Here is a 57,117-nt window from a genome sequence, read left to right as displayed (position 1 = left end):
GGCTCCAACAGCCACGCCCTGGCCGTGGTCAACGCCACCACCGGCGCGGTCACCAAGACCTACACCAACATCCCGTCGAACTCGGTCGTCAAGGACATCTCCACCGACGACACCGGCTTCTACACGGGCCACGAGGGCTCCGGCGGCGGCGTCTTCGACGGCCGCATCGGCCTGCGCCTGAGCGACTTCACCGAGAAGTGGCGCGACCGCTGCCTCGGCGCCACCCAGTTCGTCCTGCCGTACCAGGGAGTGCTCTACAGCTCCTCGCACGCGCACGACTGCTCCACCGAGCTGGAGTTCCCCGACGGCAAGCGGAACTTCCTGCTGGCCCAGCCGACCAACCACGACGGCGCCGCCCCCGCGCCCGTGGACGGATTCGTGCGCGGCCCCGGCAAGCTCGGCTGGCACCCCACCGCCAACGACGGCCTCGGCGAGGGCATCGGCCCGCGCGTCATGGCCGTGGCCGACAAGAACGACGTCAAGTACCTGTGGGTCGGCGGTGAGTTCACCCTCATCAACGGCAAGGCGCAGCAGGGCCTGACCCGCTTCGCCTCCACCGGCGACATCGGCGCCCCGACCACCCCGGTGGCCAGCGCCGCGAGCGTCAAGCCCGGCGAGGCCCAGGTCCGCTGGCGCACCAGCTACGACGCGGACGACAGCAAGCTGACGTACCGCATCTACCGCAACGGTTCGGCCACCCCGGCCGCGACGGTCACCGCCAGCTCGCTGGAGTGGGAGCGTCCGCAGGCCTCCTGGAACGACACCACGGTCAAGGCCGGCCAGACGTACACCTACCGCGTGACCGCGACCGACGACGCGGGCAACACCAGCGCCCTGTCGGCCGTCTCCTCGGTGACGATCCCGACCACGGTCCAGACGTACCCGAACCAGGTCCGCCAGGACGGCGCCAACCTGTACTGGCGCTACGACGACTCCGTCAGCCCGTACGTGGCCGACTCCTCCAACGGTGGCAACACCAGCGGTGTCCAGTTCAACGCCCCGGCCCTGCGCCAGACGCCCGGCGCGGTCTCCGGCGCCAGCACGGCGATGGGCTTCAACGGGACCAGCCAGCTCGTGCACGGCGACCGCCGTCAGTCGGTCGGCAACACGTTCACCGTCGAGACCTGGTTCAAGACGAACACCACGCGCGGCGGCAAGCTGATCGGCTTCGGCAACAACACCACGCGCAGCAGCGGCTCGAACGACCGGCACATCTACATGACCAACACCGGTCGCCTGGTCTTCGGCGTCTACAACGGCTCGGCCCGGACCGTCTCCACGGGTCTGTTCGAGACGTACAACGACAACAAGTGGCACCACGTGGTCGGCACCCAGGGCCCCGGCGGCATCACGCTGTACGTCGACGGCCAGAACAAGGGCTCGCTGAACGCCACCAGCAACAGCACCTACGCGGGCTACTGGCACGCCGGCGGTGACAACCTCTCCGGTTGGCCGACCCGCCCGACGAGCAACTTCTTCGCCGGTCAGCTCGACGAGACCGCCGTCTACCCGACGGCGCTCACCCAGGCCCAGGTCAAGAACCACTTCGACCTGGCCAAGGCGCCCACCGACTCGGTCTCCGCGGTCAAGGCGACCGAGGACACCTACATCAACCAGGGTGCCCCGAGCACGGCCTACGGCACGTCCACCTCGCTCGCGGTGCGCGGCACCTCGGCGTACGAGACGTACCTGCGCTTCAACCTGCCGGCCGCCCCGGCCGGCCAGGTCCTGAAGTCCGCCTCGCTGCAGATCAAGACCTCCACGCAGGCGGGCGCCGGCACCGCCGACACCGTCTCCGTGGTCCCGGTCACCGGCACCTGGAGCGGCGCGGGCACCACCTTCAACACCAAGCCCACCCTCGGCACCACCCCGCTCGGCACCATCGCGGGCGTGCCGGACGGCTCGGCGGTCCACAGCGTCGAGCTGGACACCGCCGCGGTCTCCGCGGTGCTGGGCGGCAGCTACAGCCTGGGCCTGACGAGCACGGGTACCGACCCGCTGTGGATCTGGTCCGCGGAGTCCACGGCGGCGGAGGGCACTCCGCAGCTGGTCCTGACCTTCGGCGCGAAGTAGCGATCACCCAGGCAACCGCCTGACGGCGTGCGGGGCCCGGCTCTACGTGGCCGGGCCCCGCTCGCCTGTCCCACCCCTGTAAGTAGTACGGGAGCCATCCGATGTACCGACGCTCCGCGGCGGCCGCTGTCCTGCTGACCGCCGCCCTGACCCTGACCGCTTGCAGTTCCGGCGGTGACGACTCCGAGGCGAAGGTGAAGCCCCCGGCCTCGTCGGCGGCCCCCGATCCCGCGGACACCCCGGCCACGGCGGAGCCCGCGGCCGACGCGAAGCCGACGGGCCCGGTCCTGCCCGACACGAAGCTCAAGCCCAAGACGGGCAGCTTCACGGAGCAGGAGAAGAAGTACCTGAGCGGGCGGGTCCCGGAGAAGATGGATCCGGCGGCCGTCCTGCAGACCGGCCAGGAGGCCTGTCAGCGGGTGGCGCGCACCGCGAAGCACGACAAGGACGCGGCGACCGGGGCCGTCATCACCGGGGAGATCCCCGGTGCCAAGGACGCGATCACCTACCTGTGCCCGGACCAGAAGCCGATCCTCGCCGCGGCGGAGAAGGGCTTCGCCGAAGGCCCGAAGCAGTCTCCCGCGGCGGGCGGCTACCGGGCGCTGACCCAGGCCACGAACTGCACCTGGGAGGCCAAGGGCAAGGACGGCTCCGTCCTCGCCTCGGGCCCCGAGGCCCCGCTCAAGGCGGGCGACAAGATCACGGCGACGATCCCGGCGGGCACGGCGGAGTTCAACTCCTCGGGCTGCTACGCCTGGATCCCCGCGTAACCGCGGCACGCCACCGGCGTACGACGACGCCCCCGAGGACCGGACTCCCGGCCCCCGGGGGCGTTTTCGTGCGCCCGACCCGGGTATCCGCGCGGTCACAGCCACGACGGCGGAAGGCGGACTCATGGGCATCGGTGGATGCATCGGTTTGATCGTGGTGGGCGCCATCCTCACCTTCGCCAGCGACTGGGAGATGGAGAGCGTCAACCTCGACCTGGTCGGCCTGATCATGATGGCGGTGGGCGGGATCGGCCTCGCCGTGTACACCAGCATCTACAAGCGGCGCCGGGCCGCGGGCGCGATACCGGTGGTGGAGGAGCGCCGCCGGGACGTCATCTGACGCCGCGGCGGGGCCTCACCCGCGCAGCGCGCCCTCGTACACCGGGAGCAGGGTGTCCAGGACCGCTTCCATGGAGAAGGAGTCCGCGGCCAGCTTGCGGGCCGACAGCGAGGCTTCGCGGTTGGCCGCCGGGTCCAGCAGGGCCAGGACGGCCGCGGCGACGCCCGCCGGACCCGGCTCCACCGCGTGCCCCGCTCCGGCCCGCGCGACGTCGCGGGCCAGGCCGTTGGAGTGCGTGACCACCGAGGGAACGCCCACCGAGAGCGCCTCCAGCACCGACATCGGGAACGGCTCGTCCACCGAGGGCAGGACGTACACGTGTGCCCGGCGCAGCTCCGTCAGGACCTCCGCGCCGGACAGCGCCCCCGGGACGGTGAACCGGTCCGTCAGGCCCAGCGCACCGATCCGGGCGCGTACGGCCCCCAGCTCGCCCTCGTCCGGACCGGCGACCACGAAGTGCGCGTCCGGATGCACGGCCAGCACCGCCGGGGCCGCGTCCACGAAGTCCACCGGCCGCTTGCGGGCCTGCAGGCGCGCCGAGTAGAGGATCCGCGGCGGGCCGGTCAGCGGCGGCCGCTCCTCCTGCGCCGGGGTCCCGTTGACCAGGCGGACCGCCTTCGGCAGCGGTGCGCCCACCACCGCGTCCAGGCCCTCCCGCTCGTGCGGGGTCAGGTACAGCAGCGCGTCCGCGCCGCGCAGCAGCCGGCGTACCGCCACCGCGTCCAGCACCTTGGCCAGCAGCTTCTCGCTGGGGTCCACCATGCCGTGGGTCTGCAGCACCAGCGGCTTGCCCGCGCGCAGCGCCGCCAGGGCCACCGGCAGGGTCACCAGGTCCCGGGCCAGGTGGACGTGGACGAGGTCGGCGTCGCGCACCAGCCGGCCGGCCGACGCCAGCAGCGCCGGCGAGGTCATCCCGCTGAAACCGAGGGGGAGCAGGCGGCGGGCCGGGAACAGCTTCGCCGGGACGCCCTCCACGGAGGTGGGCCACGCGTCGAAGCCCTCGCCCAGGGCGAGCAGCCGCGCCTCGTGGCCCCGGGCGCGCAGCCCCTTCGCCAGGTTCAGCGCGACCCGCACCGGCCCGCCGAAGGCGTGCGAGGGGGAGTGCAGGGTGACGGCGTGCAGCACGCGCATCGGGGTGCTCACTTGGGCTCCTCCACCGGGCGGCGCTGCCCGTCCTGGGTCTGCAGGGTCAGCTCCGGCAGGTCCTTGTGCACGACCGAGCCCGCGCCGGCGACCGCGCAGCGGCCCACCGTGACGCCGGCCAGCACGGTCGCCCGTACGGCCACCCAGGCGCCGTCCTCGACGGTGATGGGCGCGTTGCGGTAGCGGAAGTCGGCGGCCCGGTGGTCGTGCGAGCCGGTGCACAGCATGGCCTCCTGCGAGAGGCACACGTGCGAACCGATCGTCAGCGGCTCCAGGTTCAGCAGCCAGGCGCCCTCACCGATCCAGGTGTGGTCCCCGACGGTGAGCTTCCACGGCCACAGCACGCGCACCCGGTGGCGTATCAGCACGCCTTCGCCGATCTTCGCGCCGAAGGCCCGCAGCAGCGCCACCCGCAGCCGCGCCGGACAGAACCAGCTCATGAACAGCGTGTTCATCACGGCGAACCAGAGCGCCTGCGTCAGCAGCCCGCGGCCCTTGTCGTATCCGGCCAGCGTGAAGGCAGGAAGATCACGCAACAGAAGCCCCCATCGTGCTCTCGGCCGCCGCCTCCCCGGGCGTGGCCCGCTCAGACTAGACTGCGCGCGGACCAGGGACATCGGGTGGGGGCGGCAGTGACGACGGACATACGCAAGCCCCCCGCGGCGCCCGCGAAGCAGCCCGTCCCGTCCCCCTTCGAGGACGAGAGCCTGTGGGGCCGGGACACCCTCCCGCGGACCCTGCTCTCGCGCGCGCTGTCCGTACCGCTCGCGCTCGGATTCACCGTCTTCCTGCCGCTGTTCGTCGCCGTCCAGGACGGCGCGGGCGCCCGTGACGCGGCCTTCTGGCTCCAGCTCCTGCTCACCATGTACGCGGGCGCCAGGCTCTCCGCGATGGTGCTCACCAGCCGCCGCAAGCTGCTCCAGGGCTCCTTCTGGCTCTTCGTCTACATGGCCATGGGCGTGGCCCCGCTCGCGCAGGCCGTCCTCGGCCAGGTCCCGACGCCGGTGGTCGGCCCGCGCTCCGACCTGACCGTCGCCATCGGGCTCGTCCTGCTCGGCTGCACGGCCTTCGACGTCGGCGTGCTGCTGGCCCGTCACCGGCCGGCCGGGCGCGCGGGCGGCTCCCAGAAGGAGTCCAAGCCCGTCATGGCGCACCGGCGCCGGCTCCAGCTGCTCACGGCCCTGTCCTTCCTGTGCAGCGCCGCCTTCATCATGAAGCTGGGCGGCCCGGCCGTCTTCTTCTCCAGCCGCCAGGAGATCATCGCGGGCATCGAGGAGGCGGGCGTCTCCAACGGCGACGGCCAGGCCGGGCAGGCACTGCTGCGCGGCTTCGGCACCGTACCGGCCCTGCTCGCGCTGCTCCTCTACACGCGCTGGCTGATCACCTCGAAGTTCGCCCGCCGCAAGGTGTCGATCATCGTCACGTGGGCGGCGCTCGCCGGCCTCAACCTGATCGTCAACAACCCGATCTCCAACCCGCGGTACTGGTTCCTGACGGTCATGTTCGCGCTGCTCTTCACCGTCTTCCCGGTGAGCGCGGCGATGTACCGCGTGGCACTGTCGATGGCGGTGGTCGTCGCACTCCTGATCTTCCCCTTCGCCGACCGCTTCCGGTACGACGAGAAGAACTACCGTCCGGTCGAGACCACGTCCTTCCTGGAGCCGATGGCGCTCAAGGACTACGACCAGATCGGCATGTTCGCGAACACCATCACCTTCTCGGAGTCGGGCCCCGGGCACTTCTACGGACGCCAGCTGGCCGGGTCGATCTTCTTCGCGGTGCCCCGCGCGGTCTGGGAGGGCAAGCCGCGGGACACCGGCGTGATGGTCGGCCAGTGGATGGGCACGGTCAACACCAACCTCTCCTCCCCGATCTGGGCGGAGCTGTGGCTCGACTTCGGTCCGCTGGGCATGGGCGCGGGGTTGCTGGGCATGGGGTACGCCTCCGCCCGTGTCGACCGCCGCTACGCGAAACGGGCCACGCGGCGGTCGCCGCCGGGCAGCCTGATCTCGGTGGTCGTCCCGCTGGTCGCGGGCTACTCCTTCATCCTGCTGCGCGGCCCCCTGCTCCAGGCGTCGGGGCGGGTGGCGATCGCCGCCCTCTGCCTCGCGCTGGTCGCCACGCACCGCACGGACAAGTCCACCACCCTGCGCTGAGCGCCCCGCCGCCACCGGGACTCCGCCCGGCCCGCGTTCTGTCCGCGCCCGGCCGCGGCACCGCTGCTGGGGCGCTGCCCCGGACCCGCGCCTCAAACGCCGGCAGGGCTGGATGCGGCCGGCGCCGGCAATTACAGCCCCGCCGGCGTTTGAGGCGCGGGTCCGGGCAGAGCCCGGGAAACGGCGGGCAGCGGGTCAGGCGGCGGGGGCCGGCTCGGGTTCGCGGTCCTGCGCAGCAGGGACTCGCAGCCGGGCCACGCGAAGCCACGCGGCCGCGGCCTTGAGTGCGGAGCCGGCCGCCAGGCCCACCGCGGCGCCCGCCACACCCCCCACCGCGTACCCGCCGAGCAGCAGCCCCACGGACAGCACCGAGAAGACCACCTGCAAGGACAGCGTCGCCTTCGGCGCCAGCACCCGCAGGGTCAGCAGCGCACAGGTGCCGAGCCCCATCACCGCGTACTGCGCCCCCGTCGCCGGCAGCAGCGCGGCCGTCGCCGCCCAGGTGTCGCCGAGCAGCTGACGGCCCGCCCGCTCGGGCAGCGCGTACAGCACGGCCCCCCAGCCCGCGCCGAGCGCGGCCAGCACCAGTCCCAGCAGCGCGGTCGCCCGCACGGTGGCCCGCTTGCCGCCGAGCCGCCCGAGGACCGGCGGCCCGAAGGAGTTCGCGGAGTTGAACAACACGTTCAGCGGCCCGAAGAGGGTGGTCGCACCCCGCAGCGCGCCGACGGCCAGCGGGGTCGCGAAGACGCCGAGGCCCAGTACGGCGAGCTGGCTGGAGCCGTTGCCCACCGCGAACTCGACCACGAACCGCTGCCCGAGGTGACCCCGCCGCAGGTACGGCCGCAGGTCCGCCCGGGCCCCGCGCACGTACGGGCGCAGCAGCCACAGCCCCAGCCCCAGCGCGGGCACCGCGGACAGGCCCCACACCAGCACCAGCCGCCCGGCCGAAGCCCCTTCGGGCTGCACGGCCAGCGCCGCGACCACGCACACCAGCCGCAGCGCGTCCGCGGCCAGCGCCCGCTCGGGGGCGCGCAGCGCGGAGAAGCAGTAGCGCAGCCCGTCCTGGAGGAGCACCAACGGCAGGACCAGGCCCAGCGCGAGGAAGGCCCGCCCGGGCGTCGCGGGGAGCACGAGGCCCACCACCACGAGCAGCGCTCCGACCGCGGCCGACGCGGCCCCGGTGAAGCCGGCGGCGGACCGGCACGTCGCGCCGAGCCCTTCGCCCTTCTCCAGGACGAGGCTCTGGCCGACGTAGGCCATGTTCAGTCCGAGGAGCACGCTGAAGGTCACGTACACCATCGAGAAGTCGGCGAACCCGGCTGCCGAGGACAGCCGGGCGGCCAGCACCAGCACCAGGATGTTCGTGGCGCTGGAGGCGGCCTGGTCCAGGACCGACGCGACGGCGGCGAGGCCGCGTCGGGTCATCTGCGGCCCATGCGCACGGTGCGCAGCGCGACGGTGTCGGTGCCGTCACCGGGGATGTGCTGCTCGGGCTCGGCCACCTCGTACGGGATCGGCTGCGGCGGCTTCGGCCCGCCCGCCGGGGAGCCGGCGGCAGGGGCGGGAGCGGGGGTCTTGTCCTTGCCGCGGCCGCGCTTCTCGCCGGGCAGCGGGGCGTGCAGCACCGCGCCGAGCACCGTGCCGCCGGCGCCGCTGATCAGCTCGCGGATCCGGATCAGGTCGGTGCGGTGGACGCCGCGCGGGTTGCAGACGACCAGGACGCCGTCGACGCGGTCGACGAGGGCGAGGGCGTCGGCGTACGAGAGCACGGGCGGCGCGAGCACGACGACGGTCGCGTTGGGGGAGTCGGCCTCGGAGATCAGCTGGGTGGCGCGGGGCGAGGTCAGCGCGCGGGGCACGTTGCGCGCCCGCTCGCCGGGGATCAGGTCGAAGGAGCCGGACTCGCCGGCGTCCACGACGAGCTGGCGCCCGTCGGGCCACTCGGAGTCGGAGTGCCGTCCGCCGCCCTTCTGGCCGCCCGGGGTCTGGCTCCACCGGGGCCGGCCGCCGGCGTCCGTCGGCAACTGGCTGGCCAGTACGGGGGTGCGCAGGTCGGCCTCGATGAGCAGCACGTCCTTGCCGGTCTCCGCGAAGGAGGCGGCGAGGTTCACGGCCACCGCGGCGGCGGTCTCGCTGCTGCCGCGCGGGGCGACGACGAGCAGCCGGCGCCGGTCGGCGAAGCGGGAGTCGTAGGCGAGCCGGAAGGCCACCGAGCGGTACTCCTCGGCGAGGCGGGGATCGGCCTCGCCGGCGGCGAGCAGCGGTCCGCCGCCCGTCCGGTCCCGGGGCAGGTAGCCGAGCACGGGCGCGCGCAGGGCCCGTGCCACGTCGCCCTCGGAGCGCGGCGCCGGGTCGAAGACGAGCCGGACCCAGGCGGCGAGCAGGCCGAGGGCGAGGCCCACGGCGGCGCCGAGCGCGAGGGACATCAGGATGCCGGGACCGTCGGCTCCGGGGGGCGCGGTCGCGGCGCTGGTGACCCGGCCCGGGGTCATGTCGAGGGCTTCGAGCTTGGTGATCTTGGTGTTGTAGCCGCCGACCTCGCTCTGCAGGTCGGTCTTGGAGGAGCTGGCCGCGTCGCGCCCGGCGCCGGCGGGCATCCGGGCGATCTCCTTGGAGAGCTCGTCGAGCTGCTTGGCGATCGGGTCGCGCTGCTCCTTGTAGCCCTTGACCATCTTGTCGCGGGTGGCGTCGAGGGACTCCTGCCGCTTGAGCAGGTACGCCTCGGTCATCGCGTTGGCGCGCTTGGCGGCCTCCTTGGGGGAGGACGCCGTGTACGTGAAGCGCAGCACCATGGTCTGCGGCGGGTTGGTGACCTGCAGACCGCTGCGCAGGGCGGCGAAGCCGGACGCGGACACGCCGAGCTTCTTCGCCGCCTCGTTGGCTATGGAGGAGCTGAGCGCGACCTGGCGCTCGGAGCCGATGTTGATCGCCTTGTCGGGGGCGAGGCTCGGGTTGAACGGGTCGTCGGTGGGCGCGCGCAGCACGACGTCGGCGGTCGCGACGTAGGTGTCGGCGGTGGAGATGCCGAGGTAGACGCCGCCCAGCAGACCGATGCCGATGCCCGCGCCGATGAGCCTGCGGTAGCGCAGGAGCTGCCGGAACTGGTCTCTGAGGAGATCCGGTTCGTCGTCGGCCGGTGCCGCTGCAGGGCGGTTCGTCTCGATCACGGCCGGGGTCCCCCAAGTGCTTCGTCTATCAGTGCGTCGATGCGGGCCAGGCCCGCTTCACGGCTCAGATGGGCCGCCACGTGGCGGGGTCCGGCCGCTCCCAGTGCGTCCGCGCCTTCGGGGTCCTCGGCCAGGGCCCGTACGGCCTTCAGCAGGGCCTCGGGGTCCTCCGGCGGTACGAGCACCCCTGCGCCCGAGCGTTCCACCTCCTGGGCGGTGCCGCCCTCCGCCGCCACGGAGGCGACGACGGGGCGGCCGGTCTGGAAGTAGGAGGTGAGTTTCGACGGCACGCTCATGTCCAGCACGGCAGCGTGCTGCGTGACCGCGAGTACGTCCGCCGCGGCGAGGATATCCGGGAACTCGCCGTCCGCGGCAGGGGGGATGATGTCCAGATTCGGTACATCGGCCGACAGATCGGCGAGCGCGGACCGCTGACTCCCGTCGCCCATCAGGACGAAGCGGACATTCGGATCCAGCCGGGCGGCGCCCACGAGGACTTCCAGTCCTTGCTTGAGGCCCATGTTCCCGGAGTGCAGGACGACGGTCTCGCCGGGGCCCCAGCCGAGGTGGCGGCGGGTCTCGCCGCGCGGCTTGGTGGGCACCGCCACGTGCGACCAGTTGGGGACGAGGCGGATCCGGCCCGGGTCCACGCCCATGCCGACGACCCGGTCCACGAAGGTCTCGTGGATGACGCCGACGAGGGTGGCGCGCTTGAGGGCGTACGCCTCGGCGCGGCCGGCGATCGCGGCGGCCTTGTCCCCGCCGCTGATCCCGCTCTGCGCGGCGGCGGCGCCCATCAGGTCCTGGACGACGGGGATGTACGGGACCTTCCAGCGCGCCGCGAGCCGGGCGGCGAGCACTCCGCCGGCCAGGCTGGGCATCTGGGCGAGCACCGCGTCCGGCTTGGGCATCCGGGGCGGGGCCACGGCGCCGTGCAGCAGAATCGATCCTTCAAAAAGAGCCCGCTTCACGGCGGTCTGACGCGGCGGCACGGTGTGCGCACGCCGGTGCACGGTGACCCCCGCGCGCTGTTCCGTGCGCTGGAGCGCCCCCTTGTACTCCGGCTCGACGGACCACGCCGGGTAGTGCGGCATGCCCGCCAGCACGTGGGTCTCGTGGCCGAGATCCGCCCAGTGCTCCGCGATCTGGGTGGCATACGGGCCGATCCCCGCGTGCTCCGGAGCGTAATTGGTGGAAACCAGCAGCATGCGCCGCTGACCGGATCTGGACACCGAGCGTCCCCTCTTCCCCTGGATGATGCGCACGTCACCCTATTCGTTCACCCGCGTGCTGCGGAACGTGCACGCTATTGTCTGCTAATCAGCTGCACCGGGGGGTGCGGCCGCTGGGGATAACAGATGACGGAGCACGACATGTCCGACTTTGGCGCGCAAGAGCGTAGACCGTACCGAGTCGGCTACGCGCCGGGTGCCTACGATCTGTTCCACATCGGACATCTGAACATCCTTCGGCACGCCCGGAGCCAGTGCGACTACCTCGTCGCCGGAGTGGTCTCCGACGAGATGGCCGAACTCGCCAAGGGACGCCGCCCGATGATCCCGCTCGTCGAGCGGCTGGAGATCGTCCGCAGCGTGAAGTACGTGGACGCCGCCTTCGTGGAGACCGTCCCGGACAAGGTGGAGACCTGGAAGCAGGTCCGCTTCGACGTCATCTTCAAGGGCGACGACTGGCGCGGCACGCCCAAGGGCGACCGGTTGGAGAAGGACTTCGCCGCCCACGGCGTCGACGTCGTCTACTTCCCCTACACCGTGCACACCTCCAGCACCCAGCTGCGCCGGGCGCTGGACGCGCTCGCGGAACCCCTCACCCTCCCCGGTCAGGTCACCGGGGAACGGCGCTGAGCTCCCGGAACCACTTCGCGAGGAACGCCAGCAGGAACAGCCCTGCGACCACGCCCAGCCCGGCGTACGCCCAGGCGAACACCCTCCCGCCGCCGAGCAGCAGGAACACCACGCAGAACACCCCGTAGTCCACGGGCAGCAGGGCCACCGCGCGCAGGGTCGACGGGGTGGCGGCGGGGCTGCCCGGGGCCGGCTTCGGCTTGAGCTTCTCCGTCAGCAGCCCGCCGAAGAAGGTGACGACCGCGGCGAACTGGAAACCGAGCGGCACCAGCAGCCAGCCGTCGGCCGTCGTCCCGTACTCCTCGGGGAACCGGTAGAAGGCGATCAGCACGCACGAGTGCAGCGCCGTGAGCTTGGCCGCGTCCACGACGTGGTCCAGCCACTCGCCGGCCGCGCTGCCGCCGCCGCGCAGCCGGGCCAGCTGCCCGTCCGCGGAGTCGAAGGCGAAGCCGACGGCGAGCGCCGCCCACACCGCGATCCCCAGCCCCCACGAGGGCGCGCACAGGGCGACCGCGGCCACGGCGGCGAAGCTGAAGGCGGCGCTGACCAGCGTCACCTGGTTCGGGGTGAGCCCGAGCGCGTACGAACCGGCGGCCAGGTACCGCCCGGCGGGCCGGTTGACGAACCGCGAATACAGCGACACCCCCTTCGCCGACTTCTGCGCCCCGCGCAGTTCCTGCAGCGCGGTGTTGACTCTGCCCATGCAGGGACCCCCTCAGAACGATGTCGAACACATCATCGCAGGGCGAACAGGAGAGTCGTTCCGGATGTCCGCGTACGTCCGGAGGCGGCGGCGCGCGGGGCCGCGGGCCGCCGCTCCTCACATGGACGGCCCCCGCGCCGGGGACCCGCAGACCCGCAGCAGCAGGACCGAGCGGGCCGGGACCGTCAGGGTCTCCCCGCCGCGGTGCCGGGTGCGGGGCGCGTCGGACTGGTTCTCCAGGGAGGTGTCCAGGACCAGCTCGTACGCCTGCGCCCACGGCGCCCCCGGCAGGACCCAGGCCAGCGGCCGGTCCCCGGTGTGCAGCAGCGCGAGGAAGCTGTCGTCCGTCACCTGCCGGCCCCGCTCGTCACGGCCCGGGATGTCCCGCCCCGACAGGTACATCCCCAGCGCGGCGGCCGGCGCGTACCAGTCCCGCTCCGTCATCTCCGCGCCCGCCGGCGTGAACCAGGCCAGGTCCCGCAGCCCGTCCGCCCCCTGCGGCCGCCCCGAGAAGAACGCCCGCCGTCGCAGCACCGGATGGGCCTGCCGCAGCGAGATCAGCCGCTCCGTCAGCGCGAACAGCTCCCGCCACGCCGGGTCCTCCAGCAACGACCAGTCCACCCACCCCGTCTCGTTGTCCTGGCAGTAGGCGTTGTTGTTGCCGGCCTGCGTGCGCCCGAACTCGTCGCCCGCCACCAGCATCGGCACCCCCGTCGACAGCAGCAGGGTGGTCAGCAGGTTGCGCAGCTGGCGGCGGCGCAGCACGCCGACCCGGGCGTCGTCGCTCTCGCCCTCCGCCCCGCAGTTCCACGAGCGGTTGTCGTTGGTCCCGTCCCGGTTCGCCTCCCCGTTGCCCTCGTTGTGCTTGCGCTCGTAGGACACGAGGTCGCGCAGGGTGAAACCGTCGTGCGCGGTCACGAAGTTCACCGAGGCGTACGGGCGCCGCCCGCCCCAGGCGTAGAGGTCGCTCGACCCCGAGAGCCGGTACCCGAGGTCCCGTACGTCGGGCAGCGCGCCCCGCCAGAAGTCCCGTACGGCATCCCGGTAGCGGTCGTTCCACTCCGTCCACAGCGGGGGGAACGCGCCCACCTGGTAGCCGCCCGAACCCACGTCCCACGGCTCGGCGATGAGCTTCACCCGCCGCAGCACCGGATCCTGGGCGATCACCGCCAGGAACGGGGACAGCATGTCCACGTCGTGCATCGAACGGGCCAGCGCCGCCGCCAGGTCGAAGCGGAAGCCGTCCACCCCCATCTCCGTGACCCAGTAGCGCAGCGAGTCCGTGATGAGGCGCAGCACGTGCGGGCGCCCCGCGTGCAGGGTGTTCCCGCAGCCCGTGTAGTCGGCGTAGCGGCGCTGGTCGGACTGGAGCCGGTAGTAGCCGCGGTTGTCGATCCCGCGCAGTGACAGGGTCGGACCCAGCTCGCCCGCCTCCGCCGTGTGGTTGTAGACCACGTCGAGGATCACCTCGATCCCGGCCGCGTGCAGGGCCCGCACCATCCGCTTGAACTCGCCGACCTGCTGGCCCGTCGTCCCGCTCGACGAGTACCCCGCGTGCGGGGCGAAGTAGCCGATCGAGTTGTAGCCCCAGTAGTTGCGCAGCCCCCGGCGCAGCAGGTGGTCCTCGTGCGCGAACTGGTGCACCGGCAGCAGCTCGACCGCCGTGACGCCCAGCTTCGTCAGGTGCTCGACCGCCGCCGGATGGGCGAGCCCCGCGTACGTGCCGCGCAGCTCCTCGGGGACACCCGGATGGCGCATCGTGAAGCCGCGCACGTGCAGCTCGTAGATCACCGAGTCGGCCCACGGGGTCTTCGGCCGGACGTCGTCCGACCAGTCGTCGTCATCGTGGACGACCACGCCCTTCGGGACGAACGGCGCCGAGTCCCGGTCGTCGCGCACGGTGTCCGCGATGTACTGCTGCGGCCAGTCGCGGACGTGCCCGTACACCTCCGGCGGCAGGGTGAAGTCTCCGTCGACGGCCCGTGCGTACGGGTCCAGGAGCAGCTTCGCCGGATTGAACCGGGCGCCCGTCCAGGGGTCCCAGCGCCCGTGCACCCGGAACCCGTACCGCTGACCGGGGCGCACGCCCGGCACGAAACCGTGCCAGATCTCGTGCGTGAGCTCGGTGAGCGAGCAGCGGGTCTCGCCGCCCTCGGCGTCGAACAGGCACAGCTCCACCGCCTCCGCGCCCTGCGCCCACAGGGCGAAGTTGGTGCCCGCGGTCCCGTCCGGTCCGTGGTGGAACCGGGCCCCCAGGGGATGCGAGGACCCCGGCCACACCGGCGGTCCCGGGCGCGTGTTGACGCGTAACACCTGCCCCTTGACCTGGCCGTTCGGCTGTCCGGCCGGATGGCCGTTCGGCCGGCCGTTCGGATGGGCGCCCGGTTGGCCGCCCGGATGTCCGTCGACCCGCGGTGCGGGCGCGGTCTGGCCGCCCCGCACCGCTTCGACGGCGTTGCCGACGGCTTCCACCGCCTCTTGCTCGGCTGCGCTCGACACTGCCCGCCTCCACGGCTCCTGGGTACCTGCGGGGGTGGGGGAGTGCGGCCCCGGCGTCCCGGCCTGGGCCCGCCCCCGTCTGGTCCTTCACACTGTTCTGCCCGGACTGTTCCGCCCGGAACGTGGCGCGCGCTCACGTTTCCCCCGGAGGGGCCCGCTCGTTGGAGGGATCGTGACACTTCTGACGAGGCGGGCAGGGGCGGGCTTGGCCGCCGTGGCGGCATGGGCGGGCCTGTTGGGCGGGCTGGCCGGATGCACCAAGGACGGCAAATCGCCGGTCGAGATCCAGCTGCCCGGCAAACCCCGCTCGCCGGACGAGGCCATCCGCATCACCCCCGACGACAACGCCAAGGGGGTCCCGGCCGACGCGCGGCTGGTGGTCACCGTGCCCGAGGGCCGGCTTGAGCGGGTCGTCGTCACCAAGGTGGAGGACGCGCAGCAGGAGGAGGTCCCCGGCGCCATCGCCGACGACGGGCTCAGCTGGAGCCCCGACCTGGAATCCGGCCGGCTCGCACTCGCGGCCAAGTACACCGTGGACGCCGTCGCCCTCGACGGGCACAACCGCCGCCAGGCCCGGCACACCACCTTCACCACCTACGTTCCCGAGGAGCGGTTCATCGGCTACTTCAAGCCCGAGAACCGCTCCACCGTCGGCGTCGGCATGATCGTCTCCTTCAAGTTCAACCGCTCGATCGAACGTCGCGCGGAAGTGGAGCGGGCCATCACCGTCACCTCCGACCCGGCCGTGCAGGTCGTCGGCCACTGGTTCGGCAGGGACCGGCTCGACTTCCGGCCCAAGGAGTACTGGAAGGCCGGCACCAAGGTCACCGTGAAGATGGACCTGCGCGACGTCGAGGGCGCGGCCGGCTCGTACGGCATCCAGTCCAAGACCGTCACCTTCACCGTCGGGCGCTCGCAGATCTCCCGGGTGGACGCGGCCGCGCACACCATGGAGGTCCGCCGGGACGGGGAGCTGCTGTCGACCGTGCCGATCAGCGCCGGGGCGCCCAAGACCACCACGTACAACGGGAAGATGGTGGTGATGGAGCTCTTCGACGTCACCCGCATGAACGGCCAGACCGTCGGCTTCGGAGGCGAGTACGACATCCCCGACGTCCCGCACGCCATGCGGCTCACCGCCTCGGGGACCTTCCTGCACGGGAACTACTGGTCCAGCCCCGACACCTTCGGCACCACCAACGTGAGCCACGGCTGCGTGGGCCTGCGCGACGACAAGGGCGGCGGCTCCGACACCCCGGCCGGCTGGTTCTTCGACCGGACCCTGATCGGCGACGTGGTGGAGGTGGCCAACTCCCAGGACAAGACGGTCGCCGCCGACAACGGGCTGGGCGGCTGGAACATGTCCTGGGCGGACTGGGTCGCCGGCTCCGCCATCGTCTGAGCGGCGCACGACAGCGCCGTACGAGTGACTCGTGTGATCGGAATGACGTAGCGGAGAGTGTCCGCGCTCCGTCCGCCCGCGCCCGCCCCCCAGCCTGTCAGGGCAATCAGGGCCATCGGGCAGCCGGGAACGGACGGAGCGTCATGTCAGCAAGGAACTGGACCCTCGGGCTCGCGATCGGGGCCGTGCTGGCCGCCGCGGCCCCCACGGCCCTCGCCGCGGACCCGGGCGCGGGCCCCGGCACCCACCGGACGGCCGCGGCCGTCCGGGCCCCGCTGCCCGACGGGCTGGGGCCCTGCGTCCCGGGCCGCTGCCCGGACCCGTACCCGCCCATCCACAGCGACGGCGTGCTGCGCGGCCGGGACAACGGCATCAACATCTTCGTGGGCGGCGACTTCCGGGTCCGGGGCAGCGCCTCCGAGGCCGAGGGCCGCCTCGTCGTCCTCGGCGACTTCGACCAGGACAAGGCCGCGGGCGGCGACAGCCGCTACAACGTCGGGATCGTCGGCGCCGGATCGCTCGTGCCGCCGCCGGACGGAGCCGACTTCCTCACCACCGGCGGAGGGATCGCCGTCGCCCGGGACGAGCGCCTGCTCGCCGACGGCGGCGTGGTCCGGCACGCGGGCCCGGTCACCGGCAGGGTGTCCGGCCGCCTGGTCCCCGACGCCGCCGCGGTCACCCCGTACGCGGGACTGCGCGACCGGCTCAGCGCCGCCAGCCAGTGCTACGCCCGGGTCGACGGGCAGCAGCTGCGCCCGGCCACCGGAACCGCCGTCAACAACCGCTACGAGACCGTCTTCACCGGCGACGGAACCTCCCCGCTCCAGGTCTTCAACGTGAACGCCGACCTGGTGGGCAACGGGGGCGGCCAGCAGGGCATCCGGTTCGCCCGGATCCCGGAAACGGCCACCATCCTGGTGAACGTGCTGGGCGGCGACCGCACGATCAACACCTACAGCGGCGGCATCCAGGACACCGACCCCCTGAACGCCTACCGCGACCGCCTGCTGTGGAACTTCCCCGACGCCACCACCGTGCGGCTGACCGGCGGGGGCCAGTTCCAGGGCAGCTTCCTGATGGGGCAGCAGACCTCCGAGACCACGGTCACGCTCCCAGGCATCAACGGCCGCTTCTTCACCACCGGCTCCGTCACCCACGGCAGCGCCACGGGCGGGGGCGGCGGCCAGGAGTTCCACGCCTACCCCTTCAACGGCGACCTGCCCGACTGCGGCGGCCCGGCCCCGGTCACCGGCTCGCTCTCGGTCCTCAAGCGGGACGGGGCGACCGGCGCCGCGCTCGCCGGGGCGCACTTCGAGCTGTGGCGGGAGACCAACGGCACCACCGGCCTGCAGACCGCCGGCGGTGCGGGCGCCGACACCCTCGTCACCGGGTGCACCACGCCGCCGAGCGGGCTGTGCGACGAGACCACCACGCTCGGCACGTACTACTGGCGCGAGACGCAGGCGCCCCCCGGGTACGAGCTGCCGGCCGAAACGGTCCACGAAGTGACGCTGACCGCCGAGAACGCCTCGGCCGGCGTCCGGTACGAGGCGGACAACCGGCGGACCCCGCAACCGCCGGACGGCGCACGGGTGGTGCTGCGCAAGACCGACGCGGCCACCGGCCGGCCCCTGCCCGGCGCGCGGTTCGAGCTGTGGCGGGAGAGCAACGGCACGGCGGGGCTCCAGCCCGTCACACCCGGGGGCGACACCCGGCTGGACACGGCCTGCGAGAGCGACGACCAGGGCACCTGCACGGTCGAGCTGCCGGTCGGCGAGACGTACTACTGGCGGGAGACCGCCGTCCCGGCCGGCTACGAACTGCCCGCGAACCCGGTCACCCGCTTCGACCTGGACGAGGGCGACGTGGCGGACGGCATCGAGGTCGCCGTCCCGAACGCGCGGAGCGAGGAGTACGAGGGCTCCATCCGGATCGTGAAGCAGGACGCCAAGACCGGGCGGCCGCTGCGCGGCGCGGTGTTCGAGGTGTGGCAGGAGACCAACAACACCGCCGGTCTCCAGACGCGCGGCATCAACGCCGACCGCCGGGCCGCCGACGGCTGCGCCACGGACCGCGGCGGGGTCTGCGAGTTCGGCCCGCTCCCCGAAGGCTGGTACTACCTGGTCGAGACGGCGGTCCCCGAGGGCTACGCCCTTCCCGCGGACCGGGTGACCGGACCGCTCAGGCTGGACGGCACCACGCCGCAGGCGCGGCTCGTGGTCACGCTGCAGAACGAGCGCGACGGCCACGGCAAGGGGAAGGACAAGGGGAAGGGCAAGGGCAAGGGGGGCCACGGCAAGGACCACGGCCACGGCAAGGGCCGGCCCCCGAAGCACCCCGGGCACCCGAACGACGCCAAGGGGCCCCGGGCCTGACACCGGCCCCGTGAACGCGTGACCCGGTGCGCCGGTGGAGTGAGCTCCTCACCCCGCCGGCGCATCAGCGCGAGCCGTACCCCCCGCCCCACGGGTTGGCTGGGCTGCGACCGTCAAAGCCCGCAGGCCCGAGGAGGCCCGGATGGCCGCACGTCAGGGGACCGGCCCGGCAGCGCGGGCGGCGGCAGTCGGCGCCCTGCTCGTACTGGCGGTCCTGCACCCGTCCCCGGCGGCCGCCGTCCCGGCGGAACCGCGGAGCCCGTGCGCGGCGGGCACCGGCCCCTACCAGCGGGAGCTGGAGGGCCACCTGGGCCGGCCGGTCGACGGGGTGCAGTCCCCGGCGGACTGCTCCGCGGTCCGGGCCTTCCAGCAGGCCAACGGCGTCGACCCCGCGGACGGCTACGCGGGCCTGGCCACCTACCGCACGATGCTCGTCGTGACCGCCCGCCCGGACCCCAACGCCGCGGGCGACTGCCCCGTCCGCGAACACCGGGTGACCTGCGTGGACATGGACCGTCAGCTGCTGTGGGTGCAGCGGGGCAGCCGCGTCGTCTTCCCACCCGTGCCCATCCGCACCGGCCGCGACTACGAGGAGACCCGGCCGGGCTGGCACGAGGTGTACTGGCGCAGCAAGGACCACGTCTCCACGCTGTACGACGCACCCATGCCCTACGCGCAGTTCTTCGACGGGGGCCAGGCCCTGCACGGTACGCCCGACTCCCTTTACGGGAGCAGCGGTTCGGCCGGCTGCGTCAACCTCACCGAACCGGACGCGGAGCGCCTCTGGGACCTGCTCACCGAGGGCGACGCGGTGTACGTGTGGGGCACCAAGCCGGGTACCGAGGACTGACCCCGACGACCGTCCCGACCACCGTCCGTCCGCCCCTCCCGACGGCCGATTCGGCCGCTGATCAGCAGTTGGGACGGAACGGTGACAAGACCGTGGCTCATCGTGATCTGCCCATGTGATTTCCTGTCGACAAGCGCGCGACTGTCCGTGCGCGGGGGACATGGGGAGAACAAGAGTGAACCTGCAGCCGATACGCGGCCGCGCCCGCACCGGCCTGCCGGCCCTTCTGCTGGGGGCGGCCCTGCTGTTCACCACCGCGTGCAGCGGTGGTGGCGGGAGTAACAGCAGCGGCAGCGGCGGCGACAACGCCGGGGGCGGCGCCAAGAACGGGACCGAGGCCTCGAAGGCCGTCGTCAGCGTCAAGCCCGACGACGGGGCCAAGGAGGTCGCCACCAGCGGCGTCCTGAAGATCTCCAGCAGCGGCGGCAAGCTCACCACGGTGACCGTCGCCGACACCAAGGGCAACGCGGTCGAGGGCAAGCTCGCCGACGACGGTTCGAGCTGGGAGCCGGCCCGTCACCTGGCCTCCGCCACCGAGTACAAGGTGCACGCCGTCGCCAAGGACGAGGCCGGCCGGGAGTCCGCCAAGGACACCACCTTCACCACCCTGACGCCGACCAACACCTTCGTCGGCCACTACACGCCGGAGGACGGCGCGGAGGTCGGCGTGGGCATGCCGGTCTCGATCAACTTCACCCGTGGGATCACCAACCCCGAGGCCGTCGAGAAGGCCATCACCGTGACCGCCGAGCCGGCCGTGCCGGTCGAGGGCCACTGGTTCGGCAACGACCGCCTGGACTTCCGCCCCGAGAAGTACTGGGCCGCGGGCACCACGGTCACCGTGAAGCTCGCCCTCGACGGCGTCGAAGGCCGCCCGGGCGTCTACGGCAAGCAGACCCGTACGGTCACCTTCAAGATCGGCCGCTCCCAGATCTCCACGGTGGACGCGAGCGAGAAGCACATGGAGGTCGTCCGCGACGGCCAGGTCATCAAGAACCTCCCGATCACCGCGGGAGCCCCGTCGACCACCACGTACAACGGGCAGATGGTCATCAGCGAGAAGTACAAGGTCACGCGGATGAACGGCGCGACCGTGGGCTTCGGCGGCGAGTACGACATCTCCGACGTCCCGCACGCGATGCGCCTGTCGAACTCGGGCACCTTCGTGCACGGCAACTACTGGGCCTCCTCCGGCACGTTCGGCTCGGAGAACGTCAGCCACGGCTGCGTCGGCCTCAAGGACGTCCGCGGCGCCGGCGACGGCAACCAGCCCGCCGCCTGGTTCTTCAACGAGTCCCTGATCGGCGACGTGGTCATCGTGAAGAACTCCAAGGACAAGCAGATCGCCCCGGACAACGGCCTCAACGGCTGGAACATGGACTGGGCGGAGTGGATCAAGTAGGCGGGTCCCGTACCCCGTGAAGCCGGCCCGGTGCTGTGACACACAGCACCGGGCCGGCTCGCGTTAACCGCGGCTAACCTGGCCCGTATGACCATCTCTCTCGAAGTCTCCGAAGGCGTCGGCACCATCCGCCTGGACCGGCCGCCCATGAACGCCCTGGACATCGCCACCCAGGACCGGCTGCGCGAGCTCGCGGTGGAGGCGACCGACCGGGCCGACGTCCGCGCCGTCGTCATCTACGGCGGCGAGAAGGTGTTCGCGGCGGGCGCGGACATCAAGGAGATGCAGGCGATGGACCACGCGGCGATGGTCGCCCGGTCCCGTGCGCTCCAGGACGCCTTCACCGCCGTCGCCCGCATCCCCAAGCCGGTCGTCGCGGCCGTGACCGGCTATGCGCTGGGCGGCGGTTGCGAGCTCGCGCTGTGCGCCGACTACCGGATCGCCGCCGACAACGCGAAGCTCGGCCAGCCCGAGATCCTGCTCGGCCTGATCCCGGGCGCGGGCGGCACCCAGCGGCTGGCGCGGCTGGTCGGCCCGTCGAAGGCCAAGGACCTCATCTTCACCGGGCGCATGGTCAAGGCCGACGAGGCGCTCGCCCTGGGCCTGGTCGACCGGGTCGTGCCCGCCGCCGAGGTGTACGAGCAGGCGCACGCGTGGGCCGCCAAGCTGGCGCAGGGTCCGGCGATGGCGCTGCGCGCCGCGAAGGAGTGCGTGGACGCCGGCCTGGAGGCCGACATCGACACCGGTCTGACCATCGAACGCAACTGGTTCGCGGGCCTGTTCGCCACCGAGGACCGCGAGCGCGGCATGCGCAGCTTCGTCGAAGAGGGCCCGGGCAAGGCGAAGTTCGTCTGAGCGAGGCGCCGGTCCTCCCTGTGGGTGGATTAGCCAGGCCTTAAGGCAGCCTTAAGCGCAAACGGTGATCCACTGACCGTGATCGCGCCCCTGCGGTGTGTCACCGCAGGTCAATCCCCATATGGGGGCGCCTTCGTTGCCTCCCGCATATGACAGGACACCCCCTTGGATTCGTTGAATCCGGGGGGTGTTTTCCTCTGGAACGGCCCGGAGGGGCAGGTCGGCCGTCCATGATGGGTGCATGGCGGGCCTGGAGGGTGTGGAACAGCCGCGGCAGCGCGGCAGCGCTTCGGCGGTACGGCTCACGGCGGCCGTTGAGGACGAACAGGGCCTCAAGGCGCTGGAGTTGTACGGGAATCCGGCCGAGGCGGAAGTGACGCTGCCGTCCATGCCGGAGTCGGCGAGCACGGCGCGCCGGCTCACCCAGTGCGTGGTGATCCGCCTCTGGGGACTCTCGCCGCAGATCGCCGAGCACGCCGTCCTGCTGGTCTCGGAGCTCGTCGGCAACGCGGTCCGGCACACCGGGGCCCGTTCCTTCGGTTTACGCATGCTGCGGCGGCGCGGCTGGATCCGCGTGGAGGTGCGCGATCCCTCGCGCGGACTGCCCTGCCTGATGCCGGTCCACGAGCTCGACACCACGGGCCGGGGCCTCTTCCTCGTCGACAAGCTGTCCGACCGCTGGGGCGCCGACCTGCTGCCGCGCGGCAAGATCACCTGGTTCGAGATGCGGGTCGCCGACCGGCAGAACGCCTGAGCGCCTGAGCGTCCGAGGGCCTGAATGCCCGAAGAAACGCCCGAAGCCCCCGGCTCGCCGTGGTGGGGCGGTGTGGGGGCTTCATGGGTGCGCCGAGGATCGAAGGGGGTGTGATCCTCGGCGTGGCGACTTCGCTCGGGTCAATGGGGAAGCCGTGGTTCCGACTATGGCAGACGAGGGTCCAAACGCCAAAAGTCCCTACTTGGACATAAGTGTGCAAATCGTAAGACTTTCTAGCTAAATCCTAGGTGAGGTGGGCCACTCACCTCGCAATCTATGAATAACTATCGGAACCTCTGAGTAAATCGTTGATCACATAGAGGATCGGCCACCCGTTCGGCCCCTTCTGGAGGGCGTCCCGAATTGGGTCAATCATTACCTTCCGGGTCATCCACCCCTTAAATGGGCAGGTGCTCTCACAACCAGGCCGCCGCGCGGCCCTGCGCGGGGCCCTGCGTGCGGCCGGTCTCGGAGCGGCCGCGACCGCCGCGGCCGGACTCACCGCCGCCTGCGGACCGGGCCGCCCCGCCCCCGCGTCCTCCGCCCCGCCCCCCGGTCCGGCCAGACCCGACCGCCCCGCCAAGGCGGCCGCCGCCTCCCCCCGCCGGTTCGCCGGGCAGCCCGTGGAGATCGGCCACGGCCCGCGCGACCGCCCCGGGGTCGCCCTCACCTTCCACGGCAACGGGGACCCCGCCATCGCCCGCGCGGTCCTGACCGAGGCCGAACGCGGGGGCGCGCGGGTCACCGTACTGGCGATCGGCAGCTGGCTCGACGCCCACCCGGACATGGCCCGCCGCGTCCTCGACGGCGGCCACGAGCTCGGCAACCACACCCAGCGCCACCTCGCCGTCAACGACCTGCCCGAGGCGGAGGCCTACGCCGAGATCACCGGCTGCGCCCAGCGGCTCAAGCGGCTCACCGGTTCCATCGGCACCTGGTTCCGGCCCTCCCAGGCCCAGTACGCGACCCCGCTCGTCCGGACCCTGGCCCAGCGGGCCGGCTACCCGCACGTCCTCTCGTACGACGTGGACTCCCTCGACTTCACCTCGCCCGGCGCCGCGGCCGTCATCCGCACCGTCACCGGGACGATCCAAGGCGGATCGGTGGTGAGCCTGCACTTCGGCTACGCGGACACGGTCGACGCGATGCCTCCCCTCCTCGAAGAACTCGCGCGCCGCAAGCTGCGCGCGGTGACCACCACGGAGCTGCTGACCCAATGACCACCACCCGCCTTCCCCGGAAGGTCACCGTGCTGCTGGCCGGTCTGGTCCTCGCCGCCCTGGCCGGCTGCGGAGCAGCCGAAAAGGGGCCCGCCGAGGCGCTCGGCACCAAGGGCCCCGCCAAGCCCGTCAAGGCCGTGCCGGCCCTCCCGCCCGGCCTGCCCGGCATGCCGCCGCTCCTCGATCCGAACGACGTCTACGCGGCGGACCGGCCGAACAAGCTCTCCCCGGTGGTCAAGGACTTCCCGTCCCGCGTCTACGTGCCGAACACCAACTCCAACACGGTGTCCGTCATCGACCCGGTGACCTACCAGGTCATCGACACCATCCCGGTCGGCGTCCAGCCCCAGCACGTGGTGCCCTCCTGGGACATGAAGACCCTGTGGGTCAACAACAACCGCGGCCACACGCTCACCCCGATCAACCCGGCCACCGGCGAGGCCGGAAAGCCCGTCGAGGTGCACGACCCGTACAACCTGTACTTCACGCCGAACGGCAAGTACGCCATCGTCATGGCCTCGATGGACAAGGAGCTGGTCTTCCGGGACCCGCACACGATGGACCGCGTCAAGACGGTCCCGGTGACCTGCTACGGCGTCAACCACGCGGACTTCTCCGCCGACGGCCGCTACTTCATCGTGAGCTGCGAGTTCTCCGGCGAGCTGCTCAAGGTCGACACCGAGCGCATGGAGGTCATCGGCCAGCAGAAACTGCCGTTCGAGGGCGCGATGCCGCAGGACGTCAAGGTCTCCCCGGACGGGAAGACCTTCTACGTCGCGGACATGATGGCGCACGGCATGTGGGTGCTCGGCGGGGACAAGTTCGAGACCCCCAAGCTGCTGCCCACGGGCAAGGGCTGCCACGGCCTGTACGTGAGCCGCGACTCCAAGGAGATGTACGTCTCCAACCGCGGCGAGGGCACCATCTCGGTCTACAACTTCCCCGAGAACAAGCTCACCAAGAAGTGGACCCTGCCGGACGGCGGCAGCCCCGACATGGGCGGGGTCTCGGCCGACGGCAAGGTGCTGTGGCTGTCGGGCCGCTACAACTCCGAGGTGTACGCGATCGACACCGTGACCGGCAAGCAGCTCGCCCGTATCCCGGTCGGCGGCGGACCGCACGGGCTCGCGGTGTACCCGCAGCCCGGCCGCTACTCGCTCGGCCACACCGGGATCTTCCGGTAGCCGAGGACCCGGCCGCCGAGGACGCCTTCGGCCGAGGGAAGTGACGACGGTGCCCCGGGGGCTCGCACGACTCCCGGGACACCGTCGCCGGCCCGTCGGGCCACGGACTACCAGGCGACCGGAAGGCGCTCCGGAAGCCGCTTGATGAAGCCCGTGCGCCAGACGAGGTTCTCGGCGGGCACCGCGAGGCGCAGCCCGGGCAGCCGCTCGACCAGCACCTCCAGCGCGATCTCGGCGTGTGCCCGGCCCAGCGCGGAGGCCGGGCAGAAGTGCCGCCCGGCGCCGAAGGCGAGATGGGCGTTCGGGCTCTCGCGCTCCAGGTCCAGCTCCTCCGGGTGCTCGAAGGCCGCCGGGTCGAAGTTGGCCCCCTCCAGGAGGACGAGGACGAGCTCGCCCTCCTTCACCAGCACGTCGCCGACCCGGACGTCCGCGAGGGCGATGCGCGGCAGGCCGTCGCCGACGGACAGGTTCCAGCGCAGCAGCTCGTCGACCGCCCTGCCCATGCGCTCGGGGTGCTCGCGCAGGTAGCCGATCAGCTCGGGCCGCTGGAGCAGCGCGAGGACCGCGAGGGTCAGGAACGCCGACGTGGAGACCGCGCCCGCGCCGAAGAGCGAGACGGCGACCGTCGCGAACATGTCGTCGCTCAGGTGGGCCGACTCCGGGTCGGCCTCCTTCAGCCCGGCGAACCTGCCGAGGAGCCCCGTACGCTCCTCGGGGGGCAGCGCGAGCTGGACGCCCAGCCGCTCGGCGAAGTAGCCCACGTCCTTGTACCAGTTGAGGGCCGAGTCGGCGAACGGCTCGCGCGCGGTCATGAAGGCGACGTCCAGCCCCGACATCAGCCGGCGCCGGTCCTCGAAGGGCACCCCGAGCACCTGGCAGTGCAGGGCCGCCGAGAAGGGGTCGGCGAACCCCGCCCGCAGGTCGGCCGGGCCGCCCTCGGCGACGATCTGGTCGATGAGCTCGCCGGCCTTGGCGCGCAGCAGGTCCTGTGAGCCCCTTCTGGCGCGGGTTGAGCGCCTTCATCACGGCGTTGCGCAGGCCGGCGCTGTTGATGTTGCCCATGTTGTCGACGACCTCGGGCGGGATCGTCAGCGCGTACTGGCGCGGGACGCCGGCGTTCGCCGTGTCCTTGAGGCTGAAGCGCTCGTCCTCCAGCACCTGCCTGGCCAGCGCGTAGCTGCTCACCAGCCAGGCCGGGTCCCCGGTGAGGGTGCGGACCCGGGCGACCGGGGCCTTCTCGCGCAGCCAGGCGCACTCCTCCGGGAGCACGTCACCGCGCCGCGAGAGCGGGAAGTCGAGGAGCGGCCGCGGCTCCCGGCCCTCCCGGCCCTCAAGCTGCTCGACGCTCATCGGCGCTCCCTTCGGTCGGTGCGTGGTCCGTGGTGCTTTCGGGTGCGGTGGCCTGCGCCGTGGCCGTCGCCGCCGCCGTGGCCGTCGCCGCGGCGGGCTCGGGCCGTACGACGGCGTACGCCTGGTTGCGGGTCGCGCGCAGGCCCCCGCCGCGTGCGAAGAGGACATCGGTCAGCGGCATCCTGACGTGGTAGGCCGCCACCGAGGAGGGCACGTCGAGAATGCTCGGGGTGTCCACGAAGAACGGGAGCTCGGCCGCCATGTAATCGAAACAGACCTGCAACTGGCCGGCTGTGATCGATTCACCTTCCGGCAACTTGGATCCGACAAAATGCAGGGCCATCTCCTCGCAGCCCTTGCGGAATTCATCGTCGGTTTCCAGGAAATGAAGGATGCGGCGGTGGAGCAGTTGGTAAACGGGGTTCGTCTGAAACTCCGACAGGGCTCGCACGCGAATATCAGCCCGTCCGGATCCGGACTCCTCCACGCCCTTGAGGATCCGCCGCCGGACCGCCTTGATTTCCTTCGCGGCGCGCTTTTCCGCGTGCTCGCGGGTGTAGCCGAAGGCGGCGAACATCCGGTCCACGTGGAGGTCGGCGTAGACGAAGTCGACCTGCGCGAAGCGGGTCGTGGCCCACTGGGCGAGGCCGGCGATGCGCTCGGAACTGAAGTAGCTGTTTCCGGGACTCACTCCGATGAGCACATGGTCGCCGTCTTCCCAGATATGGCGGCAGGTGCGGGTGAAGGGCAGAACTTCGAATGATGCGTCAGCTGTGATCGTCACCTGTGTGATCGCCCTTGTTGCCGCTTGTCCCTGGGAGCCCTGCGCTCCTGGTGTGGCGGCAATGCCGTTACGTTATGCCGTGGCCCCGGAGCGTGACAAGGGCGGGGCGGATTTGTTGGCCGGAATTATCGCTTCCGTATTGCGGAAGGGTAATTGGATTTCTTTCTGCCGTCCGAACGGGACCCGCGGCGGGGGCCGGCCGGGGGGACCGCTACCCTGAGCCGGTCAACAGGCATCAAGAAGGAGTGGACCCAGTGGCGGACATCGAGAGCGCACGGACGACGTTCGGCAAGTTCGACGCGAACGGCGACGGCTTCGTCACGGCCGACGAGTTCAAGGCGGCCATGGCGGCCATGGGCGACCCGTTCGTCACCGGCCCGGTCGCGGACGCCGTGATCGCCGCCAAGGACGCGAACGGCGACGGCCTGCTGAGCTTCGACGAGTTCTGGGCCTCCCTGAACAAGTAGTCCCTCCGCGCCCGCTCCCGCCCCGCGCACCCCGGCCCGCTCACCGGCCGGCCGGGGCGGGAGCGCGCGCGTGTCAGGCCTCCGGCCCGGACGACATGTCCTCGACCTCGGCGAGGGCCTCCTCCAGCCAGTGCAGCCAGAACGTCTCCAGGGCGATCCCCCCGTGCAGGACGAGCCGGCGCAGCCGGTCCTCCACGGCGTCGCGCCCCGGCGGGAAGTCCTTCTCCTCGATGGCCTCGTACTGCGCCAGCTGGCGCCGGTGCAGGTCCAGATGGCGCCGCAGCTCAGGGCCGAGCCCCTGCGGCCCCACCACGCCCGCCGCACGGATCCGCAGCAGCAGCGGGTCGCGCATCGGCTTCGGGTCCTGGCTCTCGCCGACCCACCGCGCCAGCTCCGCGCTGCCGCCGGGCAGCACCTCGTACTCCTTCTTCTGCCCCCGCACGGGCACCTCGCCGGGCAGCGCCCGGATCAGTCCGGCCTCCTCCAGCCGCCCTAGCTCGCGGTAGATCTGCTGGTGCGTCGCCGACCAGAAGTACCCGATGGACCTGTCGAACCGCCGGGTCAGCTCCAGCCCGGACGAGGGCTTCTCGAGCAGGGCGGTGAGGATGGCATGCGGGAGGGACATGGCGCCATCCTAGGTTTGCGGCCCCCCCTGTCAGGCCGTCCCCGTTCGGCCGCCCCCGTTCGGCCGTCCCCGGCTGGTGGCCGGGCCCGGCGGTCCCCAGGCTGGGGCTCGTCCTCGTCGACAAGGCTGGAGGAAGCCGTGGAGCAACTGCTGAGAGTCCAGAACTTCAGCGTCTCGCGCGACGGATTCGGCGCCGGTGAGCACCAGAGCCTGGAGCGGCCCTTCGGCGACACCGATCCCGGGGAGATGTTCGCCTGGGCCGGAGCCACGGCGAGCTGGCCCAACCGCACCGACCCCGGAGGCAGCCGCGGCCTCGACGACTACTTCACCCGGGACTTCGCGCACAACATCGGCGCCGAGATCATGGGCCGCAACAAGTTCGGGCCCCAGCGCGGGCCCTGGGCCGACCACGAATGGCGCGGCTGGTGGGGCGAGGAGCCCCCGTTCCACACCCCCGTGTTCGTCATGACCCACCACGAGCGTCCGTCCTTCACGCTCTCCGACACCACCTTCCACTTCGTCACCGCCGACCCGGCCACCGTCCTCGGCATGGCGCGGGAAGCGGCGCAGGGCAGGGACGTCCGGCTCGGCGGCGGGGCCACCACCATCCGGGAGTTCCTCGACGCAGACCTCGTCGACACCCTGCACGTGGCGGTCTCACCGGTGGAGATCGGATCCGGGGCACGGCTCTGGGAGTCACCCGACGAGCTCCTCGACCGGTTCCACCTCGACGTCGTGCCCAGCCCGAGCGGCGTGACGCACCACCTCTTCTGGCGGCGCTGACCGCCCCGGGCCACCTACGCCGGCACCTCCGCCAGCGCCGACTCCAGGCGCGCCAGCAGCGGCCGGGCGTTCATCCGCCGGCAGCTGGCCAGGGCCTCCCGCAGCAGGGCCCGGGCCGCCGCGGCCTCCCCCGACGCCAGCAGGGCGCGGGCGAGGGGCTCCACCGCCAGGACCCGCACCAGGCTCTGGCCCGAACGGCGGCCCAGCTCGTCCGCCGCCCGCAACTGCCGCAGCGCCCCGGCCACGTCCCCGCCGTCCAGCGCGATCCGGCCCAGCCCGATGCGGGCCGCGCTCTGCCCGGCCAGGTCCCCGGAGCCGCGGGTGTGGGCCAGGATCTCCCGGAAGCCGGCCGCCGCCTCGGCCGGCCGGCCCAGCATCCGCTGCGCGTCGGCGACCCAGCGGAGCATGCACATCCGGGGCCAGGCCGCGCCGTTCGCCTCGGCCACCGCCAAGGCCCCGCGCAGCACCTCCAGGGCGTGCTCCGGCTCGCCGCGCGCGAGGAGCACCTGCCCGATGCCGCGCAGGGCGTGCGCGTGCCCGTACAGGTCACCGGCCGCCTCGAAGACCGGTGCGATGCGCCGGCACCGCGCCATCGCCTCGTCGAGCCGGCCCTGGATCCGGTCGAGGTACGAGAGCAGCCAGCCCGCGTACGCCGCTCCGTGCGCGTCCCCGAGCTCCTCGAACAGCGCCTCCCCGGCGGTGAGCATGGCCCGGGCCGGACCCCACTCCTCGCGGCAGGTCCGGTGCCGGCCGAGGCCCACCAGCATCACCGCCTCCCCGGTGCGGTCCCCGGCGGCCCGGGCGGCGGCCAGCCCCAGCTCCTGCACCGTCTGCCAGCCGGCCAGGTCGCTGCGCAGGTCGAAGAGGTACTCCCCGGCCGCCGCGAGCTCCCAGCAGGCGTACGGGTCCACCCGCGCGGCCTGCCGTACCGCGGCGACCAGGGCCTCGCGCTCGGCGCCCAGCCAGCGCACCGGCTCGGCCCGCGGCCCGGCGAGCACCGCCGGGTCCGGTACCCGGCCGGCCGTGCGCAGGGCCAGCCCCGGGTAGTCCGGGCCCTGATGGGCCCGCCGCCCCTCGCGCACCAGCGTCACCCAGCAGGACAGGACGCGGCGCGTCACCGAGGCGCCGGCCGCCGGACCGGCGAGCTCCCGGCCGAACGCCCGCACCAGATCGTGCATGCGGTACCGGAGCTGCCCCGCCTCGTCGTGGCCGGCGACCTCCAGCAGGTGCGCCGCCACCAGGGCGTCCAGTGCGTCCTCCGCGGGGTCCGGCGGACGGTCGAGCACGGCCGCCGCCGTCCAGGCGGCGAAGTCCGGGGCGTCGAGCGACGCCAGGCCCCGCAGCAGGGCCCGCGCGTCCCCCGGCAGCGCCCGGTAGCCGATCCGCAGGCCCGCCCGCACCCCGTCCAGCACGTCCAGCCGGGACCGTTCGTCGCCCAGCCGCGCGGCCAGCCGGGCGAGTCCCCGGTGGGGGAGCGCGGCCAGCTCGGCGCCGACGATCCGCAGGGCGAGCGGCAGCCCGCCGCACAGCCGCACGAGCTCCCGCGCCGCCTCCGGTTCGGCGGCCAGCCGTGCGGCCCCGGCGATCCGCCCGAGCACCCCGAGCGCGCTGTGTTCGTCCAGCAGCGGCAGCTCGACCCCGCCCCCCAGACCCGCAAGCCGGTGCCGGGCGGTGACCAGTACGGCGCAGCCGGCCGCGGCCCCGGGCAGCAGGGCCCGGACCTGGGCCTCGTCGGCCGCGTTGTCCAGCAGCACCAACACCCGCCGCCCGGCCAGCAGGGTCCGGTACAGGGCCGCCCGCTCGCCGGCGTCGGCGGGCACCGCCGGGCCGTCCACGCCGAGGCCGCGCAGGAACCCGGCGAGCACCTCGGCCGGATCCGCCGCCGCCGTCCGGTCGGCGCCGCGCAGGTCCACGTAGAGCTGCCCGTCGGGGAACTCCCCGCGCAGACCGTGCGCGACGCGCAGCGCGAGCGCGGTCTTGCCGATGCCGGCCGCCCCGGTGACCACGCGCAGCGCACCCTCACCCAACCCCTGCCGCAGCCGCCCCTCCTCCCCCTCCCGCCCCACGAACGCCTCCGGCGCCGCAGGCAGCTGCGCGGGAACACCCCCACCACCCGCGGCGTCCCGCGCCGCGTCGGCTCCGGTGTCGGGCGGATCGCTTCGTGTCGGGGCGGCCGTGGGGGCGGGGTGTGCTCCGCTGGTCGGCCAGGGGGCTCGGTCGTGGAGTGCGGCGGCGTCGGTCAGGACGGCCGCCTGCAGGGAGCGGAGTTCCGGGCCTGGGTCCAGGCCGGCTTCGCGGGCCAGGCGGCGGCGGGCCGCGTCGAAGGCGGCCAGCGCCTCCGCGCGCCGGCCCGAGCGGTACAGGGCCAGCACGTGCAGCTCCACCAGCCGCTCCCGCACGGGGTGCGCGGCGGTGAGCGCGGCCAGCTCCGCGCAGATCTCCGCATGCCGGCCGAGCGCGAGGTCCGCCGCCAGCGCCGCCTCGACGCAGTCGATCCGCTCCTGCCCGAGCCTGGCCGCCGCCGCCTCGAAGATCCGCCCGCGCAGCCCGCCCAGGGCCGCCGGAGCCCGCCACAACCCCAGCGCGCGGCCGAGCAGTTCGCGGGCCGCGCCGGGAACCGCCGCCGCCCGCGCGGCGCACCGCAGCCGCGCGAACTCCCGTACGTCCAGCACCGCCGGCCCCGGATCCAGTGAGAAGCCCGCATCCGTGCGGACCACCGAGGCCCCCGAGCCGGCGAGGCGCCTGCGCAGCAGACCGGCCGCGTTCTGCAGCTGCTCCCGCGCCGTGGCCGGCGGGTCGTCCCACACGGCCTGCGCCAGTCCGGCGGTCGGCACCACCCGCCCCGCCTCCAGTGCCAGCGCCGCCAGCACCCGCCGGCCGCGCGGCCCACCGAGCTCCAACTCGTTCCCGTCCAGGGTGAGTTGCACGGGACCCAGTAGGGAGAGGACCAAGGCCATGGCGGACTCCGCGAAGCTCCGTGGCGGACGGGTGGCCGGCGGATGGGCCGCCGGTGGGCGCCGATCGTAGCCTCTGCCCACCTCACCGGAGCAGGGGTGGATCACCCTCCGCTTCGGCCCCGTCCCTTCTGAGAGGACAGCCCCCCATGCCCAGGACAGGACCCAGCCGCACGCGCACCGCCTCCCGCGGTGCCGCGCTGCTGACCGTCGTACTGCTCTCCCTGGCCGGACTCACCGCCCCCGACGCCGCGGCGGCCCCGGCGGGGCCCACCGTCGCCGTGGCGATGGGCGACAGCTTCATATCCGGCGAGGGCGGCCGCTGGCTCGGCAACACCGATCGCCACGACGGCAGCCGCAACGGCACCGACCGGGCCTGGACCGGCGGCTCGAAGTACGACCCGGCCAAGGTCTACGGAGCGAGCGGCGCGGTCGGCGGCTGTCACCGCTCCGACGTCTCCGAGATCGCCACCGCCCCGCTCCCCGGCATCGAGCGGCGCGTCAACCTGGCCTGCTCCGGCGCCGAGACGGTCAACGTCCTCAGCGCGGCCGCCGGCGGGCAGCCCTACCAGGGGGAGGCCCCGCAGACCGATCAGCTGGCGGCGGTGGCGCGCACCGCCCGGGTCAGGCTGATCGCGCTGTCCATCGGCGGGAACGACCTCGGCTTCGGAACGATCATCGGCGACTGCGCGTACGACTGGTACTTCAGGCGGCTGTGCTGGAAGAAGCAGGCGCCGCTCGTCGAGCAGAAGCTGCCCGCGGTGAAGGCCAGGGTCACGGCGGTGGTGGACGACATCCGGGCCACCATGCGGGCCGCCGGGTACGCGGACGGCGACTACCGGCTGGTCCTGCAGTCCTACCCGTCACCCATTCCGGGCGGGGAGTCCTTCCGGCTGAACCAGAACGACTCGGACCGCATGTTCAAGGACGGCTGCCCATTCAACGATCGCGACGCGGACTGGGCGGCGTACACGCTCGTCCCGAGGATCGGCGACATGGTCAAGGCGGTGGCCGGTGCCCGCGGCACCGACTACCTGGACCTGAGGGACGCACTGGCCGGGCACGAGGTGTGCGCGCTGGGCACCGGTCAGGTGGGCCAGGCCGGGCCGGACCCGCGCGAGCACGAGTGGTTCCGCTTCCTGGACTACGCCAACACGCAGGGCACGCTGGAGGAGTCGATGCACCCCAACGCCCACGGGCAGCGGGCGATGGCGGCCTGCCTCGGGCTGGTGGGCGCGGCCGCGCCGGGCCGGTACGCCTGCACCCAGGACTGGTTCGGCGACGGCGACCCGAGCCGGATGAGGATCCGCCCGGCGGGGTGACGGGCGGGCCGGCGGCGGGCCCGGGGCACGTGCGACGCCCCGGACCCGTCGGCCTGCCGGCTCGTCCGCCCGTCACTGGGTGACGTGCGAGATGTCCAGGACGAACCGCTCCGGGGAGTGCAGGGTGTAGGCGCGGTAGTACGGCACGGTGTCGAAGGCGGCGCCGAGGGTCACGTACCCCTCGTAGTCGCCGGTCAGGGCGATGCCCTTGAGCTTGCTGAGGTAGATCTTCTGGAGCTTGGGTCCCTGGTAGACGTTCCGGCCCGCGTCGTCGTGCGCGGCGGCGGGGTGGAAGCGGATCTCCAGGAAGTGCTTCCCGGCCAGCGGCACGGGCTTGCCGGACCCGTCGTAGACCAGCTGCGGGACGGGAGTGACGGTCACCTCGGGGACGTACCCCTGCAGGTCGACGACGATCCGGTCGTACGTGGCGTGCCCGCCCCAGCGGGCATTGACGACGAGCGGGGTCTGGCTCTGGGTGGCGGTGGCGGCGGTAGGGGCGGCGGCGGTGGAAGTGGCGGCCGAGGCAGGTGCGGCGAAGGAGAGGCAGGCGGCGAGCAGAGCGCCGGAGGCCAGGGCCACGATCTGCCGGAGACGTGCGTGGATCATGACGTCCCCTCGATTCCTGAGAGACGGGGACTGGTGGCACGGCTTAGGACGCCACCGGGGGATCCCGCGGTTCCCGTTCTCCTTCGGTCAATCCGCCGCTGCGCAACTCCCTTTGATGGCAGGGTTGTTGACTGGAAGCTGGCCCGCTCGACAGGAGAGAACCGGATGCGTCTTCACCGCTTTTCCCGTCATGGAACGGTCGCCGTGGCCCTCGTCCTGGCGGCCACCGCCTGCGGCGGCGACGCGGACCGCGAGGTCTCGCAGGAGGGGAAGGGCGGCTACCGCTGGGTGGCCACGGACGAGATCTGCAACGCGCTCCCGTACGGCGAGCTCGCCGACCCGCTCGGGGCGCGCGAGGAGGCCGCGGACCGGGACAAGCGGTCCGGCACGGGCGCCCCGGGCGTCAAGTGCGTCCAGCCGCTCGTCGAGACCGGCCCGGCGAAGTACGGCAACGTCAAAGTGGAGCTGGACCTCGCGTACACGGAGAGCGTCGACTTCTCCGAGGACGTCTTCGCCCGGGGCCGCGAGAACACGGCCAAGGACATGCCGGACAGCGGCCTCACCGAGGTGAAGGGCGTCGGCAAGGAGGCCTACCGGTTCGCCTTCAACAAGCCGACCGAGCTGCGCCAGGTCCGTGCGCTGCGGCTGCGCGACAGCAACATGACGATCGACGTGACGGTCACGGCCGAGGCGCGCACACCGCCCACCGCCGAGAGCCTGAAGGCGTACGACGCGTCGGTGGACGACTTCGCCAAGGGCGTCCTCAAGGCGCTGCGCCGCGGATAGCGCACACGGCAGACGAAGAAAGGGGCCCGGCGCGCACGCGCACCGGACCCCTTCCGTCACCCGCCGTGGATCAGCACTCGATGACGTTGACCGCGAGACCGCCGCGGGCGGTCTCCTTGTACTTGACCTTCATGTCGGCGCCCGTCTCCTTCATGGTCTTGATGACCTTGTCGAGGGAGACCTTGTGGGTGCCGTCGCCGCGCATCGCCATCTTGGCGGCGGTGACGGCCTTGACCGCGGCCATGCCGTTGCGCTCGATGCAGGGGATCTGGACCAGGCCGCCGACCGGGTCGCAGGTCAGGCCCAGGTTGTGCTCCATGCCGATCTCGGCCGCGTTCTCGACCTGCTCCGGGGTGCCGCCGAGGACCTCGGCGAGGGCGCCGGCCGCCATCGAGCAGGCCGAGCCCACCTCGCCCTGGCAGCCGACCTCGGCGCCGGAGATCGAGGCGTTCTCCTTGAAGAGCAGGCCGATCGCACCCGCTGCCAGCAGGAAGCGGACCACGCCTTCCTCGTCGGCGCCGGGCACGAAGTTCACGTAGTAGTGCAGGACCGCCGGGATGATGCCCGCGGCGCCGTTCGTCGGAGCGGTGACCACCCGGCCGCCGGCCGCGTTCTCCTCGTTCACGGCCATCGCGTAGAGGGTGATCCACTCCATCGAGAGCGCCAGCGGGTCGCCCTCGGAGCGGAGCTTGCGGGCGGTGTTCGCGGCCCGGCGCCGGACCTTCAGGCCGCCCGGCAGGATGCCTTCGCGCGACATGCCGCGCGCGACGCACGCCTGCATGACCCGCCAGATCTCCAGCAGGCCCTCGCGGATCTCCTCCTCGGTGCGCCAGGCCTTCTCGTTCTCCAGCATCATCGCGGAGATCGACAGGCCGCTCTCCCGGGCCATGCGCAGCAGCTCGTCGCCGGAGCGGAAGGGGTACTTCAGCACCGTGTCGTCGAGCTTGATCCGGTCCTCGCCGACCGCGTCCTCGTCCACGACGAAGCCGCCGCCGACCGAGTAGTAGGTCTTCTCCAGCAGCGGGGCGCCGGCGGCGTCGTACGCGAAGAGGGTCATGCCGTTCGCGTGGTACGGCAGGGAGCGCCGGCGGTGGAGGATCAGCTGGTTCGGCTCGTCGAAGTCGATCTCGTGGACGTCGCCTATCTCCGCGCCCAGCAGCCGCAGCCGGCCGCTCTTGCGGATGCGCTCGACCTCGTCGTCCGCCGTCTCGACGTTCACCGAGCGGGGGGAGTGCCCCTCCAGGCCCAGGAGCACCGCCTTGGGGGTGCCGTGTCCGTGGCCGGTCGCGCCGAGGGAGCCGAAGAGCTCGGCCCGCACGGCGGCGGTCTGGGCGAGCACGCCGTCCTTCTTCAGCCGCGTCACGAACATGCGGGCGGCCCGCATCGGACCGACGGTGTGCGAGCTGGACGGACCGATGCCGATCGAGAAGAGATCGAAAACGGAAATGGCCACGTTGGCGGTCTCCCGGGTCATCCCCGCGGTGGCGGGGAACGGACCGTCCAGTCGCGCTCGCAGCGTAGCGAGGCGGCCGACGGAGGGGCGGACTTTGCAGGGATTGCGGGCAAAGATCACCTCGTGGGCGCCCTTGCCCGGTTCATCAGCGTACGTCAGTTCGTGCGGGGGCCGGTTACACCGACCTGTACGGCGGCTTTCGCGGCCCCGACGTCGAGGACCGCGCCCCGGACCACGGGAAAGGCCCGGCCCTGTGCGAGACGAGGCCGGGCCTTCCCAAGCCGTTGCCTAGAGCGACGGGTACAGCGGGAACTTCGCGGCGAGCGCGGAGACGCGCGCCTTGAGGGACTCGGCGTCGTAGGTCGGCTTCAGCGCCTGCGCGATGATCTCGGCGACCTCGGTGAAGGCCTCGGCGTCGAAACCGCGGGTGGCGAGGGCCGGCGTACCGATCCGCAGACCCGAGGTGACCATCGGCGGCCGCGGGTCGTTCGGGATGGCGTTGCGGTTGACCGTGATGCCGACCTCGTGGAGGCGGTCCTCGGCCTGCTGGCCGTCGAGCTCGGAGTTGCGCAGGTCGACCAGGACCAGGTGCACGTCGGTGCCGCCGGTGAGGACGTCCACGCCCACGGCCTTGACGTCGTCCTGGACCAGGCGGGCGGCGAGGATCTTCGCGCCCTCCAGGGTGCGCTCCTGGCGCTCCTTGAACTCGGGCGAGGCCGCGACCAGGAAGGAGACGGCCTTGGCCGCGATCACGTGCTCCAGCGGGCCACCCTGCTGACCGGGGAAGACCGCGGAGTTGATCTTCTTGGCCAGCTCCTGCGTCGACAGGATGACACCGCCGCGCGGACCGCCGAGGGTCTTGTGCGTGGTGGTGGTGACCACGTGGGCGTGCGGTACCGGGTTCGGGTGCAGGCCCGCGGCCACCAGGCCGGCGAAGTGCGCCATGTCGACCATCAGGTACGCGCCGACCTCGTCCGCGATGCGGCGGAAGGCGGCGAAGTCCAGCTGGCGCGGGTACGCGGACCAGCCGGCGACGATCAGCTGCGGCTTGGACTCCTTGGCGAGGCGCTCGACCTCGGCCATGTCCACCTCGCCGGTCTCGTCGACGTGGTACGGGACCACGTTGTAGAGCTTGCCGGAGAAGTTGATCTTCATGCCGTGGGTCAGGTGACCGCCGTGGGCCAGGTTCAGGCCCATGATCGTGTCGCCCGGCTTCAGCAGCGCGAACATCGCGGCGGCGTTCGCCTGCGCACCCGAGTGGGGCTGGACGTTCGCGGCCTCGGCGCCGAACAGCGCCTTGATGCGGTCGATCGCGATCTGCTCGACGACGTCGACGTGCTCGCAGCCGCCGTAGTAGCGGCGGCCCGGGTAGCCCTCGGCGTACTTGTTGGTCAGGACCGAACCCTGGGCCTCCATGACGGCGACCGGAGCGAAGTTCTCCGACGCGATCATTTCCAGGGTGGACTGCTGGCGCACGAGCTCGGCGTCGACGGCGGCGGCGACGTCCGGGTCGAGCTCGTGGAGAGGGGTGTTCAGTACAGACATCAGGGTCCCCTGGGGTCAGTTACCGGCGGTGAGCTGGGCGTACTCCTCGAAGGACAGGGTGTCCTTCGGCTCCTCCGAGAGGCGCACCTTGAAGAGCCAGCCACCCTCGAACGGGGCGGTGTTCACGAGCGCCGGGTCGTCCACGACGTCCTGGTTGGCCTCGACGATCTCGCCGGAGACGGGGGAGTACAGGTCGCTGACCGACTTGGTCGACTCCAGCTCACCGCAGGTCTCGCCCTCGGTGACGGTGTCGCCGACCGCGGGGAGCTGGGCGTAGACGACGTCACCGAGCGCGTTGGCCGCGAACTCCGTGATGCCGACCGTCGCGACGCCGTCCACGGCGTCCGACAGCCACTCGTGCTCCTTGGTGTAACGCAGCTTCTCGGGGTTGCTCATGACCTGATTCTCCTGGATGCGGGGGAGTGGATACGAACGGTGGTCTCGGGTACTGAGACGCTGCCGGACGGGGTTCCCGTACGGCTCGTGCACGGCTGGACCGTGTGCGGAACTACTTCTGCCGCTTGTAGAACGGCAGCGCCACGACCTCGTACGGCTCATGCGTACCGCGAATGTCGACGCCGACGCCGGAGGTGCCGGGCGCGGCGTGCGCCGCGTCCACGTACGCCATCGCGAGCGGCTTGCCCAGCGTCGGGGACGGGGCGCCCGAGGTGACCTCGCCGATGACCTGACCGTCGGCGACGACCGGGAAACCGGCGCGCGGGACGCGGCGGCCCTCGGCGATCAGGCCGACCAGCTTGCGCGGCGGGTTCGTGGCGGCGCGCTCGGCGGCGGCCTCCAGGGCGGCGCGGCCGACGAAGTCCCCCTCCTTCTCGAACTTCACGACCCGGCCCAGCCCCGCGTCGAAGGGGGTCAGCGAGGTGGTCAGCTCGTGCCCGTACAGCGGCATGCCCGCTTCCAGGCGCAGGGTGTCGCGGCAGGACAGACCGGCCGGCACCAGGCCCACGCCCTCGCCCGCCTTGGTCAGCGCCTGCCACAGCTCCACGGCGTGCTCGGGGGCGACGAACAGCTCGAAGCCGTCCTCGCCGGTGTAGCCCGTACGCGCGATCAGCGCGGGCACGCCGGCGACGGTGCCCGGCAGGCCGGCGTAGTACTTGAGGCCGTCCAGGTCGGCGTCCGTCAGGGACTTCAGGATGCCGGGGGACTCCGGGCCCTGCACCGCGAGCAGCGCGTACGCGTCGCGGTCGTCGCGGACCTCGGTGTCGAAGCCGGCGGCCCGCTCGGTCAGGGCGTCGAGGACGACCTGGGCGTTGGAGGCGTTGGCGACGACCATGAACTCGGTCTCGCCGAGACGGTAGACGATCAGGTCGTCGACGATCCCGCCGTCCTCCTGACAGATGTGCGTGTAGCGGGCGCGGCCGACGCCGACGGTGGAGATGTTGCCGACCAGCGCGTAGTCGAGGGCCTTGACGGCCTCCGGGCCGGTCAGCGTGATCTCGCCCATGTGGGAGAGGTCGAAGAGACCGGCCTTGGTGCGTACGGCGTTGTGCTCGTCGCGCTCGCTGGCGTACCGCAGCGGCATGTCCCAGCCCGCGAAATCGGTCATGGTCGCACCGAGCGAGCGGTGCAGCGCGTCGAGGGCGGTCAGACGGGGGGCAGTGCTCATGGGTGTGGCTCCCGAGTCCCAGGGCATGACATGACGAGGAGGGTCCTCCCCATCTGTCATCGGAACCTGAGAGGTTCGCCGAGAGTTCCTCGGCTTGCACCTTGGGTGGAGCTGTCGAACAGCTCGCTTTTCAGATCTGCCTCATCCACGCGGTACGGGGCCTGAGAGATTCAAGGGAGGATCTTGCTCCTTCGGCGCCCGCGCACGGCCTTGCGGCGTGCCGGGACTCTCCCGCGCGGATTCAAGCGGCCGGTATGCAGTTGGTCCAGATGGCGCACATCATTGCACGCCGTGCCCGTGATCGGGCGGAGGGGTCCGAAAGTTCGTACGGTACCCCGAGCGGGCGGACCGGAACCGGGGATGCCGGATTACCGTCTCTTTACACTCAGTGGGCAAGGGTCCTCGTGACCCGATTCGGGGGAGGCGAACACTGTGCGGAGATTCGGAGTGGTGACGACGACGGGAACCGTGGACGCGGTGCCGGCGCAGCGCGGGGCGCGCGGACGGGACCGCGAGCGTGCCTCGGACGCGGGCATCGGCTCCGTACGCGACCTGCGCGGCCCCGAGGTGCGCGGCCCGCAGCGGCTCGCCTTCGCGGACGGGGACATCGTCGTGGTGTCCGGCCTGCCCGGCGGCGGCAAGAGCACCCTGATCAAGCGGGCGGCGGCCGAGGGCGGCGCCGTCGACTCCCAGGACACCCGCGAGCGCTGGGAACGGCGGATGCCGCAGGCCCTTCCGTACGCGGTGTACCGGCCGCTGGTGCGCGCCGCGCACTACTGGGGGCTGTGGCGGCTCCTGCGCTCCGGAGCCTCCGTGGTCGTCCACGACTGCGGTACGCAGAGCTGGGTGCGGGGGCTGCTCGCGGCGGCCGCGCGGCGCCGGGGGCGGGCGCTGCACCTGCTCCTCCTCGACAGCAGCCCCGCCGAGGCGCTCTCCGGCCAGGCTGCGCGGGGGCGGCGGGTCTCGGCCTACGCCTTCGCCCGCCACCGGGGCGCGGTGGGCCGCCTCCTGCGCGAAGCCGAGGCGGGCCGCCCCCCGCACGGCTGCGCCTCGGTCACCCTGCTGGACCGTGCCTCCGCCGCGACGGTGACCCGCATCGCGTTCCACACCTGACCCGGCGGGTGCGGAGCCCCGGCAACGGCGCGGCACGCGGGGCCGGTACCCTGCGGGGCGACACGCGGCGGATCACGGAGGCACGGGACATGCAGGGCAGCGGCTGGCCGGGGAATGAGCTGGAGCAGGTGCTCGGGGCGGCGCTCGGGCAGCCGGACGCCGGCGGGCGGATCCTGGAGGTGCTCGGGCGCAGCCAGGTATGGGTGCCCCTGCCAGGCGGCGGCGGCCCCGACTCGGCCGACCTCACCCTGCCCACGATGGACATCGACGGCGCGGCCTACGTCCCCGTCTACAGCTCCGAGGCCCAGTTCCTCGCCTGCGTCGGCCCCGGCATGGACTTCGCCGTGGCCCCGGCCGTGGAATTCGCCCGCGGCCTGCCCCCGCAGCTCGGCATCGCGGTCAATCCCGAGGGTGCCGTCGGCGTCCCGCTCCCCCCGCCCGCCGTCGCGGAGCTCTGCCGTACCGGCCGGACCCCGCTCGACGGCCCGTCCACCGGCGGTCGCGTCCGGCTCTACGAGCCCGACTGGCAGGAGGACCCGGTGGACTTCCTGGCCGCCGCCGCCGAGGAGTTCCGGGCCACCGGCGTGGTCGCGGCCGCGCACCGCTGCCTGGCCAGCATCGAGGGCGGGGCGCCGGAGCTGTTCATCGGTGTCCGCCTGGTGGGATGGGAACCCGAGATGCGCGAGGCCCCGATGGAGGCCCTCGGACGGGCGCTGACGCGTGTCGCGCCGCCGTGGCCCGTGCAGTTGATCCTGCTGGACGCCGCCCAGGACCCGGTCACGGACTGGATTCGTGAGCGCGTACGCCCCTTCTACCTCCCGTAGGGCCGCTTAAGCTGAGGGGCACGCGTGGACGACGGGCGGACGAAGAGGGGTACCGGGTGAGTGCGTCAGGCACGGCCGCGGCCGGGCAGGTCGAGCACATGATGCGCCAGGTGACCCCCGGGCGCTATGAGAGTTACGAGTCGCTCCTGCATGCCCTGTCCGAGGGGCGGCTCTGGATGCTGCTCTGGCAGGGGCAGCCGGGTTCCCCGGACGCCCAGTACGGCGGCATGGAGGTCGACGGCCTCGGGTACGCGCCCTGCGTCACCTCCCCGCAGGAGCTGGCCGCCAGCGGCTGGAACCGGGGCTACGAGGTGGTCACCGGGCGGGACATCGCCCGCGCGCTCTACCCGGACCGCTGGGGCCTGTGGCTCAACCCGCACGCCCCGGGCGGCGGCCTCGGCGTGCCCTGGGCCGACCTGCGCCGGATCGCCACCGGCCTGGACCGCATGCCGGCCGGCCCGCTGCGGCTCTCCGAGCCCGCCATCGAGCTCCCGCAGTTCTACGGGCTGCTGACCCAGCACGCGCACCGCACGCCCGCCGTCCGGTCGCTGCGCCGCGCCTGGGTGCAGCCCGCGCTCGGGTCCCCGTACCTCGCGGTCGGGCTCGACCTGTACGACGCCTCCGCGCCCGCGCTGGAGTCCGTACGGGAGATGATGCGCCAGTCCGTCGGGGTGGTCCCCGAGGGCGTCCCGGTGTGCACGGTCGCGCTGGCGGACGAGCACGACCCGGTGGCGATGTGGCTGCGCGCGCAGACCCGCCCCTTCTACGACCGCGAGGGCCAGGCTCCGGCGTACTGATCCGTCTCCTCCACATATCGAGACATCCCCCGGCGAAGGCCGCACCGGACCCATCGGTGCGGCCTTCGGCATATCCGCTGAATAGACCCAAGATCCATGCACGAAAAGGCAGTTGGGACGGATGTCCGTTCCGCGCCGAACATGAGGTCTTGAACCGCTGAGACGGGTGCGCCGTTCGGATAACGGAAGTCGACTCGTCACATCACGGTTGCGCATCACATCCCCGTCGGGTCTGGCGGGTGATCGAGAGACCGTTGAAGACTCCCCCCACTGAGAGGGCCCAACCAGCGGGTGCCCACTCTTCATCCGCATTTCGCGAGCAGTTCCGCAGCGACCAACCGCCGGCGACCAGCGACAACCGCGACACGATGTGAACCAAGCCGTCACAGCGGCTGGCAGGGGCCGGCCACCAGCCGGCCGAGAGGGGTCCCCACCACGATGACGGCACCTACCGAGACCAGCGGGCCCGCGGGGCTCCAGCCCGGCGCCAGCCCGGACGGGGCGAAGCAAGGGGCGATTGAGGGTCGTTCGCTCGGCCGGATCGCATGGACCCGCCTCAAGCGGGACCGGGTCGCGATGGCCGGCGGGATCGTCGTCCTCTTCCTGGTCGTGCTGGCCGTTCTCTCCCAGCCGATCCAGGCGATCTTCGGCCTCGATCCCGACGCCCTCCACCAGGACCTGATCGACCCGTCGCTCGCGACGCCCATCGGCTCCTTCGGCGGCATCAGCTGGTCCCACCCGCTGGGCGTGGAGCCGAAGTTCGGCCGTGACATCGCCACCCGCATCCTGGAGGGCTCCTGGGTGTCGCTGCTCGTGGCCTTCGGTTCGACGCTGCTGTCCGTGGTCATCGGCTCGGTGCTGGGCGTCGTCGCCGGCTACTACGGCGGCTGGGCCGACACCGTCATCAGCCGGATGATGGACACCTTCCTCGCCTTCCCGCTGCTGCTGTTCGCGATCTCCATCTCGGCCGCGCTGCAGGGCGGCGCCTTCGGGCTGGAGGGGCTGCCGCTCCACATCAGCGTGCTGGTGTTCGTGATCGGCTTCTTCGGCTGGCCGTACATCGGACGCATCGTGCGCGGCCAGACCCTGTCCCTGCGCGAGCGGGAGTTCGTCGACGCGGCACGCTCCCTGGGAGCGCGGGGCCCGTTCATCGTCTTCCGGGAACTGCTCCCGAACCTGGTGGCGCCGATCCTCGTCTACGCGACCCTGCTGATCCCCACCAACATCCTTTTCGAGGCGTCCCTGAGCTTCCTGGGCGTCGGTATCCAGCCCCCGCAGGCTTCCTGGGGCGGAATGCTGAGCGAGGCCGTCAGGTACTACAAGGTCGACCCGATGTACATGGTCGTGCCGGGCCTGGCGATCTTCATCACCGTGCTCGCCTTCAACCTGCTCGGCGACGGTCTGCGGGACGCCCTGGACCCCAAGAGCCGCCGCTGAACCGTTTCCTCGGGCGCGGCCGGGCCACCGCCCACCCCATCACCACTCCACTCTGAATCAGGGGGCTTAACTCCACCATGAAAAGCAGGTCGAGATCAGCTGCGGTGCTCGTGGCCGCCATCAGCATCGCCCTGGGCGCCTCCGCGTGCAGCGGCGGGGACAAGACGGGCGAGGGCGACGGCAAGGGTTCCGCCGCTGCCAACGCAGCCGTCACGGGTGTCGTCAACGCCTCGGACAAGAAGGGCGGGACGCTCGTCTACGAGGCGTCCGACACGCCCGACTCGTTCGACCCGGGCAACACGTACTACGGCTTCGTCTTCAACTTCAGCCGCCTGTACGCGCGTCCGCTGACCACCTTCGCCCCCGCCCCGGGCGCCGAGGGCAACAAGGTCGTGCCGGACCTCGCCGAGTCCCTGGGCGTCCCGAGCGACGGCGGCGCCACCTGGACGTACAAGCTCCGCAAGGGCGTGAAGTACAGCGACGGCACCGAGGTCACCTCGAAGGACGTCAAGTACGGCGTCGAGCGGAGCAACTTCGCCCGTGACGTCCACTCCAACGGCCCGAGCTACCTGGCCCAGTACCTCAAGGACAACGAGCCGAAGTACGAAGGCCCGTACAAGGACAAGAGCGACGAGGGTCTGAAGTCCATCGAGACCCCGGACGACCACACCATCGTCTTCAAGCTCAAGCAGCCCTTCGCGGAGTTCGACTACCTCCTGGCCAACCCGCAGTCGGCCCCGGTGCCGAAGGCCAAGGACGACGGCGCCGACTACGTCAAGCACATCATCTCCTCCGGCTCCTACATGTTCGAGAGCTACGAGCAGGACAAGCAGGCCGTCCTGGTCCGCAACCCCAACTGGGACGCCGGCAACGACCCGCTCCGCAAGCAGCTGCCGGACAAGATCGTCGTCAAGCTGAAGGTCAACCAGGAGACGATCGACTCCAACCTGAAGGCCGGCAACTCCCACATCGACATCGTGGGCAACGGCGTCGCCCAGCAGACCCAGTCGGAGCTGCTGAGCTCGAAGGACCCGAACACCGACAACGCGCAGGGCGGTCGCCTGGTCTACATGGCGATCAACACCAAGGTGGCGCCCTTCGACAAGGTCGAGTGCCGCAAGGCCGTCCAGTACGCCGTGGACAAGGTCTCGGTGCAGACCGCGTTCGGCGGACCGGTCCGCGGCGCCGTCGCCAGCACCGTGCTGCCGACGGACATCCCGGGCCACGTGGACTTCGACACCTACAAGACCCCTGAGAACAAGGGTGACGAGGCCAAGTCCAAGGAACTGCTGACCGCCTGCGGCCAGCCGAACGGCTTCGAGACCACCATCACGGCCCGCAACGACCGTGCCGGTGAGGTCGACATGGCCACCGCGATCCAGGCCTCGCTGAAGAAGGTCGGGATCACCGTCAAGATCCAGCAGTACCCGGCCGGCAAGTACTTCAGTGACTACGCGGGTGTCCCGAAGTTCACCGAGGACAACAAGATCGGCCTCATGATGATGCAGTGGGGTGCCGACTGGCCGACCGGCTTCGGTTTCCTCCAGCAGGTGGTCCACGGTGACGCGATCGGCAAGACGGGCAACACCAACCTGTCGCAGCTGAACAACCCCGAGATCAACAAGATGCTCAACGACAACATCGCCAACACCGACCCCGCCGCGCGGGAGAAGGTCTACGGCGACATCGACAAGAAGGTCATGGACGAGGCGGTCATCGTGCCGCTGACCTACTTCAAGGTGCTGCACTACCGCTCGCCGAAGATCACCAACGCGGTGTCGAACCCGGCCTGGAGCGGCCAGTACGACTACCTCAACGTCGGCCTGAAGTAAGTCCGAACCCAGTAAGGCCCGACCTTTCAGCCCGATCTGCCAGAACCGTGGAAGGCAGGTGAAGGCAGCTGTGCACGCCGGCTCGTGCGGCTCCCCCGACCGGGGAGCCGTACGGGCCGGCGGACGCCGAAGCCGACCCTCGTGTTTGTGTACATCGTCCGGCGGATGATCGCCGCGGTGGCCCTGCTGCTCGTCGTCAGCGCGATCACCTTTGCGATTTTCTTCCTGCTGCCCAGGCTGGCCGGCGGCACCGTCGACTCGCTTGCCACTCAGTACATCGGCAAGAACCCGTCACCGGAGTCGATCGCCGCGGTCAAGCAGAACCTCGGCCTCGACCAGCCCCTGCACCACCAGTTCTGGGAGTTCCTGAAGGGGATATTCGTCGGCCGCGAGTTCAACTTCGGCCCGCAGCCCTCGCAGTGCCACGCGCCCTGCCTCGGCTACTCCTTCAAGGACCACGTCGAGGTCTGGCCCCAGATGCTGGAGCGCCTGCCGGTCACGGCCTCCCTCGCCTTCGGCGCGGCCGTCGTCTGGCTGGTCACCGGTGTGACCACCGGCGTCATCTCCGCCCTGCGCCCCGGCTCGCTCTTCGACCGCGTGGCCATGGGCGTGGCGCTCGCCGGCGTCTCGCTGCCCATGTTCTTCACCGGCGTCCTGTCGCTGGCGCTGTTCGTCTTCAACTGGCCGATCTTCACCAACGTGTACGTCGACTTCTCCGACGACCCGGCCGGCTGGTTCCAGGCGCTCGTCCTGCCGTGGTGCACCCTCGCCTTCCTCTACTCGGCGCTCTACGCCCGCCTCACCCGGGCCGGGATGCTGGAGACGATGAGCGAGGACTACATCCGCACGGCCCGCGCCAAGGGGCTGCGCGAGCGCGTGGTGGTGACCCGGCACGGACTGAGGTCCGCGCTGACGCCGATCATCACCATCTTCGGCATGGACTTCGGGCTCCTCCTCGGCGGCGCCATCGTCACCGAGACCGTCTTCTCGTACCACGGGGTCGGCGAGTACGCCTACCAGGCGATCGCGGTCAACGACCTCCCGAAGATCCTCGGCGTGACCCTGTTCGCCGCGTTCTTCATCGTGTTGTGCAACCTGGTGGTCGACCTCGTCTACGCCATCATCGACCCGAGGGTGAGGCTGTCGTGACCGACCCGACGAAGCCCGTCAGCGGTGCCGGCCAGGGCACCGGAACCAGCACCGAAGCCGGCACCGGCACGGGCACCGCGACGGCCCCCGGCGCGCCCGGGGCCTTCCTCGACGTCCGCGACCTGCGGGTCCACTTCCCCACGGACGACGGCCTGGTGAAATCGGTCGACGGACTCTCCTTCCAGCTGGAGAAGGGCAAGACCCTCGGCATCGTGGGCGAGTCGGGCTCCGGCAAGTCCGTCACCTCGCTGGCCCTCATGGGCCTGCACCGCGTCGGCAACGGCGGCCGGTCCAGCGCCTCCCTCTCGGGCGAGGTCTGGCTGGACGGCAAGGAACTGCTCTCCGCCCACCCGGAGGAGGTGCGCAAGCTGCGCGGCCGGGAGATGGCGATGATCTTCCAGGACCCGCTCAGCGCGATGCACCCCTACTACACGATCGGCTCCCAGATCGTGGAGGCCTACCGGGTCCACCACGACGTGAGCAAGAAGGTCGCGCGCGCCCGGGCCGTCGAGATGCTGGACCGCGTCGGCATCCCCGAGCCCGACAAGCGGGTGGACAACTACCCGCACGAGTTCTCGGGCGGCATGCGCCAGCGCGCCATGATCGCGATGGCGCTGGTGAACAACCCCGAGCTGCTCATCGCGGACGAGCCGACGACCGCCCTCGACGTCACCGTCCAGGCGCAGATCCTCGACCTCATCCGGGACCTGCAGAAGGAGTTCGGCTCCGCGGTCATCATGATCACCCACGACCTCGGCGTGGTCGCCGAGATGGCCGACGACATCCTCGTGATGTACGGAGGCCGGTGCGTGGAGCGCGGTTCCGCCGAGAAGGTCTTCTACGAACCCCGCCACCCGTACACCTGGGGCCTGCTCGGTTCGATGCCCCGCATCGACCGCGACCAGACCGAGCGGCTCATCCCGGTCAAGGGCTCGCCGCCCAGCCTGATCAACATCCCCAGCGGCTGTGCCTTCAATCCGCGCTGCCCGTACGCCGACGTGCCCAAGGACGGGATCACCCGCACCCAGCGGCCCGAACTGACCGAGGACGGGCACAAGCACTGGTCCGCCTGCCACATGCCGACGGAGCAGCGGACCCGGATCTGGACCGAAGAGATTGCGCCGAAGCTGTGACCGAGGACATGAAGAAGACGGACGCCCCCGGCGTCCCCGCGCAGCGGGCGGAGGAGCCCGGGCCGCTGCTCAAGGTGTCCGGGCTGACCAAGCACTTCCCGATCCACAAGGGGTTGCTGCGCCGGCAGTCCGGCGCGGTCCAGGCCGTCGACGGCCTCGATTTCGAGGTGCGGCGCGGTGAGACCCTCGGGGTCGTGGGCGAGTCCGGTTGCGGCAAGTCCACGATGGGCCGGCTGATCACCCGGCTGCTGGAGCCCACGGGCGGCACCATCGAGTTCGAGGGCAGGGACATCACCCACCTCGGGGCCTCGGCCATGCGGCCGCTGCGGCGCGACATCCAGATGATCTTCCAGGACCCGTACGGCTCGCTGAACCCGCGCCACACGGTCGGCACGATCGTCAGCGCCCCCTTCAAGCTGCAGGGCGTGCAGCCGGAGGGCGGGCTCAAGGCGGAGGTCCAGCGGCTGCTGTCGCTGGTGGGCCTCAACCCGGAGCACTACAACCGCTACCCGCACGAGTTCTCCGGCGGCCAGCGCCAGCGCATCGGCATCGCCCGCGCCCTGGCCCTGAACCCGAAGCTGGTCGTCGCGGACGAGCCGGTCTCGGCGCTGGACGTGTCGATCCAGGCCCAGGTGGTCAACCTGCTGGACGACCTCCAGGAGGAGCTCGGCCTCACCTACGTGATCATCGCGCACGACCTGTCGGTCATCCGGCACGTGTCCGACCGCATCGCGGTGATGTACCTCGGCAAGCTCGTGGAACTGGCCGACCGGACCGCGCTCTACGAGAACCCGATGCACCCGTACACCAAGGCGCTGCTGTCGGCCGTTCCCGTGCCCGACCCGCGCCGCCGGGGCGCGAAGAGCGGGCGCATCCTGCTCAAGGGCGACGTGCCCTCGCCGATCTCGCCGCCGAGCGGGTGCCGCTTCCACACGCGGTGCTGGAAGGCCACGCAGATCTGCACGACGCAGGAACCGCCGCTGCTCACGCTGAAGACGGGCCACCAGGTGGCCTGCCACCACCCGGAGAACGCCCCCGACCAGGCCCCGGGCGACAAGCCCCTGCCCGGCGCGGCGGACGCGGTGGCAAAGACGACGGAGTAGCCGGGCCGGCGGGGCTGGACAATCCAGCCCCGCCGGCGTTTGAGGCGCGGGTCTGGGGCGGAGCCCCAGGTCTTGTAGCGGCACCGCCCCCGCGGCCCCGCACCCGCCCCCACCCGTCACCCCGCCGGGAGGCGAGGGGCGACAATGGCCCGGTGCTCCACGATCTCTTCCCGCCCGGGGTCCAGCATGCGCTGGACCTCGCCGGCATCTTCGTCTTCGCCACCTCCGGCGCCCTGCTCGCCGTCCGCAAGAACTTCGACGTCTTCGGCATCGCCGTCCTCGCCCTGGTCACGGCCCTCGGCGGCGGCCTCTTCCGCGACCTCGTCATCGGTGCGGTCCCGCCGGCCGCGTTCGGCGAGCTCAGTTTCTTCGTCACGCCGCTGGTCGCCTCCGCGCTCGTCTTCTTCCTGCACCCCGAGGTCCAGCGGATCAACCGGGCCATCAACGTGTTCGACGCCGCGGGCCTCGCGCTGTTCTGCGTGACGGGCACGACCAAGGCCTACGAGTTCGGCCTCGGCCTCACCGCGTCCGCCGCGCTCGGCCTGGCCACCGCCGTCGGCGGCGGCGTACTGCGCGACGTACTCGTCAACGAGGTGCCCTCGCTGCTGCGCGACCGCGAGATGTACGCCGTGCCCGCCACCGTCGGCGCCGCCATGGTCGCGGTCTCCATCGCGCTGGACTCCCTCAACGCCGTCACCACCGGCCTGGCGATCGTCACCACGTTCGTTCTGAGGCTCCTCGCCATGCGCTACCACTGGCGGGCCCCGCTGGCCTGGAACCGGCGCTCTTCGGTGGCCGAAGAGCCGTAACAATAGAAAGCTACCGCTTAGTAGCATCCCGGTGTACCGTCGTTTTCATGTCACACGCAGCTGCCAAGGCCTCCATCGGCGACAGTGAGTTCGACCGCGACACCAGCATCACCGCACGCGCGGACGAGCCCGGGGTGTACGACGCGGAACTCTCCGCCGGGTGGACGATCATCGCCGCCGTCAACGGGGGCTACCTGCTGGCCCTGGTCGGCCGGGCCCTCTCCGCGGCCCTCCCGCACCCGGACCCCTTCACCGTCTCCGCGCACTACCTGACCTCCTCCGTGCCCGGCCCCGCCGTGATCCGCACGCAGGTGGTCCGGGTCGGCCGCACCCTCTCCACCGGACAGGCCTCGCTGTTCCAGTTCGACGAGAGCGGCGCCGAGGTCGAGCGCATCCGCGTCCTCGCCTCCTACGGCGACCTCGCGGCCCTGCCGGACGACGTCCGCACGGTCGCCGAGCCGCCCGTGATGCCCGCCTACGAGGACTGCATCGGCCCCGAGGCCGGCCCGGCCCCGATCCCCGGCAGCTCCGCCATCGTGGACCGGCTCCGGCTCCGGCTGGACCCGGCGACCGCGGGATGGGCCGTCGGCGCCCCCTCGGGCAAGGGCGAGATGCGGGCCTGGTTCGAGCTGGCCGACGGCCGCGACGCCGACCCGCTGTCCATGCTCCTCGCGGTGGACGCGCTGCCGCCGACCGCCTTCGACCTCGGTCTGGTGGCCTGGACCCCGACCGTGGAACTCACCACGCACGTCCGCCGCCGCCCGGCCCCCGGACCGCTCCGGGTCGCCATCACCACCCGCAACCTGGCCGGCGGCTTCCTGGAAGAGGACGCCGAGGTCTGGGACTCGACGGACCACCTGGTGGCCCAATCCCGCCAACTGGCCCGCGCGCTCCGCTCCTGAGGCGCCCCAATTCAGCCGCGCCGGCGTTTGAGGCGCGGGGTCCGGGGCGGAGCCCCAGGCGACGGCGAGGGTCCCGCCGGGCGGACCGGCACCGGCGGGCTCGTAGAATCGGGGGATCATGGCCTACCTCGACCACGCCGCCACCACCCCGATGCTGCCGGAGGCCGCCGCGGCGATGACCGCGCAGTTCGCCGCCACGGGGAACGCGTCCTCCCTGCACGCCGCCGGCCGCCGGGCCCGCCGTACCGTCGAGGAGGCCCGCGAGGCCTTCGCCGAGGCGGTCGGCGCCCGCCCCAGCGAGGTGGTGTTCACCGCCGGCGGCACGGAGGCCGACAACCTCGCCGTCAAGGGCCTCTACTGGGCCCGGCGCGACGCCGACCCGGCCCGGAACCGGGTCCTGGCCAGCCCCGTCGAGCACCACGCCGTGCTCGACGCCGTCCACTGGCTCGCCGAACACGAGGGCGCCCGCGTCGAGTACCTGCCCGTGGACCGCTACGGCCGCGTGCACCCCGACGCCTTCCGGGAAGCCGTCGAGCGCAACCCCGACGACGTGGCCCTGGCCACCGTCATGTGGGCCAACAACGAGATCGGCACCGTCATGCCGGTCCGCGAACTGGCCGCCGTCGCCCGCGAGCACGGGATCCCGCTGCACTCCGACGCCGTCCAGGCCTTCGGACAGCTCGACGTCCACTTCGCCGACAGCGCTCTCGCCGCCATGACCGTCAGCGGCCACAAGGTCGGCGGCCCCTACGGCATCGGCGCGCTGCTCCTCGGCCGCGACCAGAGCCCCGTACCCGTCCTGCACGGCGGCGGCCAGGAGCGGCACGTCCGCTCCGGCACCCTCGACGTGCCCGCCATCGCCGCCTTCGCGGTGGCCGCGGTCCTCGCAGCCGAGCGGCGGGAGCGGTTCGCCACCGAGATCGGCGCCCTGCGCGACGAGCTGGTCGCCGCCGTCCGCGCGGCCGTGCCCGACGCCGTCCTCGGGGGAGACCCCGACGGGCGCCTTCCGGCCAATGCCCACTTCAGCTTCCCCGGCTGCGAGGGCGACTCCCTGCTGCTCCTGCTCGACGCCCAGGGCATCGAGTGCTCCACCGGCTCCGCCTGCACCGCCGGCGTGGCCCAGCCGAGCCACGTCCTGCTGGCCACCGGCACCGACCCGCAGCTGGCCCGCGGCACCCTGCGCTTCTCCCTCGGCCACACCTCCACCAAGGAGGACGTCGCGGCCGTGGCCGCGGCCATCGGCCCGGCCGTGGAACGCGCCCGCACGGCGGGCCTCAGCTAGGGCCGGGCTTCGCCGCGAGGGCTTCCCGGACGAGGCGTACGTAGCGGTCCCAGTCCCAGTGGGGTCCCGGATCCGTGTGGTCGGCGCCCGGGACCTCGGAGTGCCCGACGAGGTGGGTGCGGTCCGCCGGTATCCCGTACCGGCGGCAGACGTCGGCCGCCAGCCGGGCCGAGGCCGCGTACATCGCGTCCGTGAAGTCCTCCGGGCGGTCCACGAAGCCGACGTGCTCGATGCCGATGCTGCGCTCGTTCATCGAGCGGTTCGCCGCGTGGAAGGCCACGTCCATCTCGCGCACCAGCTGTTCCACGTGGCCGTCGCCGCGCACGATGTAGTGCGCCGACGCCCGGTGGAACGGATTCTTGAAGGCCTGCACCGAGCCCTCGAAGCTGCCCTGTGTGACATGGACGACGATCCGGTCCACCCGGTAGTCGTCGGGCCGGTCCGCCATCCGCCAGTTCGCCGGCGAGGCCGAGGTCCAGCTCGCGCCCACGTGGTCGAGCTCGCCCTCCTTGCGGGGCTTGGCCACTCCCGGTATCAGCCACCAGGCCCGGCCGATCTCGTCGCGGCCGGCGACCGCGGCCGCCGCGAAGACCCCGAGCCCGCCGAACAGCACCGCCCTGCGGGTCCGGTTCCGCGGTTTCGATCTTTTGTTCCCGAGCTCGGTCATGTGATCCACCCCCCTGTACCCGATAACGCGCTGTGACCCCGCCCGGTTCCCCCGTACTCTGGACGGTGCTATGACTGAGAACCTGCCGCGCACCGCCCGCCCCCTTCGCGTCCTGGCCGCCATGTCCGGCGGAGTGGACTCCGCCGTCGCCGCCGCCCGCGCGGTCGAAGCCGGGCACGACGTGACCGGCGTCCACCTCGCCCTGTCCGCGAACCCGCAGTCCTTCCGGACCGGCGCCCGCGGCTGCTGCACCATCGAGGACTCCCGCGACGCCCGCCGCGCCGCCGACGTGATCGGCATCCCGTTCTACGTCTGGGACCTGGCCGAGCGCTTCCGCGAGGACGTCGTCGAGGACTTCATCTCCGAGTACGAGGCCGGGCGCACCCCGAACCCCTGCCTGCGCTGCAACGAGAAGATCAAGTTCGCGGCGCTGCTCGACAAGGCCCTCGCCCTCGGCTTCGACGCCGTCTGCACCGGCCACTACGCCACCGTCGTGCTGAACGAGGACGGCACCCGCGAGCTGCACCGCGCTTCCGACATGGCCAAGGACCAGTCGTACGTCCTCGGCGTCCTCGACGAGAAGCAGCTCGCCCACGCGCTGTTCCCGCTCGGCGACACCCTCACCACCAAGGACGAGATCCGCGCCGAGGCCGAGGAGCGGGGCCTGGCCGTCGCGAAGAAGCCCGACAGCCACGACATCTGCTTCATCGCCGACGGCGACACCCAGGGCTTCCTCGCCGGCCGCCTCGGCAAGGCCGAGGGCGACATCGTCGACGAGGCCACCGGCGAGAAGGTCGGCACCCACGAGGGCGCCTTCGGCTTCACCATCGGCCAGCGCAAGGGCCTGCGCATCGGCCACCCCGCCCCCGACGGCAAGCCGCGCTACGTCCTCGACATCTCCCCGGTGAACAACACCGTCACCGTCGGCCCGGTCGAGGCCCTCGACGTCACCGCCCTCACCGCGATCCGCCCCCGCTGGTGCGGATCCACGGCCGCCGCCCCGGGCACGTACACCGCCCAGCTGCGCGCCCACGGCGGCGAGACCGAGGTCTTCGCCGAGGTCGTGGACGGCGAGCTGCGCGTCTCCTTCACCGAGCCGGTCCGCGGCGTGGCCCCCGGCCAGGCGATCGTGCTCTACGACGGCACCCGCGTGGTCGGCTCCGCCACCATCGCGACGACCACCCGGGCCACCGCCGCCGTCTGACCGGAGCCCCGCACGGCACGACGCCGCGGCCCCCCCGTGCGGGCCGCGGCGTCGCGCTGTCAGGAATCAGGCAGCCGGGTACCAGACGGTGCCGCGGCCGCCGTGCTGGGTGAGGGTGGTGGCGATGATCTCGCCCTCCCGGAAGTAGCGCGGGTGCTGCTGCAGGAAGCCGGGGAAGGAGTCCAGGGACGTCGCGTCACAGACCCCGTCGGTCTGGATGCAGTGGCGCTGGACGGGGACGCCCGGGAAGTCCTCCGGCCCGGTGCCGGGGGAGTAGGCCACGAAGGGGATGAGGACCCCCTCCGGGACCAGGCGCCAGAAACCGGTTCCGGGCTGCATCGGGTCGGAGTAGAGCATGCCGTCGACCCGGTCGCGCGGCACCTCGGTGCCGTTGTCGGCGATCGTCTGGAGCAGCAGGTCGGCGACCCAGGCGCCCTGGGAGTAGCCGGCGATCGTGAAGGTCGCGGTCGGGTCGGTGCGGTAGGCGTCCTCCAGGGCGGCCTTGGCGTTCCAGTAGCCCTGGTTCACGCTGTCGCCGAAGCTCGGCGCGAAGGGGGCCGGCTGTTCGTTGTGGCTCCCGACGAAGGGGCCGCCGCTGGCCACGTAGCAGACCGGAATCGCGATGCCCCCGTTCAGATTCCGGTTCGCGGCGTCGAAGCTCGTGGTGCATCCGGGCGCTTCCGCGGCGGCGCCGGTGCCGCCGATCTCGATGTAGTAGTGGTTCGCCGGGGCGGCGTGCGCGCCGGTCGGCGCGACGACGGCGCCGGCGAGCAATAAGGCCGTCGACGCGATGACGGACTTGAGGCGGCGGGTGAGCCCGTTCGGCTTCGTGGTGGACATGAGGGTCAACTCCCCTGGGTCGAGGCGGCGCCGCGTCGGGTGCGGCGACAGGCACTCATCGTGGTGTTCGTGCTGGTCGGCGGACCATGCCCGCAACCGGCCATATGTGGCCGGTTGGTCGTGCCCCGTGGTTTGACCGGGTTTCCGCAGGACATCGGACACAGGTGGCAGGAGCGTCGTCAGGGGAAAGGGCGTACAAGTGAGCAGCCGGTTCGGTGCGTTGCTCCGCGGGTTGCGGCACGAGGCGGGGATGACGCAGGAACAGTTGGCCGAGCGGTCCCGGCTCGGGGTCCGCACCATCCACCGGCTGGAGACCGGCAAACCCACCGACGCCCGGATGGGAACGGTGAAGCAGGTCGCGCACGCACTGGCCGACGAGCTGCGGCGCGACCGGGACGAGCTCTGGACGGACCTGCTGGCCGCCCACCGGGGCACCGGGACCGCCGCCGCCGGGCAGGCCGGTCAGGCCGCGGAAGAGGGCGTGGGCGATCAGCCGTCCGCGCCCGTCGCGGCTCCGGCTCCCGGGCCCGCCTCCGCACCGGCTCCCGTACCGGCTCCCGCGCCCGCCCGGCCGGGGCGCCCCGGCACGCTGCCGACGTCCCGGGGCGCCCTGGCCGCGGTCGCCGAGGCGCTCGCCCACGACGTCTACGGCCGCTGCATCCGCGAGGAGGAGCAGCGCCGCGTCCACGACCCCTTCCCGCTGCCCGTGCGCTGGCGCTCCGCGCCCGCCGAACTGCTCGACCACCGGGCCAACATCAGCGGTACTCCCCCCGGGGCCCCCGAAGCGCCCGGAGCGCCCGGAGCCGCCGACGGGCAGCCGTCCCTGGACGGCGGCCTCACCGACATCGCCGACGTCTACCGGCGCGTCCGGTCCGGCCGGCTGGTGGTGCTCGGCCGGGCCGGCTCCGGCAAGACCGTCCTCGTGCTGCGGTTCGTCCTCGACCACCTGGGGGCCCGTACCCCCGGCGAACCCGTGCCCGTGGTCTTCAGCATGGGCTCGTGGGACCCGACCGGCACCACCCTGCGCGACTGGCTGATCGCCCGCCTGCTGCGCGACCACCCGCACCTCGACGCGAGCGCCCCCGGCGGCTCCACCCTCGCCGCCGCCCTGGTGGACGCCGGATGGATCCTGCCGGTGCTCGACGGGTTCGACGAGATGGCCACCGGGCTGCTCGGCGTCGCCCTGCGCGAACTCAACACCAGCGCGCTGCCGTTGCTCCTGACCAGCCGCACCGAGCAGTTCGCCGAGGCCGTCGGGGTCGAGGTGCTCCGCCGGACCGCGGGCATCGAGCTGCTGGACCTGGACGCCGACGACCTGGTCCGCTACCTGCCCCGCACCGCGCGCCCCACGGCACCGGCCGACCGCGACGGCCGGGCCTTCACCGGCTGGGACCCCGTGCTGGAGCGGCTGCGCACGGATCCGGACGGCGCTCCCGGCGCCCGCCTCGCGGCCGTGCTCCGCACTCCGCTGATGGTCCTGCTCGCCCGGACCGTCTACAGCGACACCCCGGCCCAGGACCCGGCCGTACTGCTGGACTCCGCCCGCTTCCCGACCCCGGGGGCCATCGAGGAGCACCTGCTGGCCGGGTTCGTGCCGAGCGTCTACGGGTCGCCCCCCACGGCCGTCCCGGGCGCACGCCGCGCGCGCGGGCCCCGTACGTGGGACCCGCAGCGCGCCCGGCACTACCTGGGCCACCTCGCCGGGCACCTGGACCGGCCCGGGCGGCGCGAGGGCCAGGACCTGGCCTGGTGGCAGCTGCGCGAGTCACTGCCGCTGGCCTCGCGGATCCTGGCCGTCGTCCTCGCCTGTTCCCTGGTCACCGCGGTCGCCGACTGGCTGGTCTTCCCCGCCAAGAACCTGGCGGCGGGCCACGGAGCCGCCTTCGCGCTCGGTACGGGCCTGCTGGACGCGCTGCTGTTCGGCCCGGCCGTCGGGCTCGCCTTCGGGCTGGTCCACGGACTCGTGGCCGTGCTCGGGATCCGGGCGTTCGAGCCGTCCCGGGTGCGGATACGGCTGCCGGGCCGCCGCCGGTCCGCCGGCCCCTCCGCCCGCCGGGTCGCCACTCTGGTACCGGCCGGACTGCTGGGCGGCTGCGTGATGGGCCTCGGGTGCGGGCTCGCCTACACCGTCGGTGCGCAGCTGACGTACGGCGGAGTGCTGGTCAACCCGGCCGTGATCGAGGCGACGGCCGTCAACTGCCTGATGTACGGGCTCACGTTCGCCCTCGCGGGAGGGCTCGTACTCGGGCTCGTGGCCACCCTGGAGACCCCCATCGACCTCGGCCGCGCCGCCACCCCGACGGACCTGCTGGCCATCAACCGCAGCATCGTGGTGCGCCAGGCCCTCTTCCTCGCGCCGATGCTCACCGTGGTGATCGCCTTCGGCGGCCGGCTCATGACCGAGCTGCTCCAGGGCGTCGTCGGCCCCCTGACCTGGCCGATGGCCGACGGTCTCGCGCTCGGCGCCGTGGGTGGGGTGGCCGGAGCGCTCTCCTACGCCCTGGCGTTCACCGCCTGGGGCCAGTGGGTGCTCCTGACCCGCATCTGGCTGCCGCTGACCGGGCGCCTCCCCTGGGCGACCGTCGCCTTCCTGGAGGACGCCTACCGGCGCGGCGTGCTGCGCCAGGTCGGCGCCGTCTACCAGTTCCGCCACGCCCGGCTCCAGCGCCACCTGCGCGGACGGCCCACGAGCTAGGTCCTGTCCCGGGCCCTGGGCCGTCCCGCGGCGGACCGCGCCGCTCAGGCGACCGTCAGGACGATCTTGCCGGTGGTGCGGCCCAGTTCGCCGATCTCGTGGGCCTTCGCGGCCTGCTCCAGCGGCAGCACCGTGTCGACCAGCGGCTTCAGCAGGCCCTGGTCCGCCAGGGCCGCGATCGCCTCCAGGCCCTTCAGGTCCGGTTCCACGAGGACCCAGGAGGCGTGCACGCCCTGTGCGTCGGCCGGGAGGCCGTCGGGGCCGGGCAGGGTCACC

49 protein-coding genes and 1 riboswitch (2 of these 50 running past the window's edge) are annotated in these 57,117 nt (G+C 72.2%); of the genes, 30 read left to right on the top strand and 19 right to left on the bottom strand.

Annotated features, from left to right (window positions below):
- From AB0D29_RS15460 to AB0D29_RS15450, 3 genes are all read left to right on the top strand, one after another.
- Nucleotides 1-2,073, top strand: the 3' portion of a protein-coding gene (locus tag AB0D29_RS15460) for a LamG-like jellyroll fold domain-containing protein (protein ID WP_362854531.1). Its footprint begins 705 nt before the window's first position; 2,073 of the gene's 2,778 nt are visible here — the last part of the coding sequence; its start codon lies off the left edge, out of view; the stop codon is at nt 2,071-2,073.
- 101 nt (nt 2,074-2,174) lie between these two features.
- Nucleotides 2,175-2,843 (top strand): hypothetical protein, encoded by a 669-nt coding sequence (locus AB0D29_RS15455; protein ID WP_362854529.1) that lies wholly within the window; start codon nt 2,175-2,177, stop codon nt 2,841-2,843.
- Between the two features lie 124 nt (nt 2,844-2,967).
- Nucleotides 2,968-3,183 (top strand): DUF6458 family protein, encoded by a 216-nt coding sequence (locus tag AB0D29_RS15450; RefSeq protein WP_030655766.1) that lies wholly within the window; start codon nt 2,968-2,970, stop codon nt 3,181-3,183.
- Between the two features lie 15 nt (nt 3,184-3,198).
- On the opposite strand, the gene AB0D29_RS15445 is transcribed toward AB0D29_RS15450, so the two are convergent.
- Together AB0D29_RS15445 and AB0D29_RS15440 are read right to left on the bottom strand one after the other, a co-directional pair.
- Nucleotides 3,199-4,314 (bottom strand): glycosyltransferase, encoded by a 1,116-nt coding sequence (locus AB0D29_RS15445; RefSeq protein ID WP_362854709.1) that lies wholly within the window; start codon nt 4,312-4,314, stop codon nt 3,199-3,201.
- 8 nt (nt 4,315-4,322) lie between these two features.
- Nucleotides 4,323-4,862, bottom strand: coding sequence for a WcaF family extracellular polysaccharide biosynthesis acetyltransferase (locus AB0D29_RS15440; RefSeq protein ID WP_362854528.1), 540 nt, complete (start codon nt 4,860-4,862; stop codon nt 4,323-4,325).
- Nucleotides 4,863-4,958: 96 nt separating this feature from the next.
- On the opposite strand from AB0D29_RS15440, the gene AB0D29_RS15435 reads away from it, so the two are divergent.
- Nucleotides 4,959-6,482: a hypothetical protein gene (locus AB0D29_RS15435; protein ID WP_362854526.1), complete on the top strand. Its 1,524-nt coding sequence runs from the start codon at nt 4,959-4,961 to the stop codon at nt 6,480-6,482.
- 195 nt (nt 6,483-6,677) lie between these two features.
- Here the strand turns inward: AB0D29_RS15435 and AB0D29_RS15430 are convergent, their stop codons facing one another.
- From AB0D29_RS15430 to AB0D29_RS15420, 3 genes are read right to left on the bottom strand one after another with little or no spacing between them, the layout of a single operon-like run.
- Nucleotides 6,678-7,907, bottom strand: coding sequence for a hypothetical protein (locus tag AB0D29_RS15430; protein WP_362854525.1), 1,230 nt, complete (start codon nt 7,905-7,907; stop codon nt 6,678-6,680).
- Complete coding sequence (locus tag AB0D29_RS15425) at nt 7,904-9,649, bottom strand: lipopolysaccharide biosynthesis protein (RefSeq protein WP_362854524.1); 1,746 nt, start codon at nt 9,647-9,649, stop codon at nt 7,904-7,906. Before AB0D29_RS15425 ends, AB0D29_RS15430 begins: the two co-directional genes overlap by 4 nt.
- Nucleotides 9,646-10,857, bottom strand: a complete 1,212-nt coding sequence (locus tag AB0D29_RS15420) for a glycosyltransferase (RefSeq protein WP_362854707.1) — start codon at nt 10,855-10,857, stop codon at nt 9,646-9,648. The genes AB0D29_RS15425 and AB0D29_RS15420 overlap by 4 nt, the downstream gene beginning before the upstream one ends.
- A 165-nt stretch (nt 10,858-11,022) precedes the next feature.
- Here AB0D29_RS15420 and AB0D29_RS15415 point away from each other — a divergent pair, with 165 nt between their 5' ends.
- Complete coding sequence (locus AB0D29_RS15415; RefSeq protein ID WP_362854523.1) at nt 11,023-11,511, top strand: adenylyltransferase/cytidyltransferase family protein; 489 nt, start codon at nt 11,023-11,025, stop codon at nt 11,509-11,511.
- Here the strand turns inward: AB0D29_RS15415 and AB0D29_RS15410 are convergent.
- The gene (locus tag AB0D29_RS15410; RefSeq protein WP_362854521.1) at nt 11,492-12,214 is read right to left on the bottom strand and encodes a CDP-alcohol phosphatidyltransferase family protein; all 723 of its coding nucleotides are present in this window, start codon (nt 12,212-12,214) and stop codon (nt 11,492-11,494) included. The genes AB0D29_RS15415 and AB0D29_RS15410 overlap by 20 nt on opposite strands.
- Nucleotides 12,215-12,331: 117 nt before the next feature.
- The gene (gene glgX / locus AB0D29_RS15405) at nt 12,332-14,527 is read right to left on the bottom strand and encodes a glycogen debranching protein GlgX (protein WP_362854706.1); all 2,196 of its coding nucleotides are present in this window, start codon (nt 14,525-14,527) and stop codon (nt 12,332-12,334) included.
- A 367-nt stretch (nt 14,528-14,894) separates the two neighbouring features.
- Between glgX and AB0D29_RS15400 the strand changes: the two genes are divergently transcribed.
- The 8 genes from AB0D29_RS15400 to AB0D29_RS15365 all read left to right on the top strand — a co-directional run bounded on the left by AB0D29_RS15400 (nt 14,895) and on the right by AB0D29_RS15365 (nt 24,755).
- Nucleotides 14,895-16,115, top strand: coding sequence for an Ig-like domain-containing protein (locus AB0D29_RS15400; protein WP_362854705.1), 1,221 nt, complete (start codon nt 14,895-14,897; stop codon nt 16,113-16,115).
- A 143-nt stretch (nt 16,116-16,258) separates the two neighbouring features.
- Nucleotides 16,259-18,490, top strand: a complete 2,232-nt coding sequence (locus AB0D29_RS15395; RefSeq protein ID WP_362854519.1) for a choice-of-anchor A family protein — start codon at nt 16,259-16,261, stop codon at nt 18,488-18,490.
- A gap of 142 nt (nt 18,491-18,632) precedes the next feature.
- The gene (locus AB0D29_RS15390) at nt 18,633-19,340 is read left to right on the top strand and encodes a L,D-transpeptidase family protein (RefSeq protein WP_362854518.1); all 708 of its coding nucleotides are present in this window, start codon (nt 18,633-18,635) and stop codon (nt 19,338-19,340) included.
- A 181-nt stretch (nt 19,341-19,521) separates the two neighbouring features.
- On the top strand, nt 19,522-20,742 hold the full coding sequence (locus tag AB0D29_RS15385; RefSeq protein ID WP_362854704.1) for an Ig-like domain-containing protein: 1,221 nt from the start codon (nt 19,522-19,524) through the stop codon (nt 20,740-20,742).
- Nucleotides 20,743-20,829: 87 nt separating this feature from the next.
- Nucleotides 20,830-21,597, top strand: a complete 768-nt coding sequence (locus AB0D29_RS15380) for an enoyl-CoA hydratase-related protein (RefSeq protein ID WP_362854517.1) — start codon at nt 20,830-20,832, stop codon at nt 21,595-21,597.
- A gap of 241 nt (nt 21,598-21,838) precedes the next feature.
- Complete coding sequence (locus tag AB0D29_RS15375; RefSeq protein ID WP_202199635.1) at nt 21,839-22,351, top strand: ATP-binding protein; 513 nt, start codon at nt 21,839-21,841, stop codon at nt 22,349-22,351.
- Nucleotides 22,352-22,761: 410 nt separating this feature from the next.
- Nucleotides 22,762-23,571 carry a polysaccharide deacetylase family protein gene (locus AB0D29_RS15370; protein ID WP_362854515.1) on the top strand — a complete coding sequence of 270 codons (810 nt, stop codon included), beginning with the start codon at nt 22,762-22,764 and terminating at the stop codon, nt 23,569-23,571.
- Nucleotides 23,568-24,755, top strand: a complete 1,188-nt coding sequence (locus tag AB0D29_RS15365) for a YncE family protein (protein ID WP_362854513.1) — start codon at nt 23,568-23,570, stop codon at nt 24,753-24,755. Before AB0D29_RS15370 ends, AB0D29_RS15365 begins: the two co-directional genes overlap by 4 nt.
- Nucleotides 24,756-24,862: 107 nt before the next feature.
- On the opposite strand, the gene AB0D29_RS15360 is transcribed toward AB0D29_RS15365, so the two are convergent.
- Together AB0D29_RS15360 and AB0D29_RS15355 are read right to left on the bottom strand one after the other, a co-directional pair.
- Entirely contained in the window at nt 24,863-25,618 is a 756-nt protein-coding gene (locus AB0D29_RS15360; protein ID WP_362854511.1) for a cytochrome P450, read from the bottom strand.
- Nucleotides 25,619-26,085: 467 nt separating this feature from the next.
- On the bottom strand, nt 26,086-26,889 hold the full coding sequence (locus tag AB0D29_RS15355) for a tRNA-dependent cyclodipeptide synthase (protein ID WP_362854510.1): 804 nt from the start codon (nt 26,887-26,889) through the stop codon (nt 26,086-26,088).
- A gap of 254 nt (nt 26,890-27,143) precedes the next feature.
- Between AB0D29_RS15355 and AB0D29_RS15350 the strand changes: the two genes are divergently transcribed.
- Nucleotides 27,144-27,356, top strand: a complete 213-nt coding sequence (locus AB0D29_RS15350) for an EF-hand domain-containing protein (protein WP_362854509.1) — start codon at nt 27,144-27,146, stop codon at nt 27,354-27,356.
- A gap of 73 nt (nt 27,357-27,429) precedes the next feature.
- Here AB0D29_RS15350 and AB0D29_RS15345 read toward each other — a convergent pair whose 3' ends face one another.
- Nucleotides 27,430-27,981: a PadR family transcriptional regulator gene (locus AB0D29_RS15345; protein ID WP_362854508.1), complete on the bottom strand. Its 552-nt coding sequence runs from the start codon at nt 27,979-27,981 to the stop codon at nt 27,430-27,432.
- Nucleotides 27,982-28,119: 138 nt separating this feature from the next.
- Between AB0D29_RS15345 and AB0D29_RS15340 the strand changes: the two genes are divergently transcribed.
- The gene (locus AB0D29_RS15340; RefSeq protein WP_362854507.1) at nt 28,120-28,764 is read left to right on the top strand and encodes a dihydrofolate reductase family protein; all 645 of its coding nucleotides are present in this window, start codon (nt 28,120-28,122) and stop codon (nt 28,762-28,764) included.
- 14 nt (nt 28,765-28,778) lie between these two features.
- On the opposite strand, the gene AB0D29_RS15335 is transcribed toward AB0D29_RS15340, so the two are convergent.
- Nucleotides 28,779-31,721, bottom strand: coding sequence for a BTAD domain-containing putative transcriptional regulator (locus AB0D29_RS15335; protein ID WP_362854505.1), 2,943 nt, complete (start codon nt 31,719-31,721; stop codon nt 28,779-28,781).
- 146 nt (nt 31,722-31,867) lie between these two features.
- Between AB0D29_RS15335 and AB0D29_RS15330 the strand changes: the two genes are divergently transcribed.
- Nucleotides 31,868-33,040 (top strand): SGNH/GDSL hydrolase family protein, encoded by a 1,173-nt coding sequence (locus tag AB0D29_RS15330; protein ID WP_362854504.1) that lies wholly within the window; start codon nt 31,868-31,870, stop codon nt 33,038-33,040.
- Between the two features lie 72 nt (nt 33,041-33,112).
- Here AB0D29_RS15330 and AB0D29_RS15325 read toward each other — a convergent pair whose 3' ends face one another.
- A complete protein-coding gene (locus AB0D29_RS15325) occupies nt 33,113-33,646 on the bottom strand; it encodes a hypothetical protein (protein WP_362854503.1) in 534 nt (177 codons plus the stop codon).
- 165 nt (nt 33,647-33,811) lie between these two features.
- Here AB0D29_RS15325 and AB0D29_RS15320 point away from each other — a divergent pair, with 165 nt between their 5' ends.
- A complete protein-coding gene (locus AB0D29_RS15320) occupies nt 33,812-34,432 on the top strand; it encodes a hypothetical protein (protein WP_362854502.1) in 621 nt (206 codons plus the stop codon).
- Between the two features lie 70 nt (nt 34,433-34,502).
- On the opposite strand, the gene AB0D29_RS15315 is transcribed toward AB0D29_RS15320, so the two are convergent.
- The 4 genes from AB0D29_RS15315 to gcvT form a co-directional block, all read right to left on the bottom strand.
- Nucleotides 34,503-35,885 (bottom strand): L-serine ammonia-lyase, encoded by a 1,383-nt coding sequence (locus AB0D29_RS15315; RefSeq protein ID WP_362854501.1) that lies wholly within the window; start codon nt 35,883-35,885, stop codon nt 34,503-34,505.
- A 288-nt stretch (nt 35,886-36,173) separates the two neighbouring features.
- On the bottom strand, nt 36,174-37,430 hold the full coding sequence (glyA, locus tag AB0D29_RS15310) for a serine hydroxymethyltransferase (RefSeq protein WP_362854499.1): 1,257 nt from the start codon (nt 37,428-37,430) through the stop codon (nt 36,174-36,176).
- Nucleotides 37,431-37,445: 15 nt separating this feature from the next.
- Nucleotides 37,446-37,826 carry a glycine cleavage system protein GcvH gene (gcvH, locus tag AB0D29_RS15305; RefSeq protein ID WP_362854498.1) on the bottom strand — a complete coding sequence of 127 codons (381 nt, stop codon included), beginning with the start codon at nt 37,824-37,826 and terminating at the stop codon, nt 37,446-37,448.
- Between the two features lie 112 nt (nt 37,827-37,938).
- A complete protein-coding gene (gene gcvT / locus AB0D29_RS15300) occupies nt 37,939-39,054 on the bottom strand; it encodes a glycine cleavage system aminomethyltransferase GcvT (protein ID WP_351584754.1) in 1,116 nt (371 codons plus the stop codon).
- Between the two features lie 140 nt (nt 39,055-39,194).
- A riboswitch (glycine riboswitch) is annotated at nt 39,195-39,298 on the bottom strand.
- Nucleotides 39,299-39,504: 206 nt separating this feature from the next.
- Between gcvT and AB0D29_RS15295 the strand changes: the two genes are divergently transcribed.
- The 11 genes from AB0D29_RS15295 to AB0D29_RS15245 all read left to right on the top strand — a co-directional run bounded on the left by AB0D29_RS15295 (nt 39,505) and on the right by AB0D29_RS15245 (nt 51,435).
- On the top strand, nt 39,505-40,167 hold the full coding sequence (locus AB0D29_RS15295; RefSeq protein ID WP_362854497.1) for an AAA family ATPase: 663 nt from the start codon (nt 39,505-39,507) through the stop codon (nt 40,165-40,167).
- 89 nt (nt 40,168-40,256) lie between these two features.
- Nucleotides 40,257-40,991, top strand: a complete 735-nt coding sequence (locus AB0D29_RS15290) for an enhanced serine sensitivity protein SseB (protein WP_362854495.1) — start codon at nt 40,257-40,259, stop codon at nt 40,989-40,991.
- A gap of 56 nt (nt 40,992-41,047) precedes the next feature.
- Entirely contained in the window at nt 41,048-41,788 is a 741-nt protein-coding gene (locus AB0D29_RS15285) for an enhanced serine sensitivity protein SseB C-terminal domain-containing protein (protein WP_362854493.1), read from the top strand.
- 438 nt (nt 41,789-42,226) lie between these two features.
- Complete coding sequence (locus AB0D29_RS15280; protein ID WP_362854492.1) at nt 42,227-43,225, top strand: ABC transporter permease; 999 nt, start codon at nt 42,227-42,229, stop codon at nt 43,223-43,225.
- Between the two features lie 77 nt (nt 43,226-43,302).
- Nucleotides 43,303-45,057 carry an ABC transporter substrate-binding protein gene (locus tag AB0D29_RS15275; RefSeq protein WP_362854490.1) on the top strand — a complete coding sequence of 585 codons (1,755 nt, stop codon included), beginning with the start codon at nt 43,303-43,305 and terminating at the stop codon, nt 45,055-45,057.
- A gap of 141 nt (nt 45,058-45,198) precedes the next feature.
- Entirely contained in the window at nt 45,199-46,206 is a 1,008-nt protein-coding gene (locus AB0D29_RS15270; protein ID WP_351295002.1) for an ABC transporter permease, read from the top strand.
- Nucleotides 46,207-46,328: 122 nt separating this feature from the next.
- Entirely contained in the window at nt 46,329-47,339 is a 1,011-nt protein-coding gene (locus AB0D29_RS15265; RefSeq protein WP_362854702.1) for an ABC transporter ATP-binding protein, read from the top strand.
- An 8-nt stretch (nt 47,340-47,347) separates the two neighbouring features.
- Entirely contained in the window at nt 47,348-48,442 is a 1,095-nt protein-coding gene (locus AB0D29_RS15260; RefSeq protein WP_362854701.1) for a dipeptide ABC transporter ATP-binding protein, read from the top strand.
- Between the two features lie 152 nt (nt 48,443-48,594).
- Nucleotides 48,595-49,251, top strand: a complete 657-nt coding sequence (locus AB0D29_RS15255; protein ID WP_362854488.1) for a trimeric intracellular cation channel family protein — start codon at nt 48,595-48,597, stop codon at nt 49,249-49,251.
- 47 nt (nt 49,252-49,298) lie between these two features.
- Nucleotides 49,299-50,153: a thioesterase family protein gene (locus AB0D29_RS15250; RefSeq protein ID WP_030708321.1), complete on the top strand. Its 855-nt coding sequence runs from the start codon at nt 49,299-49,301 to the stop codon at nt 50,151-50,153.
- A gap of 118 nt (nt 50,154-50,271) precedes the next feature.
- Entirely contained in the window at nt 50,272-51,435 is a 1,164-nt protein-coding gene (locus AB0D29_RS15245; protein WP_362854486.1) for a cysteine desulfurase family protein, read from the top strand.
- Here AB0D29_RS15245 and AB0D29_RS15240 read toward each other — a convergent pair.
- Nucleotides 51,428-52,102 carry a peptidoglycan recognition family protein gene (locus AB0D29_RS15240; protein ID WP_362854484.1) on the bottom strand — a complete coding sequence of 225 codons (675 nt, stop codon included), beginning with the start codon at nt 52,100-52,102 and terminating at the stop codon, nt 51,428-51,430. The two genes, AB0D29_RS15245 and AB0D29_RS15240, sit on opposite strands and share 8 nt — an antisense overlap.
- Nucleotides 52,103-52,172: 70 nt before the next feature.
- On the opposite strand from AB0D29_RS15240, the gene mnmA reads away from it, so the two are divergent.
- A complete protein-coding gene (gene mnmA, locus AB0D29_RS15235) occupies nt 52,173-53,306 on the top strand; it encodes a tRNA 2-thiouridine(34) synthase MnmA (RefSeq protein ID WP_362854482.1) in 1,134 nt (377 codons plus the stop codon).
- A 66-nt stretch (nt 53,307-53,372) separates the two neighbouring features.
- On the opposite strand, the gene AB0D29_RS15230 is transcribed toward mnmA, so the two are convergent.
- Nucleotides 53,373-54,146 carry a PE-PPE domain-containing protein gene (locus AB0D29_RS15230; protein WP_362854480.1) on the bottom strand — a complete coding sequence of 258 codons (774 nt, stop codon included), beginning with the start codon at nt 54,144-54,146 and terminating at the stop codon, nt 53,373-53,375.
- A gap of 199 nt (nt 54,147-54,345) precedes the next feature.
- Here AB0D29_RS15230 and AB0D29_RS15225 point away from each other — a divergent pair, with 199 nt between their 5' ends.
- Entirely contained in the window at nt 54,346-56,841 is a 2,496-nt protein-coding gene (locus AB0D29_RS15225) for a helix-turn-helix domain-containing protein (RefSeq protein WP_362854479.1), read from the top strand.
- Between the two features lie 44 nt (nt 56,842-56,885).
- On the opposite strand, the gene AB0D29_RS15220 is transcribed toward AB0D29_RS15225, so the two are convergent.
- Nucleotides 56,886-57,117 carry the 3' portion of an NADP-dependent oxidoreductase gene (locus tag AB0D29_RS15220; RefSeq protein ID WP_362854477.1) on the bottom strand. It continues 692 nt past the right edge of the window, so the window shows 232 of its 924 coding nt (coding positions 693-924); its start codon lies off the right edge, out of view — the gene reads right to left on this strand; it ends in the stop codon at nt 56,886-56,888.

Origin of the sequence: Streptomyces sp. NPDC048424 (assembly GCF_040651555.1) — a bacterium.
Lineage (GTDB): Bacteria > Actinomycetota > Actinomycetes > Streptomycetales > Streptomycetaceae > Streptomyces.
The sequence above is the reverse complement of the archived record's forward strand: the minus strand, read 5'-3'. Positions and strand labels throughout refer to the sequence as shown.

What these genes read in the sequence shown, in the direction of transcription:
- AB0D29_RS15390 (WP_362854518.1), top strand. Translation starts at nt 18,633, where the DNA reads ATGGCCGCACGTCAGGGGACCGGCCCGGCAGCGCGGGCGGCGGCAGTC.
- AB0D29_RS15345 (WP_362854508.1), bottom strand. Translation starts at nt 27,981, where the DNA reads ATGTCCCTCCCGCATGCCATCCTCACCGCCCTGCTCGAGAAGCCCTCG.
- AB0D29_RS15230 (WP_362854480.1), bottom strand. Translation starts at nt 54,146, where the DNA reads ATGTCCACCACGAAGCCGAACGGGCTCACCCGCCGCCTCAAGTCCGTC.
- AB0D29_RS15330 (WP_362854504.1), top strand. Translation starts at nt 31,868, where the DNA reads ATGCCCAGGACAGGACCCAGCCGCACGCGCACCGCCTCCCGCGGTGCC.
- AB0D29_RS15240 (WP_362854484.1), bottom strand. Translation starts at nt 52,102, where the DNA reads ATGACCGAGCTCGGGAACAAAAGATCGAAACCGCGGAACCGGACCCGC.
- AB0D29_RS15420 (WP_362854707.1), bottom strand. Translation starts at nt 10,857, where the DNA reads ATGCTGCTGGTTTCCACCAATTACGCTCCGGAGCACGCGGGGATCGGC.
- AB0D29_RS15335 (WP_362854505.1), bottom strand. Translation starts at nt 31,721, where the DNA reads ATGGCCTTGGTCCTCTCCCTACTGGGTCCCGTGCAACTCACCCTGGAC.
- AB0D29_RS15450 (WP_030655766.1), top strand. Translation starts at nt 2,968, where the DNA reads ATGGGCATCGGTGGATGCATCGGTTTGATCGTGGTGGGCGCCATCCTC.
- AB0D29_RS15365 (WP_362854513.1), top strand. Translation starts at nt 23,568, where the DNA reads ATGACCACCACCCGCCTTCCCCGGAAGGTCACCGTGCTGCTGGCCGGT.
- AB0D29_RS15320 (WP_362854502.1), top strand. Translation starts at nt 33,812, where the DNA reads ATGCGTCTTCACCGCTTTTCCCGTCATGGAACGGTCGCCGTGGCCCTC.
- gcvH (WP_362854498.1), bottom strand. Translation starts at nt 37,826, where the DNA reads ATGAGCAACCCCGAGAAGCTGCGTTACACCAAGGAGCACGAGTGGCTG.
- AB0D29_RS15395 (WP_362854519.1), top strand. Translation starts at nt 16,259, where the DNA reads ATGTCAGCAAGGAACTGGACCCTCGGGCTCGCGATCGGGGCCGTGCTG.
- AB0D29_RS15410 (WP_362854521.1), bottom strand. Translation starts at nt 12,214, where the DNA reads ATGGGCAGAGTCAACACCGCGCTGCAGGAACTGCGCGGGGCGCAGAAG.
- AB0D29_RS15290 (WP_362854495.1), top strand. Translation starts at nt 40,257, where the DNA reads ATGCAGGGCAGCGGCTGGCCGGGGAATGAGCTGGAGCAGGTGCTCGGG.
- AB0D29_RS15245 (WP_362854486.1), top strand. Translation starts at nt 50,272, where the DNA reads ATGGCCTACCTCGACCACGCCGCCACCACCCCGATGCTGCCGGAGGCC.
- AB0D29_RS15250 (WP_030708321.1), top strand. Translation starts at nt 49,299, where the DNA reads ATGTCACACGCAGCTGCCAAGGCCTCCATCGGCGACAGTGAGTTCGAC.
- AB0D29_RS15260 (WP_362854701.1), top strand. Translation starts at nt 47,348, where the DNA reads ATGAAGAAGACGGACGCCCCCGGCGTCCCCGCGCAGCGGGCGGAGGAG.
- gcvT (WP_351584754.1), bottom strand. Translation starts at nt 39,054, where the DNA reads ATGAGCACTGCCCCCCGTCTGACCGCCCTCGACGCGCTGCACCGCTCG.
- AB0D29_RS15445 (WP_362854709.1), bottom strand. Translation starts at nt 4,314, where the DNA reads ATGCGCGTGCTGCACGCCGTCACCCTGCACTCCCCCTCGCACGCCTTC.
- glyA (WP_362854499.1), bottom strand. Translation starts at nt 37,430, where the DNA reads ATGTCTGTACTGAACACCCCTCTCCACGAGCTCGACCCGGACGTCGCC.
- AB0D29_RS15325 (WP_362854503.1), bottom strand. Translation starts at nt 33,646, where the DNA reads ATGATCCACGCACGTCTCCGGCAGATCGTGGCCCTGGCCTCCGGCGCT.
- AB0D29_RS15375 (WP_202199635.1), top strand. Translation starts at nt 21,839, where the DNA reads ATGGCGGGCCTGGAGGGTGTGGAACAGCCGCGGCAGCGCGGCAGCGCT.
- AB0D29_RS15380 (WP_362854517.1), top strand. Translation starts at nt 20,830, where the DNA reads ATGACCATCTCTCTCGAAGTCTCCGAAGGCGTCGGCACCATCCGCCTG.
- AB0D29_RS15415 (WP_362854523.1), top strand. Translation starts at nt 11,023, where the DNA reads ATGTCCGACTTTGGCGCGCAAGAGCGTAGACCGTACCGAGTCGGCTAC.
- AB0D29_RS15455 (WP_362854529.1), top strand. Translation starts at nt 2,175, where the DNA reads ATGTACCGACGCTCCGCGGCGGCCGCTGTCCTGCTGACCGCCGCCCTG.
- mnmA (WP_362854482.1), top strand. Translation starts at nt 52,173, where the DNA reads ATGACTGAGAACCTGCCGCGCACCGCCCGCCCCCTTCGCGTCCTGGCC.
- AB0D29_RS15430 (WP_362854525.1), bottom strand. Translation starts at nt 7,907, where the DNA reads ATGACCCGACGCGGCCTCGCCGCCGTCGCGTCGGTCCTGGACCAGGCC.
- AB0D29_RS15280 (WP_362854492.1), top strand. Translation starts at nt 42,227, where the DNA reads ATGACGGCACCTACCGAGACCAGCGGGCCCGCGGGGCTCCAGCCCGGC.
- AB0D29_RS15275 (WP_362854490.1), top strand. Translation starts at nt 43,303, where the DNA reads ATGAAAAGCAGGTCGAGATCAGCTGCGGTGCTCGTGGCCGCCATCAGC.